Genomic DNA, 56,447 nt, shown 5'->3' on the forward strand with positions numbered 1-56,447 from the left:
ATGTCGAACGGTTGTGGCAGGCGCTTCATGAGACAATAACCCGAAATCACCAGTGCAGTTCAATGTGGCAACTGTTGAAAAAGGTCCATCACTTTATGAATACCGTCAGCCCATTCCCCGGGGGAAAACATGGGCTGGCTAAAGTGTAGCGGTATTAGGATCAGTTATTTAAATGCTGACTACCTGTTTATAACTATTATCCTGGCACTCTGTCGCTGTTTTGACCTGTTTTATTGCGTAAAATGTGCCGGGGTTCTGATTACGGGAATTGACTACACTTTCGGCTTTTACACGGACAGGTGTTTGTTATGAAGCTTACTATTTTGCGGTTGACCTCTCTAACGCAGCAGGATCGGATCGATCTGGGGAAAATCTGGCCTGAGAGGGATTTGGCCACGCTGGAAAACGCGTTAAATGAAAATCACCGCCTTTATGTCGCACGCTTCAACGACCGTTTGCTGGCGGCGTTACAGTTAGAGATAGCCGGTATCCACGGTAAAGTGCATCATCTGACCGTCAGAGATGTCACGCGACGTCGCGGTGTCGGGCTATATTTGCTGGAAGACACGATGAAGCAGAACCCATCGCTGGAGGACTGGTGGATTGCTGATGACGGTAGCGAAGATCAACGCGTTCGGGCGGCGTTTATGCAGGCCTGTGGATTTCGTGCGCAGGTTGATGGCTGGGTAAAATAAATCGCGGGCAATAAAAAGGGCGACCTGAGGTCGCCCTGTCTCGTCAGGCTTCGATAGCCATTCGGAGTTTTTTCATCGCGTTCTTCTCAAGCTGTCGGACGCGCTCAGCAGAAACACCGTATTGATCGGCCAGTTCCTGCAGGGTGGTTTTGTTGTCTTCGTCCAGCCAGCGGGCACGGATAATATGCTGGCTGCGCTCGTCCAGCCCTTCCATTGCATAAGTCAGCTTATCGGCTGCATGCGATTCCCAGTTATCCTCTTCGATGCCGTCCGCAAAGTCAGAGGTTTTATCCTGGAGATACAGCACCGGCGCCATGGATTTTCCTTCGCCGCTTTCATCGTCAGCGGACATATCGAAGGTCATATCCTGAGCCGCCATGCGCGATTCCATTTCTCGCACATCTTTGCTGCTCACGCCCAGCTCACGCGCCACCATCTCGACTTCATCCTGGTTAAACCAGCCCAGACGCTGCTTGGTTTTACGCAGGTTAAAGAACAGCTTGCGCTGTGCCTTAGTGGTCGCCACTTTCACGATGCGCCAGTTACGCAGCACATATTCGTGAATTTCTGCTTTGATCCAGTGAACGGCAAAGGACACCAGACGAACACCCACTTCAGGATTGAAGCGACGAACGGCTTTCATCAAGCCAATGTTACCTTCCTGGATCAGGTCAGCCTGAGGCAGGCCATAGCCAGAATAGTTACGAGCGATATGAACAACAAAGCGTAGGTGAGACAGGATCAGCGTCTTTGCCGCATCCAGATCGCCCTGGTAATGCAGCCGTTCAGCCAACGCTTTTTCCTCTTCTGCCGACAGCATCGGCCAGGTGTTGGCAGCCCGAACGTAAGATTCCAGGTTGCCCAGAGGAGCAATAGCTAAAGTTTGCATTTCTTTGGTCATTCAAATCCTCACAAAATCAGTGGAATTGCCGCATCTTTCCATAAGCGCACGTCACATTATGTCAACGTCGCAGGAAAACCAAAAGCAATCTGTGCTACTTAGAAAACAAAGTTATCCACAAGTTCAATTATAGCAGTGAATATTTTACACACAGATGACAGCAGGGCAACACCCTCTGCGCCCACTGTCGGCAGCAGAGGATGATTATAACAAAAAAATGTTGCAGCGCTTTACTGGGGCGTAAATCGACGTAAATGTTGTACGGTTGCCAGCCAGGCGGCAATCCAGCCGATAATGGCGGCGATGAGCAACAGCAGTAACGCCTCATCCCAGGAAAACCCTTCCAGAGAGAAGGTGGTGCCAAATACCGACGACACCTGAGCCACAACAGACTGCAGGCGCAGCACCAGCACTTCAGACAGGATCAGGGAAAGTACCGCGCCACTGAACCCGAGTAACGCGCCACCATACAGGAACGGCCGCAGGATAAATCCATCCGTTGCCCCGATCAGCTTCTGAACGTTGATCGTATCGCGGCGGGCAAAAATACTCAGCCTGACGCTGTTACCAATCACGAGGAAGACCGCCACGATCATCAGGATACCGATCATCGACGCAATTTGACCGACCAGGCCGGTCAGCGCCGCCAGACGGGCAAACCAGCTGTCATCCATCCGTACCTCATCGACGCCCTGCACTTTCGCCACTCTGTCGCGTAACGTTTGCATGGTGTCCGAATTCTGGAAGTTGAGCTTTGGCGTAATGATAACGACAGCAGGCAGCGGATTCTGTTCCAGCATGTCCATCGCGCCGCCGAAGCCTGACCAGTTGCGGAATTCATTCAGGGCTTCTTCACGCGTCAGATAGTTAACGTGATCCACGCCCTCAACCTGTTTCAGTTGCGCGGTCACATTCTCAGCAGCCGTATCATCCAGCGTTTTTGAGAGATACACCGTCAGTTGCGGCGCGGGATACCACTGCGAAGCCGCCTGGCTGACGTTTTTCCACACCATATAGCAGACGCTGGGCAGCGTCAGGGAAATCGCAATCACCATCACTGTCAGCAACGTCGCCAGCGGCTGACGCCACATATCTGACAGCGTACCGCGTAGCGCGTAGCGCCACTGTTCCTGCCAGCCACCGCGTAACGCTTTACTCTTTGACGGTTGCTTCGCCTTCGGGGCTGCCGCGCGTTTGTTGCGTTTATTGACCATCGTGGCCTCCGTGCAGGCGTCCTTTATTCAGCGTCATTACCCGATAATTGCGGCGACCAATAAGGGCAACATCATGCGTCGCCATCAAAACGGTCACACCTACGCGGTTAAACTCTTCAAACAGGCGCAGGATGTCTTCTGACAGCGCCTCATCCAGGTTACCCGTTGGTTCGTCAGCCAGCAGAACGGCGGGCTTATTCACGACGGCACGGGCAATACCGACACGTTGCTGTTCACCGCCGGAGAGCTGAATAGGAAAACTTTTCGCTTTGTCGAGCAGGCCCACTTTATCGAGCGCCGCCGAAACACGACGACGGATATCCTCGCCGCTGGCACCGGAGATGATCAACGGGATGGCCACATTGTCATAAACGCTACGATCCATCAGCAGATGGTGATCCTGAAAGATCATCCCGATCTGACGACGCAGGAACGGCACTTCGCTGTTACGTAGGCGCGAAATATCGTGTCCGCTAAACCAGATTTGCCCGGCGCTGGGGCGCTCAATGCCACAAATCAGCTTCAGCAACGTACTCTTACCTGCCCCGGAGTGGCCGGTCAAAAACGCCATTTCGCCAGGACGCAGATTAAAATCTACGCCCTGCAGCGCCTGACGTCCGCCGAGATATGCCTTACTGACCTCTTCAAAGCGAATCATCCTAATTAGTCCTCTCGGGCAAACAGTGCCTCAATAAAATCCTCGGCCTTGAAGGGCCGTAAATCGTCGATGCCTTCTCCGACACCGATATAACGGATAGGGATGCCAAACTGATCGGCGACCGAGAAAATCACGCCACCTTTGGCTGTCCCATCCAGTTTAGTCAGTGTAATGCCGCTCAGCCCTACCGCTTCATGGAACAGTTTGGCCTGGCTGATGGCATTTTGCCCGGTACTGGCATCCAGGGTCAGCATGACTTCATGTGGCGCCTGCTCATCCAGCTTCTTCATCACACGGGTAATTTTCTTCAGCTCTTCCATCAGGTGCGATTTATTTTGCAAGCGCCCTGCGGTATCCGCGATCAACACGTCAACGCCACGTGATTTGGCCGCCTGGATGGCATCGAAAATCACCGAGGCAGAATCCGCGCCGGTATGCTGCGCGACAACGGGAATGTTGTTGCGCTGGCCCCAGACCTGAAGCTGTTCAACAGCTGCCGCACGGAACGTATCGCCCGCCGCCAGCATCACAGATTTACCTTCTGCCTGATACTGACGTGCCAGCTTGCCGATGGTGGTGGTTTTACCCACGCCGTTCACGCCGACCATTAAGATGACAAACGGGGTTTTACCTTCGACATTCAGCGGTTCATCGACTTTCGCCAGGATCGCCGCCATTTCGCTTTTCAGCAGGCCATAAAGCGCTTCCGCATCGCGCAGTTGCTTACGGTCAGCATGCTGCGTCAGGCTGGTAATAATGCGCCGCGTCGTTTCCACGCCCACGTCGGCAATCAGCAGTTGTTCTTCCAGTTCTTCGAACAGGTCATCGTCGATTTTCTTGCCACGGAACAGGCTGATAAAACCCGAGCCCAGGTTCTGGCGTGTCTTCACCAGGCTGCGCTTCAGGCGGGCAAAGAATCCCTCTTTGGTGGGGCGCTCCTGTTCCTGCTCGTGCGCTACCAGCGGTGCGGCGGCTAACGGAAGATCGCTGACCGTGTCGTCTGGCGCTGTCGCCCCGGCATCGTGCCCGACAGTTTCAACGTTAACAACATCCGCGTCTCCCAGCGCCAGTGCAGCCAGTTCTTCGTCACTCAACGGCGCATCGTCCGCCTGTTCAGTTTCAGCGATGGCAGCGTCGTGCGGCGCGATATCTGTCACGTCGGCATCCGCCAGCGCCAGCGCGGCCAGCTCATCGTCGCTCAGCGGCGCATCGTCCGCCTGTTCAGTTTCAGCGATGGCAGCGTCGTGCGGCGCGATATCTGTCACGTCGGCATCCGCCAGCGCCAGCGCGGCCAGCTCATCGTCGCTCAGCGGCGCATCGTCCGCCACAGGTGCCTGTTCAGGCGCGGATGAGGCAAGCTCAACCTCCGCTGACGGCAGTGCAGTCAGTTCCTCATCGTTGACGTCATCGGCAGGCTCAACGGGCGTGATCATACCGGTATGCGGATCAACCGCCGTTTCAGGCCAGGCTACACGGGCGGTAACCGGTACGTCTTCAGACGTAGCTGCATCACTTTCCTGTTGCTGTTCAACACGGTTTTCAGGTGCGGCACCGCGTTCCTGTTCAGCGGTTTCCGCCTGACTGCGTGCCGGGGCTTCCTGTTCTGGCTGCTGGGCTTCCGGTTGTGCCGTCTGCGCATCCGTTAAGGGTTGTTTCTCTTCTTCTTTGCCAAATCCCAGCCAGGAAAAAAAGCCTCGTTTCTTCTCTTTTGCCATTGTGTAACCACACTCCTCGATGGCTTCATCCCGGTAGCACAATGTTCCCAGGGTTAAAAACAGTATTGGTGATAAACGCCAAAGTGGCGTTAAACCGCAGAATTATGCATAACATCAGCAGCGTCGTAGTCTAACACTTTCCTGGCGGCACACCACAGCACCCTTTTTTAACGTTTCTTCTCATCGTTTCGCCCGTTAAACTACGCAACAAATTATGACGATTTGTGAGCAAGATGATAAAACCTCCCCGTAAAACAGGTGGTGCGGGCCAAATCCGCATTATTGGCGGACAGTGGCGCGGCCGCAAATTACCGGTGCCAGACAGCGCGGGTCTTCGTCCCACCACCGACAGGGTGCGAGAAACCCTGTTTAACTGGCTGGCACCCCACCTGCAGCAGGCTGACTGCCTGGATTGCTTTGCCGGAAGTGGCGCACTGGGGCTGGAAGCGCTCTCACGCTATGCCGCGTCGGCAACGCTGCTTGAGCTGGAGCGCCCGGTGGCGCAACAGCTGAGCAAAAACCTTCAGACATTGCAGGCCTCAAACGGCAACGTTGTACAAACCAACACCCTGAGCTGGCTGGCGCAGGACGGCCATCCCTTTGGTATCGTGTTTGTCGATCCTCCGTTTCGGCAGGGTTTGCTGGAGCAAACCCTGCAACTGCTGAAAAAAAATAACTGGCTGACAGCGGATGCACTCGTCTACGTTGAAAGCGAAGTTGAAAACGGCCCACCGCCGGTGCCGGTTCACTGGGATTTACATCGCGAAAAAATTGCGGGCCAGGTGGCCTATCGTTTATATCAGCGCCAACAGGAGACGCATGATGTTACTTAATTTAGGACGCCTGCTGATGCTGTGCGTATGGGGTTTTTTACTGTTTAACCTGATTCATCCGTATCCGAAGCCCCTGACCTGGTTCATCAATGTGGCCTTGATATTTATGATCCTGATGCACGGCCTGCAGTTAGTCCTGCTGCGCACGACGCAGGGCAAAGATGCACCACCGCTCGATCGCGCTACCCAGATCAAAGTCTTTTTGTTTGGCGTGTTCGAACTGGTTGCGTGGCAGAAAAAAAATTTCCCACGTAAATAAAGGATAACGGCGGGCATCACGCTCGCCGTCAGTTTTCGGCAGGCGTGAAGCGGATAAAACGCGTGCCCTGAAGTGTCAGCTCGCCTTTCGTGCCCTTGTCCATCAGATGGTAGTCGCTTTCATTAACGCGCATCTTAATATCGCTTTCGCCATTGAGCGGATGAAACCAGGCCTCATAGCGCATTTCGTCTCCGGCGATCACTTCGCGCTCACGTGAGCGGCGACTGGATACCGAAAACTCACGTTTGGTTTTGACCTCAACCGCGACGGTGCGTACCGGCGAGGCATCGTTGACGGCTGCCTCGCGCCGCTGTTTGATGAACTGGCGTGTCGCGAGTACGGCAATAATGGCCACGACGATAATAAAAAGTAGCGGTGGTTTCATCTTTCCTCAGCGTTTATCCGGTCTCAGATCGTCTTGCATTGCGCGATAAATCATACAACCAGAGTTGACCGATTGTCACATCGCGCTGGCATAACCTAGACTGACAGGAGTGTTTCAGGAACTGTCACCATTTTGGTAAAAAGGGAGAAGCAATGCTCTGGTCCTTTCTCGCTGTACTTTTCTCCGGCTGGCTGTACGTTGATGCCTCTTACCGGGGCCCGCAATGGCAACGCTGGTTATTTAAACCTGTCACGTTGCTCCTGTTAGTCGGTCTGGCCTGGCAGGCCCCCACACGCAATACATCTGATTACCTGATTGTGGCTGGGTTAGTCGCCACGCTCATCGGCGACACGCTGACGCTGCTCCCGCGGCAACAAATGCTTTATGCGCTGGGCGCGTTTTTCCTGTCGCATCTGCTGTACACGCTGTGTTTTGCGGCCAATATGACGATGACATTTTACTGGCCCATCCCACTAACGTTTCTGATCATCGGGGTGGTTGTGATTGGTGTGCTGTGGAGTAAGCTGGAAACGCTGCGCTGGCCCGTCTGTACGCTGATCGGCATGACGCTGGTCATGAACTGGATGGCTACTGAACAATATGTCTTCCGCCCCAGCGATTACAGCTTCTCAATTCTGGTTGGCTCTGCCCTGCTGCTGCTGGCTAATATCGTGTGGTTTATCAGTCATTTTCGCCGCCGTTTCAGCGCCGACAGCGCGATTGTCGCGGCCTGCTACTTTGCCGGTCACTTTATGATCGTCCGCTCCCTGTGGATCTACTGAAAAAAGACACAATAATGCTGGCGTTGGGTTAAACCTCTGGGTGTAAGATAAGCCGTGGGCACGTCGCCCACGTCTTCCGGAGGTTATATGCATCAACATCATACTTGTGGCTGCGGTAAGCCACGCAATACTCATCGAGCCGCAAAACCGCTTTGTGCCATTCGCCCTGTTCGTCCGGGCACCTTATCCATTACTGCGGCCTCTCCTGAAACGACAGAGCGCGCCAGCTGCGGCGGTGAATGTAGCTGCTCTGCCGCGTCTGCCGGCGAAGCCAGTGACGAAGGTGACCGACGACGATCCTCTGATGCTTTTCAGTTCAGCTGGCAGGTTAGCGGTATGGACTGCCCCAGTTGTGCCCGCGCAATCGAAACCGCCGTTCGCCAACTCCCTGACGTCCTGCAGGTCCGCGTCGTCTTTTCCAGTGAAAAACTTGTCGTTAATGCCCGCGCCCCGGTTCAGTCTGCAATAGAAGACGCGGTGGTAAAAGCAGGTTTTCATCTCTCCTCAACCTCTGTTTCTGCGCCTGCGCCATCGCCCTGGCGTGCCCGTTTCCCGCTTTTACTGCTTGCTGCGCTCATGGTAGCCAGCGCTGCGCTCAGTCAGGTGAGTGCCGTTTGGGGCGACCGGTTATTTATTCTGACGACGCTGGTCGGGCTGGTGCCGGTCGCGCGTAAGTCGTGGCAACGTCTGCGAACCGGCTCTGCCTTTACCATTGAAACTCTGATGACCCTGGCGTCGGCAGGTGCGTTATTAATTGGTGCGCATGCGGAAGCCGCCATGGTTCTGCTGCTGTTCCTGTTGGGCGAAAAACTGGAAGCCTATGCCGCAACCCGCGCGCGCAGTGGGGTAAGCCAGCTGATGGCGCTGCGTCCCGAGTTCGCTGTGCGCCTGCAAAATGGCACCCGTAGTGAGGTGCCCCTGTCCGCGTTGCAGCCTGGCGACCGGATCGTAATCGCCGCCGGTGGCCGTTTGCCGGTCGACGGCTGCTTACTGGCGGAAAGCGCCAGTTTCGATGAGAGCGCGCTGACGGGCGAGTCGGTACCGGTGCTGCGTCAGCGTGGCGAAAAAATACTGGCGGGTGCGACCAGCGTTGATCGTCTGGTGGAACTGGAGGTGGTTTCCAGGCCTGGCGAAAGTGCCATTGACCGCATTTTGCAGTTGATTGAGGAAGCCGAAAGTCATCGTGCTCCGGTAGAACGTTTTATCGATAACTTTAGCCGGATTTACACGCCAGCCATCATGCTGCTGGCCCTGCTGGTGATGGTGCTGCCGCCCCTGTTTGGCGCGGGTGCCTGGCTGCCCTGGGTTTATAAAGGCCTGACGCTGCTGTTGATCGGCTGTCCCTGTGCGCTGGTGATCTCCACGCCCGCCGCCATCACGTCCGGACTGGCCGCCGCCGCCCGCCGTGGTGCGCTGATTAAAGGAGGCGCGGCCCTGGAACGGCTGAGCACAGTGCAGACGATCGCGTTCGATAAAACGGGTACGCTGACAGAAGGCCGGCCGCAGTTGACGCGAATTTTGCCGTTCGGCGAGGCTAACGAAGACGCGATTCTGCAATTAGGTGCCGCGGTGGAACAAGGTTCTACCCATCCACTGGCAACGGCGATTGTGGCAGCCGCACAGTCCAGGGCACTGCCGCTTCCGTCTGCCACTCAACAGCAGGCACTGGCGGGAAGCGGTATTCAGGCTGAAGTGGACGGCCAGCGTATAACGTTGCTGGCACCGTCGTACGTCAGCAGCCTGAGCCCGGCGCACCAGGCAATGGTGCATGAGCAGGAAGCCCAGGGCGAAACCCTTGTGATGGTGCTGCGTAATGGCGAGGTGCTGGGGGCGCTGGCCTTACGGGACAAGCTGCGCAGCGAAACCCCCGCCGCCTTGCAGGCCTTAAAAGCGCTTGGCATCAACAGCCTCATGCTGACAGGTGATAACCCGCGGGCGGCCGCTGTCGTCGCCCAACCTTTAGGCATCGCCTGGCATGCCAGCCTGTTGCCAGCCGGTAAGGTGGAGGCGGTTCGTCAGCTCAGTGAGCAGCAGGTGGTGGCGATGGTGGGCGACGGTATCAACGATGCGCCAGCCATGAAGGCCGCCACGCTGGGTATTGCGATGGGCAGTGGGACGGATGTCGCGCTGGAAACGGCGGATGCCGCCCTGACGCGCAATCAGCTCAGCAACCTGGCCCCGATGATTGCTCTGGCGCGCCGCACCCGGGCGATTATCCGTCAGAATATTGCTATTGCGCTGGGGCTGAAGGCGCTGTTCCTGGTGACGACGCTGGCGGGGTTAACGGGATTGTGGCTGGCGGTGCTGGCTGATTCCGGTGCCACCGCACTGGTCACGGCAAACGCGTTGCGGCTGTTGCGCACGCGGGATGCATAACCTGACGGCGGCTCACTGCCGCCGTTATTCTCCCATCCCTTTCTGAATCAAAAACTGGTAAGGCAGCGTGTCGGTTTGTTCGGCCAGTAGCTGGTGCTCCATAAACCGGCAAAAACCAGGGATATCCCGCGTGGTTGCCGGATCGTCCGCGATAATCAGCAGCGTTTCACCGTCCTGCATGCCGCGCACCGTTTTACGTACCATCATGACCGGCTCGGGACAACGCAGGCCCTGAGCATCCAGTTGATGGTCGGCGGAAGAAAATGCATCACTCATGACGGTCTCGATTTCAGTTAACGGGCGCTTATTCTAGCGCGTCCGCCCTTTGACGCAAGGCGGTAACGATTGCGTTAAAATTAGCCATTGCATTAATAGCACAACAGGGTAAGATGCGGCCGTTTTTTGTTCATAAAACTGCAGCGCACTGAATGTTCAGTTGCCTGCACTGGGTTCCCTCACCCCACCACTAAAAAGGCTTACTATGCTCGCATTTACCCCGCGTCAGCGCGCTCATACGCTCGTCTGGTTGTCCCTGTTTCATCTGCTGGTGATCACTTCCAGCAATTATCTGGTGCAGTTGCCTGTTTCCCTTTTCGGTTTTCATACCACCTGGGGCGCCTTTGGCTTTCCGTTTATTTTCCTGGCCACTGATCTGACCGTGCGCATCTTTGGTGCGCCGCTTGCACGCCGCATTATTCTGGCGGTGATGGTGCCGGCCCTGTTTATCTCTTACGCGATTTCCAGCCTGTTTTACCAGGGCGAATGGCAAGGCTGGCAGGCGCTGCAACAGGTAAACCTGTTTGTCGCCCGTATCGCCTGCGCCAGCTTTATGGCTTACGCATTGGGCCAGATTCTGGATGTGCACGTTTTCAACCGCCTGCGTCGCTTGCCGCAGTGGTGGGTGGCGCCAGGCTGTGCCATGTTTTTAGGCAACATCAGCGATACGCTGGCCTTCTTTTTCATTGCCTTCTACAAAAGCTCCGATCCGTTTATGGCACAGCACTGGGTAGAAATCGCTCTGGCCGATTACAGTTTCAAAGTGCTGATTTGTATGATTTTCTTTTTGCCTGCCTATGGTGTTTTACTCAACGCTGCGCTCAAACGCCTGGCCGAACGCCAGGCCCAGCCGCAGATACATTTCGGCTAACCGGCAATACAGCCTTTCCTGACAATCCGCTAAAATCTCCTGACAATATTCAGGTTGCGTTTGCAACCTGATTCCTGTTGTATAAACGCCTTCGTGGAATGTTAAAAAGGGATTCTGATGCGTAATTTAGTGAAATATGCGGGAATTGGTTTGCTGGTACTCGGCCTTGCCGCCTGCGATCAAAAGAAAGATGAAGCAGCAAACGATAATGGCGCATCTGCCAGTCAGTCTGCACAAACCGTGGCGCTGATGGACGGTAAATTACGTTTTACCCTGCCACCTGGCCTGTCAGATAAGAGCGGTAAACTGGGTTCTCAGAGTACCAACATGCACGTTTATGCTGATGAAAGCGGTGCGCGGGCGATTATCGTCATTGCCGGCGAGCCGACGAATGAGGCTCTGGATGTGTTAGCGCAACGCATGGAACAACAGCAGCGTAATCGCGATCCCCAGCTTCAGGTTGTCTCCAATAAAGCGGTCACGCTGGGCGGTGAGCCGGCACAGCAGCTGGATACCGTCATCTCAGCAAACAACCAGACCTCCTGGTCCTCGGTTGTTCTGGCCAAAGTCGATGGTAAGCTGATGACGATGCAGATTACGCTGCCCGGGGACAATCAACAGCAGGCCCAAAGCGATGCTGAAACCGTGGTGAAAAGCATTACCCTGAAATAACGGCAAGGGCACACCACCCCACCGCGCGTTAATACTGAGCCATGCAATGATCATTCTGCCGCATGGCTCAGTTATCACTCATCCCTTCTGCTTTAGACACACTGTTCGCGCGCCTGACGCCAGTAATCAATCAGCCGCAGGTAGTTCTCTTTTACCGCCGCCACCAGTGCGTCGTCACGTATTTCACCCTGCAACCACTGGCGCGAGGGCTGTGCAAAGATTGTGCGCCCCACCGCAAACCCTTTTACCCACGGGGCCTGCGCCGCCGCGGCAAACCCCGCTTTAAGCGTGGCTTCTGGCGCATCAAGTCCCAGTAATAAAATGCCACGACAGTAAGGATCCTGCTGTTCGATCAAGGCACCTATGTCACGCCAGCTTGCCGGAGACAGGGGTGGGAGCTTCCACCAGTCAGGCTTGATGCCAAGCGCATAAAAGTGGTTCAGCATCTTCAGAAAATGCGCTTCATTGTGGTCTGGCTGGCTGTCAGGCAGGATCACTTCCAGCAGTAACTCATGACCGCTCTGGTTACAGCTTTTCCACACTTCCAGCAACAGCGCGTCCTGCTCCTCGCGCAGTTCGGCACTGTCGTGAGGATGATAAAACACCAGGCATTTTACCACATGCTCCGCTGGCCAGCCGATCAACTGGGAACCAATGCTGCCATGTTCCAGGCGTAACGGACGCGACCCCGGTAGTTCAATGGGTCGGCCAATCCATCGGTTCTTACCCGTAATCGCATTCAGCGTTTTCTGACCGAAGGTCGTGTCCGCCAGAATGCCGCTTTTACTTTCAATGCCGGCTTGCTGCACGGCCTGCTCCGCAGCCTGCAATAGCAAAAGTTTCAACTGCGGAATGCGCGAAACGTCCGCGCCAGCCTCCGTAGCCATCTCTACCAGCTGTTTGCGGTGATCAAAAGCGAAAATATTCAGTTCCGGCCAGGCGTGTTGACGCGACGTGACGCGGTGCAGATGGGTCAGACGGCTATCCAGATCGGGGCGTTTCACGTCCTGTTCGCGGCTTAAAAAGTCATCCAGCTCCTGTCGGGTGGGCATCGCAGGGGCGCACCCGTGTCGCGAAACCACCAACGCGCCACAGGCGTTTGCGTAGCGGCAGGCCTGTTCCCATCCTTCATCATTTAACCAACCGCGCAGCAGACCGGACATAAACGCGTCCCCTGCACCCAGCACATTCAGGACCTCGACACGCACGCCGCTGTGCAGTTTCACCGCTGCCCAGTTGTCTGGAATCGCGCCTTCAAATACCACGCATCCCATTGCTCCTCGCTTACAGACCAGCGTTGCGTTGCTCACCGTGCGCACGTTTTTCAGCGCGGTCAGCGTATCGGTGCTGCCGCCTGCGATATGAAACTCTTCTTCCGTGCCGACAATGAGATCGAAATAATGCATAACCTGCTGCAGTTGCGCGGTGACTTCAGAGGAGGCAATAAACCGGGTTTCCCCGTCCCCCAGTGAAGTCAGGCCCCACAATACCGGGCGATAGTCGATGTCCAGCGCGGTACGCAGACCATGCTTACGGGCATACTCCAGCGCTTTCAGCACGGCCGCTCGCGTCTGCGGGTGCGACAAATGCGTGCCGGTTACCGCAACCGAGCGAGAAGAAGCGATAAAGTCTTCATTAATGTCGTCTGGCACCAGGGCCATATCGGCGCAGTTGTCGCGGTAAAAAATCAGCGGAAAAGTGTCTTCATCTTTAATGCCCAGGATGACCAGAGCGGTCAGCCGCTTTTTGTCCGTGATAAGTGCTTCTGTATTGCAGCCGACCCGCTGCAAACTTTCCCGCAGAAAACGGCCATTATGTTCATCGCCTACACGAGCCAGCATGGCGGATTTCAGCCCCTGAATCGCCGTACCGTATGCGACATTGCCTGATGACCCGCCCAGATATTTCGCGAAAGACGTGGTGTCTTCCAGCCGCGCGCCAATTTGCTGACCATAGAAGTCGACGGCAATGCGTCCGATACAAATCACATCAAGACGCTTCTGTTCTCTCTGCATGCTTCTGGTTTCCTTCTGTGATGAGCAGACACTGCGGACAGGTTGTGCGTGGGGTCTGAAGGTGTCTGGTTAACGATAAACGCAGTATGAGGAACAAATATTCCAAACTCAATTCAAAATGAAACTTACACTGCGATTATGTGAAGCAGTTAAAAATCTGTTATGCCCGACACGTCAGTCAGGCGTTGCCGGACGGGACCTCGCGGACCCGGTGCGACAGGGCCATGACGCTCCTGCCCGTTTTGCAGCATCTTTCTGCGTGATGAAATAAAATCTCGAAAACTTTGTAACTCTCACTAAACATTCCAGTTACGCTTATGGCATAGCTTCCCGCTGTCCTGTCAGCAAGGGTAAATTTGATCCCCCTCGCAAAATGAAATATTTCTTCTGTAATCGTATTTTATGAAAAATGCATTTATTTATAATTCTCTGACATTTCAGTTCTTCAGGTAGCCTTTTCCGTTACGTCACGCCTTTTTAGCGCGGTGCCGGACTCTGCTACTGCCAGCACGTTGAGGAAGGTTTATGGCCACCATCAAACTGACTACCGCACAGGCATTAGTTAAGTTTCTCGATAATCAATACATTGATGTAGACGGCACAGAGACAAAGTTTGTAAAAGGCATTTTTGCCATTTTCGGTCATGGCAATGTGTTGGGACTGGGACAAGCGCTGGAGCACGACAGCGGCGATCTGGTGGTCTATCAGGGGCGTAATGAACAAGGGATGGCCCACGCCGCAACGGGCTTTGCCAAACAGTCTTTGCGCCGCCAGATTATCGCCTGTACGTCGTCCGTAGGGCCTGGCGCCGCCAATATGCTGACGGCCGCCGCCACTGCCACCGCAAACCGAATTCCTCTTCTGCTCCTGCCGGGCGACGTCTTTGCCACCCGCCAGCCCGATCCGGTCCTGCAGCAGATTGAGCAGCCCTGGGATCTGAGTATCAGCACCAACGACGCCTTTCGTGCCGTCAGTAAATACTGGGACCGCGTCAGCCGTCCGGAGCAACTGATGAGCGCCTGTATTAACGCCATGCGCGTCCTGACCGATCCGGCTGAAACGGGTGCCGTCACGCTCTCTTTACCGCAGGATGTTCAGGGTGAAGCCTGGGATTATCCGGATTATTTCTTCCAGAAACGCGTTCATCGTCTGGATCGGCGTCAACCCACCGTTGCCCAGCTCGAAGATGCGCTGAAGCTCATCATCCGTAAACGTAAGCCATTAATTATCTGCGGCGGGGGCGTGAAATATTCCGGCGCAGGCGAGGCACTGCGTGCATTTGCCGAACGCTATCAGATTCCGTTTGCTGAAACCCAGGCGGGAAAAGGTACCTTATTATCTGATCATCCTCTCAACGTCGGCGGCGTGGGTGAAACCGGCTGTCTGGCGGCCAACCTGCTGGCAAAAGAGGCCGATCTGGTGATAGGCATTGGAACGCGCTACACCGATTTCACCACCTCGTCGAAATGGATCTTCCGGCATCCTGATGTGAGCTTTCTGAATGTCAACGTCAGCAACTTTGACAGTTATAAGCTCGATGGCGTGCAGTTGCTGGCCGACGCACGTGAAGCACTGCTGGCGCTCAGCCATGGACTGGTTTCACAGCACTATGCCAACGACTGGGGCGATCAGATTGCCCTGGCCCGGCAGCAGCTGGAAGACGAGACACAGCGCGTTTATCACATCACGCCCAACGATACCGCCTTTGAGCCTGAGATTACCGATCACCTTGACCGAAAAGCCGTCTATGCCGAATTTAACCGCCTTACGCAGTCTTTGCTGACACAAAGCAGCGTAGTGGGCACGCTGAATCAGCACCTGCCTGCCGATGCCGTGATCGTGGGCGCTGCGGGCAGCCTGCCCGGCGACCTGCAACGCGCCTGGCGTACGCGGGGTTATAACGGCTATCACCTTGAATATGGTTACTCTTGCATGGGGTACGAAGTGAATGCGGCACTGGGCGTCAAACTGGCGCAGCCTGAGCGAGAGGTTTATGCCCTGGTAGGCGATGGCTCGTTCATGATGCTGCATTCCGAGCTGGTGACCTCCCTTCAGGAAGGGGCGAAAATCAATGTGGTCCTGCTGGATAACATGAGCAATGGCTGCATTAACAACCTGCAAATGGGGCACGGCATGGACAGCTTTGTTACCGAGTTCCGTTTCCGTAATCCGGATGGTGGCAAGCTCGACGGCGGACTGGTTCCGGTGGATTTTGCCGCCATTGCTGCCGGTTATGGCTGCAAAACCTATCGCGTCAGTACGCTGGAGCAGCTTACCGCCGCGCTGGAAGACGCAAAAACGCAGCGCGTTTCCACGCTGATTGATATCAAAGTGCTGCCCAAGACCATGATTCACAACTACTTCAGCTGGTGGCACGTTGGTGTGGCACAAACCGCCCACTCGACGCGCGCGCAACAGGTGGCGAACACGCTGAATACGCATCTGGCTCAGGCCCGTAAATACTGATTTCCGGGCCGTCTGACGGCCCATGTTTCTACTCTCCGATTTAACCCTACAGGTGTAATTATGACATTGAAACTTGGTGTGATTGGAACAGGTGCGATTGGTCAGGAGCACATTCGCCGCTGCAACAATGTCTTAGAAGGGGCAAAAGTGGTTGCGGTATCCGATATCAATGCGGAAGGCGCCAAAGCCGCGCTGCAACGTCTGAACAGTGATGCAGACGTATGCGAGGATGGCTTCGCAGTCATTCAGTCACCCAACGTGGATGCCGTGCTCGTCACCTCCTGGGACCCGACCCATGAAGCGTTCACGCTGGCCGCCATTGAAGCGGGCAAACCGGTCTTCTGTGAGAAGCCGCTGGCGATGAGCGCTGAAGGCTGTCGTCGTATCGTGGACGCCGAGATCAAACACGGCAAACGTCTCGTACAGGTCGGCTTTATGCGCCCCTACGATGCCGGTTATCGGGCATTGAAAAAGGTGATTACCGATGGCGATATCGGTGAGCCGCTGATGCTGCATTGCGCGCACCGCAACCCGACGGTGCCGGAAAACTACAACACCGAAATGGCGATTACCAATACGCTGATCCACGAGCTGGATGTCCTGCGCTGGCTGACCCGCGACGACTATAAAACCGTGCAGGTGGTGTTCCCGCGCATCAGTTCTAAAGCCCGTCCACACCTGAAAGACCCGCAAATCGTTCTGTTTGAAACGCAAAAAGGGATTCGCATTGATGTGGAGATCTTTGTGAACTGTACCTACGGCTACGATATTCAGTGCGAAGTCGTGGGCGAGGAAGGTATCGCCAGGCTGCCCGAGCCGTCATCGGTACAGTTACGTAAAGACGCCAAACTGTCCAATACCATTCTGGTCGACTGGAAAGATCGCTTTATTGAGGCGTACGACGTTGAGCTACAGGCCTTTATCAACGACGTAAAAGCGGGCCAGTTAACCGGTCCTTCCGCATGGGATGGTTTTGCCGCCTCGGTCGCTGCTGACGCCTGTATCAAAGCGCAGAAGAGCGGCGCGATCGAACCCATTGAAATGCCCGCCCGTCCGGCATTTTATAACTGACTCCTCTCGCCTTCAGGCAGGTAACTGATGAACAATCAAAAGGTTAAGCTGGCGATCGCGCCCATTGGCTGGACGAATGATGATATGCCCGAACTGGGCAGCGAAAACACCTTCCAGCAAACGGTTAGTGAAATGGCGCTGGCCGGGTTCACCGGCAGTGAAGTCGGCAGTAAATACCCACGCGATCCTGCGGTTCTGAAACCGATGCTGGAGATTCGCGGTATCGAGATCTGTAACGCCTGGTTCAGCACCTTCTTTGCACAGGGCGACAAAGCGAAAACGATTGAGGGATTCACCGAGCACATGAATTTCCTCTTCGAGATGGGCGCCCGGGTGATTGGGTGCTCTGAACAAAGCAAGAGCATACAAGGCACGACGCTGGCGGTGCTGGACGATAAGCCCGTGTTTAACGACGATGAATGGCAGCGCACGGCGGAAGGCTACAATGAACTGGCTGCGATCGCCGCCCGTAAAGGCATGCGCGTCTGCCTGCACCATCACATGGGCACCGCTATCCAGACGCCAGCAGAAATTGACCGTTTTATGGCCATGACGAACGATACTGTCGGCTTACTTTACGACACCGGCCATATCTACTATTCCGAAGGCTCACAGCAGGCCATGCTGGCGGTACTGGAAAACCACTTGCCACGTATTTTCCACGTGCACCTCAAAGATGTGCGGGATGACATCGTCGCTGAAGTCAGAGATCAGCATCTGTCTTTCCTGGACGGCGTAAAAAAAGGCACCTTTACCGTGCCGGGCGATGGCGTGATCGACTTTAAACCCGTGTTTAAAATCCTTGATGATTACGGCTATCAAGGCTGGATGGTGGTGGAGGCAGAGCAGGATCCCGCGCTGGCGAATCCATTTGAGTATGCGGTGAAGGCACGAAAATATATTCGCGAGCACACCGGGCTGTAAATTCACCCTGACGCAGGACGATATGCATAAGGCTGCCCCAGGGCAGCCTTTTTTCAGCCCGATCGCACCGTTTGAGGGCGAATCTGTGAGTTATTTCATAAACCAATGAAATAAATTATGCCTGAAAAACAAACAAATGAAATTTTCCATCCATCTGGTATCATAGCGATTCTTATCCAGCCACGCTTTCCGCACATGAGCCGACGTAATGAGCAATAACCCTTCCCAACTTTCACTGCTGCAGGACGAGATTCGTCGCCGTTATGAAACGCTGAGTAAGCGTCTGAAGCAGGTGGCTCGTTATATTCTTGATAACAGTAACAGCATCGCCTTTGATACCGTCGCGTCTATTGCTCAGCAGGCCGATGTGCCGCCTTCGACCCTGATTCGCTTTGCCAACGCCTTTGGTTTTAGCGGCTTCAACGAAATGAAACAAATTTTTCGTCAGCATCTGATGGAAGAGACGGTTAACTACACCGAACGGGCACGCCTGTTCCGCCAGACCGCCGCAGACGACGCAGCGAACGCGCCTGAAAGCCCGGCGGAAATTCTGAATGTCTTCACCATGGTAAACAGCCAGGCGTTGCAGCAACTGGCGATGCAGGTGAGCCCGGAGCAGTTGAACAAAACGGTGCAGTTACTCAATGATGCCGAGAACGTCTATGTTATCGGCCTGCGTCGCTCGTTCAGTGTCGCCTCCTATCTGGTTTATGCCCTGCGCCATCTGGAGCGCCGCGCCTTTCTGATTGACGGGTTAGGCGGCATGTTCACTGAACAGCTGACGCTGGTGAATCCGAAAGACGTGGTGATTGCTATCAGTTGTTCGCCTTACGCCCGCGAAGCGGTAGAAGTGGTTGAGCTGGGCGCCAGGCGCGGTGCCCGCCTGATTGCGATTACGGACAGCCAGGTGAGCCCTCTGGCCGCGTTCAGCGACGTTTGCTTTGTGGTGCGGGAAGCCCAGGTTGACGGTTTCCGCTCTCAGGTGGCTTCACTCTGTCTGGCTCAGACGCTGGCGGTTTCCCTGGCGCTGAACAATGCCCGGACGCCCCCCGCATCCTGACGATCGCGCCACCTGACAGGGCGGCGTAGCCTGCGCCCGTCAATCAGAAACGGCCTCGTCAGGTAACAGACAGAGCCTGTCGCCGAACACCGTTCTCTGGTCAACTTACAGGTACCATCACGCAATAAAAAAGGCAGCGAATAGCGCTGCCTTGTCAGTCCTCGCCACGGATTAACGTCGCGGATAACTGTCGCTGTTAACCCAGGCGTGATCGTGCTCCCAACTGAACTTCCACAAACGTACCGGCCCCGCCATGACGTTAAGGTAGTAATTGTCGTAGCCTGCCAGCGTCGCCACAGGATGATAGCCGCGCGGCACCATGACCACATCACGGTTATACACTGCCATGCACTCATCCAGCGAACGATCGTCAGTATAAACGCGCTGCATGGCAAACCCCTGCTCGGGTTGAAAACGGTGGTAATAGGTTTCTTCCAGATAGGTTTCGTGTTCGCTGTTTTCCTGATCGTGTTTGTGGCTCGGGTAAGAGCTGGTATTGCCCTCATCGGTATACACTTCCACGACCAGCAGGCTCTCTGCCGGTTGAGTGTCCGGCAGAATATTATGCACCAGGCGCTGATTTTGCCCTTTGCCCCGCCGTTCAACGCCCACATCCTCCGGCGCAATCAGGCGAGCGGGCAGCTTGCCGCCCTGCCCGGGTGCCTGGCAGACCGCCAGCTCAAGATCGCTTTCAGCCTGTACCCTGACGTCATCATCATGAGGAACATACACAGAATAAGGCGGCGTGCGCTCAAACGGTGACAGACGTTTGCCGATATTCGGGAAACTTGCGTGGCGCGTGGTGACGGAAGCCAGCCCCGCGACCAGCACCAGGCAAAGTTCGCTGTCGCCACTTTTCAGGTCGAGCGTTTGCCCTTTTTTCAGCAGATAGGATGAAAAACCGACATAACGCCAACCGGCGCGCGCTGGCGTCACCTGCTGAATGCAGCCGTTATTGTCGGGCTGTTTTACCTTCGAAAGTAAGGCCATTCGCCTCCTCCTGTTTTGCGGTCCTTCACCTGACAACCCGCGCCCCTGTGTGTGGAACGCTGCGTCAGTGGTGCAGGTGATTTAGCCTAACGTTGGCATGCTGAATTCGGACACCGTTTGCTGACCGCCTGGCCAACGCACGGTGGCGGTTTTCATGCGGGTGTAAAAACGCACGCCGTCTGGCCCGTGCACGTTTAACGCACCAAAGACTGACCGTTTCCAGCCCCCAAAACTGTGGAAGGCCATCGGCACCGGCACCGGCAAATTGACGCCGACCATTCCGGCCTCAACATCCTGCACAAACTCCCGCGCGGTATGGCCATTGCTGGTAAAGATGGCGCTGCCGTTACCAAATTCGTGGCTGTTAACCAGCTTCAGGGCACTGTCGTAATCCGGCGCGCGCATAATGCTCAGCACCGGACCAAAAATTTCCTCACGCCAGATGGTCATCTCGGCGGTAACGTTATCGAACAGCGTACCGCCGACGTAGTAGCCCTCTTCGAAACCGGCGACTTTGTGGTTGCGGCCATCAACGACCAGCTTCGCCCCTTCCTGCTCGCCCAGATCGATATAGCCCAGCACTTTTTTCTGGTGTGCCGCAGAAACCACAGGCCCCATTTCATTTTCATCGCTGCCTTGCTGGATTCCCGGCCCAACCCGTAATGCGTTGATCAGCGGTGTCAGGCGCGAAATGAGCTTATCGGCGGTATCGTTGCCCACTGCAACGACAACCGGCAGCGCCATGCAACGCTCGCCCGCCGAGCCAAACGCACCGCCCATAATCGCGTTTACCGTGGCGTCCAAATCGGCGTCTGGCATAACGATGGCGTGATTTTTTGCCGCGCCAAAAGCCTGAACGCGCTTACCGTGCGCACTGGCCGTTTTGTAAATATGCTCGGCCACACCGGATGAGCCAACGAAGCTGACGGCGGCAATACGCGGATCTTTATAAAGCTGTTCTGCATTGTCATTGGAACTGTGCACGACATTAAACACGCCATCCGGCAGGCCCGCCTCCTTCAACAGCTCGGCCATGCGCACCGACGCTGACGGATCCAGCGCAGGCGGCTTGAGAATAAAGGTGTTACCGCAGGCCAACGCAATCGGGAACATCCACAACGGCACCATTGCCGGAAAGTTGAAGGGCGTAATCCCTGCCACGACGCCCACCGGCTGCATCAGCGAGTAACTGTCTACGCCACCGCCTACATTCGGGGAATACTCGCCTTTAAGCAGGTGCGGAATACCACAGGCAAATTCGATGACTTCGATACCGCGCGTCAGCTCACCCAGCGCATCTGACCAGACTTTGCCATGCTCAGACACAATCAGCGCCGCCAGTTCATCGCGGTGCTGCTCCATCAGAGCTTTAAAATTGAACATGATGCGTGCGCGGCGCAGCGGGGAGGTTTTTGACCAGGCAGGAAAGGCCGCATGTGCCACATAAATCGCCTGAGCCACTTCATCTGCGCTGCTTTGCGTGAGCTCACGGATAACCTTGCCGGTTGCCGGATCGAACACAGGAATGGTTTCGTTGCTGGCGCTGAATGTGGTTTGACCGCCAATAAAATTTCCTACGATAGTCATGATGTTGCCTCTTTGGTATGTACGGTTCCAGCGGGCAGAGCACAGAAGTGGCATGCTGGCTGGGCAGGAAAAGCCAAAAGCATGCTGGAAAACTATTACAATGGAATAAATTTTTCAAATAGATATTTTTGGAAAATTACTTTTTAGCGGCACAGATCGCATTTCTCTTTTCATAAAGGATTGACGCCTTCGCGGCGGCCATTCTGGCTCGTCATCGCTGACGGTGTAATCGGGGTCCCCATGACATTGTCGCTTCAGGGCGGTTTAACGCCTTTGCGGGATGAAAGGTTTTCGGCCTGACGGCATTAAGCAGCCCGGATATGTTTCATCAATTTTAAATATGAAATATACATTTCTTTTTGCTGAGAGTCGGCCAGAAAAATGGCTGCTGGCCATGAGGACAGTTGTCTGGTGAAAAAACATCACTACGCACTAACGCAGTGCAAAAAAGGGCGTTAATCGTCATTTTATGAACCAATAATTTCTTAACTGCCCCATCAGGAATCATGTGTTTCACTTTTCCCGGGCGAGCGACGCGTTTCATCACAACATTATCGCTATGATTTTAAAGGCATTGATACCAGAGGAACGTTTATCAAATAAACCTGGCCTGCTTTATGCAACATCTGGTGACTTCCCCGCACTGAGATGAGATAACCGTGTCTGACGAAAAAAACAGTGGCTTACTGTACGGCCTTGATCAGCGAATTCCGCCTGTGCAGGCTTTTTTTAGCGCATCGCAGCATGTACTGGCAGGTCTGGTCGGGATTATCACGCCGCCTTTGCTAATTGGCACCGCGCTTGGTCTGGAAGCCTGGCTTCCGTATTTAATTAGTATGTCGCTCCTTGCTTCGGGCATCGGCACCTTTCTGCAGTCAAATCGCGTGTGGGGCGTGGGCGCGGGCATGATATGCATGCAGGGCACCAGCTTTGCTTTTCTCGGCGTCGCCATTTCAGGTGGCCTGTGGGTCAAAGCCCAGGGCGGCAGCCCTGAGGACATTATGGCGATGCTGTTTGGCGTCAACGCCGTGGCCGCGCTGGTTCCGGTTATCGTCAGCCGCTTTATTGATACCTTAAAACGGGTCTTTACGCCGGTCGTGACTGGAAGCGTGATTGCGTTAATCGGTATCAGCCTGATTAAGGTCAGCGTGATTAACTGGTGCGGCGGTCAGAATGCACAGGATTTTGCCAGCCTTAGCAACCTCGCCCTGGGGGCGTTGACGCTTGGCGTGATTGTGCTGCTGAGCTGTTCGGGGAACCGCTGGCTGCGTCTGTCATCCATCGTGGTCGGCATTCTCACCGGCTGCATCGCGGCGGCACTGAGCGGCAAATTTCAGGTACATGGTTTGGGGGACAGTCTGTTTCGCCTGCCCGCGCTGTTTCCGTTTGGCTTTCACTTCAACAGCAGCCTTTTTGTGCCTGTAGTGCTGGTTTCACTGGTCTGCATCATTGAGGCGGTAGGCGATCTTACCGCAAACCACCTGATCTCCGGTAAGTCGATTACGGATAAAGCGTTCAGTGCGCGCCTGAAAGGCGGCATTCTGGCTGACGGACTGAGTTGTATGATTGCCGCCATGCTGAGTGCCTTTCCAAATACCACCTTTGCGCAAAACAACGGCGTCATACAGATGACCGGTGTGGCAAGCCGTTTTGTTGGCCGCTATATCGGTGTGATGCTGATTTTACTGGCTCTGTTTCCGCCGTTTAGCGAAGCGTTGCGTCAGATTCCCACGCCCGTCCTGGGTGGCGCGACCATGGTGATGTTTGGCTGCGTGGTAACGGCCGGCATTCGTATTCTCAGCCAGACCGCGCTGACGCGCAGAGAGATGCTGATTGTCGGCCTGGCCTTCAGCTTCGGCTTAGGGATTGAGTCCGTGCCTGCTGCCCTTTCCCATCTGCCGCCCCTGTTTGCGAACCTGTTTGGTTCAGCCGCCACCAGCGGCGGGATTGTTGCCATCGTGCTGAATATTCTGATTCCCGGCGGGCAGGAGCCGGTGCCACAGGACGCCACGAAAGAGGAATCTGCGCCCTCAGTGTAAGGCGGCGGCAGGCGGCCGCCTGCGTCGTTTCATTGCGGCGGCATCGCTGTTGACAGCATATCGCCGTGACAGTCGCCATTGTCCGCCGCGGCATCAGGACGCTTAACACCCTTTCGCGTCCTGTTTCCCGTCACCGTCTCGCCTCGCTTACCCTTTTCCTCAACGAATCCGCTTCTGATTTTTCCTTCAACTACACTTCAATCAGTTATTTATGCGTAGAGAGAACGAATGAACGGGTTGCAGCAGGAAAGAATTGGACAAAATATCTTAATCAAACTGGCGATGTTAGTGATTATCCTTGCCGGGATAAGAGCCGCTTCCGATATTCTGGTGCCGTTACTCCTGGCGGCGTTTTTTGCCATTGTGTTGAATCCCTTAGTCACGATACTGATGCGGCGCGGACTGCGGCGCGGGATGGCGATTACGCTGGTGATCACGGTCATTTTTGTTGTGATTTTGCTGCTGGGGGCCGTACTGGCCAGCTCAATGAGTGAGTTTTACGATCTCTATCCTCAACTGCGCACCATCATGGAAAAGAAAATGCTGGTCGTTCAGCATCTGGCGGCCAGCATTCATCTGAATGTCTCTACCGATGCGCTGGTTCAGCGCTTCGATCCCAACACATTGATGAATCTGGCCAGCGTGGCGCTGAGTGGTTTTTCCGGCGCAATGACCAATACTGTCCTGTTGATCCTTACCGTCGTCTTTATGCTGTTTGAAGTGCACCACCTGCCTTACAAAATGCGCAACTCGTTTGTGAACCCCAAAATTCGTATTGCGGGTTTACACAAAGCGCTTAAAGGCGTGACACATTACCTGGCGTTAAAAACGCTGATCAGCCTGATTACCGGTATCTCGGTCTGGCTGACGCTGTACCTGCTGGATGTGAAATTTGCGTTACTGTGGGGCGTGGTAGCCTTTATCCTGAATTTTATTCCCAATATCGGGCCGATTATCGCCGGTATTCCCCCTTTCCTGCAGGCACTGTTGCTGAACAGTGTGTTTGACGCGGCGATGGTGGCGGCGCTGTTTACCGCCATTCATATGGTGTTTGGCAATATGTTAGAGCCGCGCATCATGGGGCGCGGACTGGGATTGTCGACACTGGTGGTCTTTCTGTCCTTGATCTTCTGGGGCTGGCTGTTGGGTCCGGTCGGTATGCTGCTCTCCGTACCGCTGACCAGCATTACAAAAATTTTGATGGAAACCACGCCAGGCGGAAGCCGACTGGCAATCATGCTGGGCACCGGACGCCCTAAACCTGCCCGGCTGCTAACCAAGTAAACGCTGCTGCACATGCTGCAGATGCGCTCTCATCGCAGCCTGTGCAACCTGCTCATCTCCCCCGACAATGGCCTCTGCAATACACTGATGGTCGGCGTTCATTTCGTCAGCAAAGGTATTGTCGGCATAATGGCGTTCCAGCCGACGAAAATGCGCGCTGTCGCGTTTGTTCCACAGGTTTTCCATCATCTCCCGCAGCAGATCGTTACCGCTCATCTCGCTAATCAAAAGATGAAAGGCTTTATCCTGTTCTATAAACGCCGCATCGTTTTCATTAAATTGCTGGAGGCTGATGCTCATCGCCATGAGCCGCTCACGCTGCGCCTCACTGCCGTTACGCGCCGCCATTCCTGCCAGCAGACTTTCATAGGCTTCGCGCGCCTGTAAAAGATCCTGCAGGCTGAAATGTTCGGTGTCTTTGACCGCTGAGGGCTGAGGCAGGGTTTGGGCGACAAATACGCCCGTTCCGGTCTGGATAGTGACGTAGCCCGTCATTTCAAGCGCAATCAGCGCTTCACGCACGGACGAGCGACTGACGCCCAACTGCTTTGCCAGCTCTCGCTCCGGTGGCAACGCACCGCCGGGTACGAAATCCCCACGCTGAATGCCCGCGATAATGGCATTGGCGATCTGTCGATAAAGTCGTTCAGTTTTCAGTACCGGTAGCACCATCACCTTCTCCTGTTATGGCCGTCTTTGCAGAATCCAGCCGGACGTATTTACTATGCTGCGATCCGGATCACGGCCTTAATTTACGCGCTAATTTACTCTTGGTCCAGCGGCCTGACCACTGGGCCACCCGTTCATCAAGGAGTAATAATGGAACATACATGGCGCTGGTACGGCCCCAACGATCCTGTTTCACTGGACGATGCTCGCCAGGCAGGTGCAACCGGTATTGTTACGGCACTTCATCACATCCCAAACGGCGACGTGTGGCCCGTAGCCGAAATCAAAGCGCGTCAGGCGCTACTGGCGGAAAAAGGACTCACCTGGTCTGTTGTTGAAAGCATTCCCGTTCACGAATCCATTAAAACGCAACGGGGCGATTATTCGCGCTATATCACCAACTATCAGCAGTCGATTCGTAATCTGGCCGCCTGCGGGATCGATACCGTGTGCTACAACTTTATGCCGGTGCTTGACTGGACGCGTACCGATCTGGCCTGGACCTTGCCGGATGGGGCGAAAGCGTTGCGGTTTGACGCCGATGCGTTTGCTGCGTTTGAACTGTACCTGTTAAAACGTCCCGGTGCGGAAAAAGAATACAGCCCCGCCGAGCAGCAGGCCGCTGCTGCCTGTTTTGCCGCAATGAACGAAGAAGAGAAAGCCACGCTGGTGCGCAACATCATTGCGGGTTTACCCGGTGCGGAAGAAGGCTACACGCTTGAACAGTTCCAGGCCCAGCTGGCCCAATATGATGGCATTGATAAAGCCAGACTGCGCGAGCATATGGCCACCTTCCTGCGGGCTATTGTGCCAGTGGCAGAAGAGGTGGGCATCAAACTGGCGGTACATCCTGACGATCCGCCGCGTCCTATTCTTGGCCTGCCGCGCATTGTCTCCACCCAGGAGGATATGCAGTGGCTGAAAGAGACTGTCGACAGCCTGCATAACGGATTCTGCTTCTGTACAGGATCGTACGGCGTTCGCGACGATAACCCACTGGTTACGATGGCCGAAACCTTTGCCGATCGTATTAACTTCGTGCATTTACGCGCCACAAAACGCGAAGCAAACCCCAACAGCTTCCACGAAGCCGCTCATCTGGCGGGAGACGTTGATATGGTTGGCGTCATCAAAGTGATTCTGGCTGAGGAGCAGCGCCGTCGCCGTGCAGGCAATCTACGCGCTATTCCTATGCGTCCCGATCACGGTCATCAGATGCTGGACGATTTGCACAAGCGCACCAATCCGGGCTATTCAGCAATCGGCAGGCTCAAGGGGCTGGCCGAGTTGCGTGGCGTAGAAGTCGCGCTGAAACAAATCTACTTCCAGGATTAGCCCACCACGGTGCCGCTGGAGGGGGCGTGCCAGACCGGAAAGCCATCGTGTTCCGTTGACCCGGCGCATGTGGTCCGTGCCTGCGGCGTCAATGCCCTTTTGCTTTCTCCACCGCGCGGGGACATTCTTTTGCCCCGCGCACACGGCTTGCCTGCCAGCCACAGGAACACTTAGCAAAAAATGTGAGTATTCACTTTCATCAGTACACTCTGTCATATGCCGTCTTTCACCCAATCCGGGCATGAATTTTCTGTCAATAAATTATGGACGAGGCCGATAATGACGATTATCGGAGGCAAAGGATATCCGACCGTTCACCCGTGGTGTGAACTGGCGTGCTATGCTGAATAAACCCTTAGCACCGCTCAAAAACATGATTACAATTCAGAGGTTATACGGTGCCGCTGATTAAAGAAAAACCGGCCCATACCAGGCTACTTATCGTCTTTGCTGGCGTCCTGCCACTCCTTCTGGGACTGTTTTTTTGTGCCATTGATGCGCGTCAAACTGTGCGCGAGCAACAGATCAACACGGCAGCGACTTTACTGTCTCAGGCAGAAAAAATCAGCGACAACGCCTGGAGCATGATTGCCTGGCTTCGGCAGTACGAGGAGCAGCCCTGCGAGCAAATTGAACATGCATTGCGGCTTAACGGCACGCTTTATCCCTATTTTCGTGGCCTGGGCACGCTGGAAAACGACGTGATCACCTGCTCTTCGGCTTACGGTAATAAACCCTCAACCCTGAAGGCGATGATTGGCGTAACGCCGCCGGTGGCGCGCAAAGACGGGTGGAGTTTGTCTCTGCGCGGCTCCTACAGCGTACCCGACCGGCCCGCCGTCATCTTTGTGCGTAACCTTACCGCAGGCAGAGCCGTCTGGGTAATGGTGGAAGGGCAATATCTCATCGATTTTATGAGTGCGTTAGGGAGCACGCACGATTATCAGATCACGATGCGCTTCAGTGATGGTGCGTCAATTGTGTCAGGTGAACATGATTTTACCGGGGATACCGGGCCTTCTCCTCAACTTTATCGCGCCACGTCATCGCGCTATCCCATCAGCGTAACGCTACTGGCACCGGGCACAGAACGCATAAAAGCACTGAAACAGTTGTTGCTCCTGATTATGCCTTTTGCTTCCGTGTTTTCCGTTTTGTTGATGATTCTCACGGCATCATGGCTACGCCGGCGATTTTCATGGGCAGATGACATTCGTCGCGCCATTCGTTCCGGGCAGTTCAGCGTGCACTATCAGCCCACCTACAGCTATGCGCTTAAACGCTGCACCGGCGCAGAAGCCCTTTTGCGCTGGACGCTGCCCAATGGTGACAGCGTACGTCCCGATACCTTCATCAGCGCGGCGGAAGCCGAGGGAATGATCATTCCCGTTACCCGCCATTTAATGGATTTAATCGTTGAAGACGCGCGGCAGTGGAAAACGAATCCCGGTTTTCATCTGGCAATTAACGTGGCCGCCGACCATCTTCAGCATCCAGACTTCGTCGATGAGATGCTGAGCTTCGCGGAAAAGATGGCAGTAACGGAATTCAATCTTACTCTGGAGCTGACCGAACGAAGCCTGATTAAGGAAGGTAACGTGGTGGCGGACAAACTGGAAAGATTGCGTGCGGCGGGGATGAAAGTAGCGATTGATGACTTCGGAACCGGCCATTGCTCGCTCAGTTATCTGCAAACTTTCGCGCTGGACTATCTCAAAATCGATCGGGGCTTTATTAATGCCATTGAATCACTGGATGGCGAAACGCCTGTGCTGGACGCCATTATCAGCCTGAGCCACAAGCTTAAGCTACAGGTATTAGGTGAAGGTGTTGAAACTGCACTGCAATTCCACTACCTGCAACAGCACGGCGTGAGCTTCGTGCAAGGCTATTTTTATGCCCGCCCTATGGAAAACAGCGCCTTCATTGCATGGATGGAAAAATATGGTCATTTGCCAGTGCCTCCTGAAGCGCTCTAGAGCACATCAGGTCACCATCGGATGACAACAGCACGAAATGATTTTGTAGGGATTTAGCGCCGTTTACGTGCCGCGCGCAATGCGACGGCTACCGTTTCTTCCTGCTGGCAGACAGGCCTTCACAGGGCCGACGGGTTCGCTGACTTAGCCGCTGTAGCGTTGGCACCGACTGCTGGAGTAACTGCTGGCATTCTTCATATGCCGAGCACTGCTTTCCCGTTGTCGTCGACGTGATAAGCGTTTCGCTCAGCTTCGTCAGTCGGTTTATCCAGCGTTTCCCCCGACAGCGAAACCAACCCGGCGCAGAGTCCATCTGTGTCCTCTCGCCGCGCTGCCTGTCAGCGGACAACATGGTGGCAGGATAGATTAATTTTTTTTCCACACTATCGATGAGCGCCACCCAGGGATTTTGGCTCATGGCGATATCCTCCTTGACAATTTCTATCCAAATCAAGGGGGATGAGTATTACTGAAAGTAATTGATTAGGCAATCCTCAACGATCGATACGAAAAATCATAAGTAATTTTAACCTGTAATGCGTCAGAGCGCGTTTTCACTTGCGATCGGCACGTATAGTTACCAGGCAAACGCGTTCGCCTGCTTCTTTTTTTAGCCAGCAAGACTGGTGTAAACACAAGGCAGAGTTGGTCACTTTCAGGCCAAACATGACAAATATCACACAAAAACGTTATACTCTGCGGTCGATGAAATGAATCACGGCAGTTTTCGTTGTATTTATACGTCGACAGATAATGCTGTTTTACGGCTATGCTTAAATTTCCTCAACGCAGCGGTCTGAACGCTGTGGTCGGTTCGCGCCGTTGAGGACTTTCATGTTCCATTACAGGGTAATTCTATGAAATTGCGTAGGAAGCGTGTAAAACCGATTGGGATCGATGATGTGACCATCATTGATGATGCCCGTTTACGAAAAGCCATTACCGCCGCGTCGTTGGGTAACGCCATGGAGTGGTTTGATTTTGGTGTTTATGGCTTTGTGGCTTATGCCTTAGGTAAAGTCTTTTTCCCGGATGCCTCACCAGGCATTCAAATGATTGCCGCCCTGGCAACGTTCTCTGTTCCTTTTCTGATTCGTCCTCTGGGTGGCCTGTTCTTCGGCATGCTGGGTGATAAATATGGTCGTCAGAAAATACTGTCCATTACCATTGTCATTATGTCGGTCAGTACGTTCTGTATTGGTCTGATTCCCTCTTACGCCTCCATCGGCATCTGGGCACCGATTTTGCTGCTGTTGGCCAAAATGGCGCAGGGCTTTTCCGTGGGCGGGGAATATACCGGCGCATCGATTTTCGTGGCGGAGTATTCACCGGACCGCAAACGTGGCTTTATGGGAAGCTGGCTCGACTTCGGTTCTATTGCCGGTTTTGTACTGGGTGCGGGCGTTGTCGTCCTGATCTCGACCATTATTGGCGAAGAGAACTTCCTTGAGTGGGGCTGGCGTCTTCCTTTCTTCCTGGCCTTGCCGTTGGGCATTATTGGTTTATATCTGCGTCATGCGCTGGAAGAAACGCCAGCATTCCAGCAGCACGTTGATAAGCTGGAACAGGGGGATCGCGAAGGCCTGCGTGATGGTCCGAAAGTCTCTTTCAAAGAGATCGCCACCAAACACTGGCGCAGCCTGTTAGCCTGTATCGGCCTGGTCATTGCGACCAACGTGACCTACTACATGCTGCTCACCTACATGCCAAGTTATCTGTCACACAACCTGCATTACTCAGAAGATCATGGCGTGCTGATCATCATCGCCATCATGATGGGGATGCTGTTTGTGCAGCCGGTAATGGGCATGCTGAGCGACCGTTTTGGCCGCCGTCCGTTTGTGATTCTGGGCAGTATTGCGTTGATGGTTTTTGCTATTCCCGCCTTTATGATGATCAACAGCGGCGTGCTGGGAATGATTTTTGCCGGACTGCTACTACTGGCGGTAATCCTGAATGCCTTTACGGGTGTGATGGCATCCTCTCTGCCTGCAATGTTCCCTACGCATATTCGTTATAGCGCCTTAGCCAGCGCCTTCAATATTTCGGTATTGATTGCCGGTCTGACGCCAACGGCCGCGGCCTGGCTGGTCGAAGCGACCAACAACCTCTACATGCCCGCGTACTATCTGATGGTCGTGGCGGTGGTCGGTCTGATTACCGGTCTTTACATGAAAGAGACCGCGAATAAGCCGCTGAAAGGGGCGACGCCTGCCGCATCAGATTTAGAAGAGGCGCGCGAAATCCTTCAGGAACACCACGATAACATCGAACAGAAAATCGAAGATATCGACGCAGAAATTGCCCGTCTCGAAGCGAAACGTAAAAATCTGGTGCAGCAGCACCCGGACATTAACGAGTAAGCTCCCCCGTCTCCCGCCTTGTGGCGGGAGACGTTTTATTCTCTCAGCGCACCGCACACAAACCTTCATCGCCTGCTCTTAATCGGAGTAGACTGTCCGTCTTATTTGAATTAGCTACGTGAGTAACTATGTCTGATTTTTCCCTTACCCAACGTCCCAGAAGATTGCGCGCCAGCGCATCCATGCGTGCAATGTTTCAGGAGTCCACCCTCAGTATCAACGACCTGGCTTTACCCATTTTTGTTGAGGAAGGCGTTGATGACTATAAAGACATTCAGGCTATGCCAGGCGTAAGGCGTATCCCGGAAAAACGTCTGGCCCACGAGATTGAACGTATCGCCAGGGCAGGCATCCGCTCCGTGATGACCTTCGGGATTTCTCATCATACCGACGCGACCGGCAGCGATGCCTGGAATGAAAACGGCCTGGTCGCACGGATGTCGCGCATTTGCAAAGATACCGTGCCTGAAATGATTGTGATGTCGGATACCTGCTTCTGTGAATACACCAGCCACGGCCACTGCGGCGTGCTGTGCGATCACGGCGTGGATAACGACGCAACCCTTATCAACCTGGGTAAGCAGGCCGTTGTCGCGGCAGCGGCAGGCGCTGACTTTATCGCGCCCTCGGCCGCGATGGATGGTCAGGTGCAGGCTATCCGCCAGGCACTGGATGCTGCGGGCTTTACGCAAACGGCGATTATGTCTTATTCCACCAAATTTGCGTCATCCTTCTACGGCCCGTTCCGTGAAGCCGCCGGAACCGCGCTGAAAGGCGATCGCAAAACGTATCAGATGAACCCCATGAATCGCCGCGAGGCCATTCGCGAATCACTGATTGATGCCGCCGAAGGTGCCGATTCGCTGATGGTGAAACCGGCTGGCGCCTATCTGGACATCCTGCGCGACATTCGTGAACGCACTGAGCTTCCCCTGGCGGCTTATCAGGTCAGCGGTGAATATGCGATGATTAAATTTGCCGCGCAGGCCGGCGCGATTGATGAACGTAACGTGGTGCTTGAGAGCCTGGGGGCCATTAAACGTGCGGGTGCCGATCTGATCTTCAGTTATTTTGCGCTCGACCTGGCGGAGCAAAATCTGCTGTAGGCAGTCGTTCTCTGCGATGCGACAACGTGTCGCAGAGAGGCCTGTTTTAACTTTGCTCAGGGTGACATTTTACTTGCGGCATGGTAACGTTATGTAATAGTACCACAAAGTCACCCCTCCCACCTTTGCAACAAATAATATACATATCACGCATAAATATAATTGCTCATCATGTTATTTCACATTCCTGGAAATAACCATGCACTTCCTTGAGAATCTTTACGTAACCCCTATTTTGAGAAACATATGTTAATTTAAAATCATCCTCATTATTTAAGGGGGTGTTATGAATGAGAACAAATACAATGAGAGCGTAATTATTTTTGTTACTGAATGGATTAATGAAAATCTCGATCAGCGATTAAGCATTGATGATATTGCGGAAAAGGCGGGCTATTCAAAATGGTATCTGCAGAAGTTATTTTCCCGCTATAACGATGAAACGCTTGCACGCTATATTCGCAAGAAGAAATTAATATCCTGTATTAACGATCTCAAAAACAGCCGTACACCTATTATCAATCTGGCCGTTAAATACCATTTTGAAAGCCAACAATCTTTTACGCGCTCGCTTAAACAGATGATGGGCTGTACGCCCAGCGTTTGCCGCAAAAGACAAATGAAAGGGGGAACGGACAGCGCCACGTCCACCGGTGCGCATCCCTGTAGTCTCTGCATACGGACGCCGAAAAAGGCAAAAAAGCCGGTTTACAGCGGAATAAATGACACCCGGAGCAGCGGCGATTTAGTCCGCTTTTTTTAAATACAGGCGTTACTCGTCCGGCTTATAATATTGCACGCCAATCTGAATTCGCTCTCGCCCGTTGGCAACACGATGACGATTGGTATCGCGTAATGAGTAAATACATCCGCAGTACTCTTGCTGATAAAAGCTTTCGCGCTTACTGATTTCGATCATACGCGCCGAGCCGCCGCCTTTGCGCCAGTTAAATTCCCAGTAGGTCAAATCGGGATATTTTGCCGCCGCACGGACACCGCAGTCATTAATCTGCTGCATGTTCTTCCATCGGGAAATCCCCAGACAACTGGTGATAACAGGAAAACCATTTTCATGCGCATAGAGCGCCGTACGCTCAAAACGCATATCGAAGCACATGGTGCATCGCTCACCACGCTCAGGCTCCCATTCCATGCCTTTGGCCCGTTTAAACCAGTCATCACGATCGTAATCTGCATCGACAAAAGGCACATTAAACTTTTCAGCAAAGCGGATATTCTCCTCTTTACGCAGTTCGTACTCTTTAAGCGGATGAATATTCGGGTTATAGAAATAGATCGTGTATTCAATGCCGGAGGCCAGCATGGCTTCCATGACTTCCCCTGAACAGGGCGCACAGCAGGAGTGCAGAAGCACTTTTTTGTGTCCACCGGGCAACGGTAGCGGTTGACGCTGATAGGGCTGAGACATAAGCACCTTCAATCAATGAAATAAAAAAGGCAGTGTAATGCCGGGACAGGTCTGTTGCAAAACTTCAGTGTATCGGATCGCCCCTGCCTGTAGTGAAGGCCTGAGGGCGAATTCCTTTACGCCATTACCATTGCAGCGTTTTTCCCGCGTAGTCCACATAGTGGTGACCACCGCGCCCCTGAAACATCGTCAACTGCGTGAAGATCCCTTCCGCGCTTTTTTCAGCCGTAAGGGGGGCCTTATCGCCGCCCATATCCGTTTTCACCCGGCCGGGATGCAGCGTTAACAGCGTGCCATTCTGCGCTTCTACCCCTCTGGCAAGGGAACGGGTCAACATATTGAGCGCCGCTTTACTGGCCGAATACAGAGGAGCGTCCGCGCTGCGGTTCTCATTCAGGCTGGCAAGCTGCGAAGACGTTAACGCAATCACGCCCTTTTGCTGATTCAGCAACGGCAGCAAAATCTCAGCGCAACGTACCGGCGCGGCGGCATTGGTCGGGAACAGCTGCATCAGTTCGCTGTCATCCGTCTCGGCCAACTTTTGATGCGCTGGCCCGTAAACGCCTGCATTAATCAAAATGGCGTCATAAGGCTCTCCACTCAGCTGGACCGCAACGTGTTTAACCGCGTCGGTATCCGTTATATCCACTTGATGCCAGTCAACCTCAGGGGGCTCGCCTTGTGGCGGAATAGCACTGCGGTATGTGGCCGTCACCTGCCAGTGATGGGCTACAAACGCGTTAACCACGGCAAGTCCGATGCCGCGCGACGCGCCGATAACTAAGATTTTCCCCTGATGAGCCATAGGATTGTCCTCGTTGATGAAGTCAGTAAGCAGAGTAGAGGCGGGTTAGCGCACGCACTGCATTATACAGGCTGTTTTGTGCGGATACCGCCGCTCCGACCCTGCTGTGTGTCCTGATACGCCCTGCCTGGGTTATTCAATCTGCTGATCAGGCGGCGAAGATTTGTTGCCATCCCGGCTCTTTTCCACACTCTGCGGATGATCTTCCCCCATTGCCAGGGCTGTCGCGCTGGCGGGATCGAACAATGAGAAGCTCTCGATCTGGTCCAGCATGATCACTTTGCGAAACGCCATGGCATTTTTGGGTTCTGAATCCAGCGTGATGCCGTGCTCGGCGTACCAGCTACTGTAATTATGTTCGACCGCCAGCTTTAATGTATGGCTGTCGCGATAACCGCTCAGCATCGGAATGAGCACGATATTGGCGGTGCTTTCATATTCAAAAGTTGCCGCATGCACCATGCCTATGTAGATGCGTCGCGATTTTAGCGTGATCCATGCCAGCTCCCCCTCCTCCATGCACTGGAAAAGCATCTGCTCGACGCCGTTAGAACGGGAGAGTTTTTGATAGAGGTCTTTTCGGCCAGAGACATTAAGCCGTGCGCTGCCCGCCCAGTTCGAGCGATAAAGGCAAAACAGAATGGCGAAGGTCAGCATAATGACTACCGGTGCCTGAATACCTAAAAAGCTCCAGTTCATAAACTTCATTTGCAGCTGAAGATGATCGCCGGGGAAAATATAAAGCGCGTTAGAAACGGAGGAAATAATAAATAAGACAAACCAAATAAATGCGGTGGCAAAAACCCCCTGAAGCACGAATATACAACCGTATAACGCCACCAGAAAATAGACATCCCAGCCTGAGGTACGGCGCATTTTGAAACGGCTGGAAAGATCCCGACTGGTGTACCAGTAACCACTTACCATCAATACCATAAAAATCGCGGTACCCACCTCAGACTCCTTTTAAGCTATTGACGTGCCGGTTGAAATCCTCCTTTACTTCCTCACTGAGGATATTGACCGCGGCGTTACCGTTTTCATCGATAATAATGCGCTCACCATCGGCAATGGAGTCGTTTATGTCCTGGCGGCTCATTATCTGGAGGAATTTATCCGGGCTGGGGCTTTGTTGAATAAATGGATTTTATGCTGTGGTACTATGAAAACGGTTGTTTCAGATAACATAAAATCAATGCATTACATGCTTGCGTATGACGGTGTTCTGTCTGGCATCAGCGTTTTCTACCAAAACAGTGCAGACAAAACAGAATGATTACCTATTATTCAACAAAGCCCCGGGCTGGCGAACAAGGAACGAACAAAGCTGATCATGACAGGTCACTTACTGAGTTAAAAAACACAAGTATGTGACCGAATTGGCTTTGCTGCCATTTTATTGCCGGTAAACATTCTTAAAAGCCTGATTAACGAAGCGGTAAATGTTGCTGATTTTTTCGCGTTCTGCTCTCCCCCTTTATAAAAGATGGCGAAACGAATTCATTCATCCCTGACGATGATGCCCTTCTTAACGCAATCCGGTCTGCCCGATGCACGCCATAAAACGACAGTGCACAAACCGCTTTTGTCGCCTGATGGCAGCTCATCGCGGCGGTCGACAGCGCCGTGCATCGTACGCACCTTGTTGCCGGCCCCGACGTAAAGGATCGGCCACTCGCTCGTACGCGGAAAGAGGAACATCGTTTCTTCAGTCTGGATCACATTACCGGGTTATTTTGTTGCACTAGTGTGATGCAAGTTTCAATTACGTTGCACCTCGATTGCGCTTAATTTATCGGCAGGCTATCAACTCCACCATTCCGTTGCACATAATCACCTGACGTGGCTGTTTTTTAACAGGCCAGGGCAAACTGGCATGCATTGTGCTTGTTACTTAAATAACAACATTGCGAGCAATGACAGCCAGGTAACATTGAGGACGACATGAGCGCTCACACCGAACTGCTGAAAAAAATCGAGGCTGCCATTAGTCAGCAAACGCCCAGCGAAAAACGGATAAGTTCGTGGCTGCTCAGCCATTCCGAACAAATCCCCTTTGAAACGGCGGACAGCATTGCCCAGGCGACCGGCACCAGCGGAATTACTGTCGGGCGTTATTTGCGCAAGCTGGGATTTAAAAATCTTGATGATGTGAAAAACCTGCTGCGCGATGTGCCCAATACGCCGTACAAGCAATGGGGCGTAATTGACCGCCTTGATTCATGGGAGCAGCAACGCACGCTGCCGGATCCGGCCAGCCAGTCACTACAAATGGAGTTAGAGGCTATCCGCTATGTCTACCAACTGGCGCAGACGGAGACCTTTCGCCATATCAGCCAGCAAATAGCCGAGGCCGAAACCGTCATCGTGTTGGGGATTCAGTCCACCCGGGGCATCGCGAACACCTTCTTCAGTCATCTGGAATATCTGCGACCGCGCGTGACCTATGCCGATGGCAGCTCGGGCAGTTGGCTGGAGTCGCTGAACTCCGAGTCGTCAAAGCCTTACGTCATTCTTACGGATACGCGAGCCTATTCCACCGTAGCAAGACAGTTTTGTCGGGTCGCCACCGCACGTGGCGTGTCGATGGCGCTGGTTACCGATATCTGGTGTCCGTGGGCCCGGGATTATCCGGTGGATTTACTCCAGGTAAAAACGGACACCGCCAATTTTTGGGATTCGCTGGCCCCCATCAGTTGCCTTTTCAACCTTCTGCTGTCTGCAGTTGTCGAACGCCTTGGCCCCGCGCTTTCTCAGCGCCTGGCACAAAACCGACTGTTGCAGCAGGAATTTGGTCAGTTTGAACATTGATAAAACAGGGATTACAGAATGATGCAGGAAACAGAGCTGGTCGATATCGCAGTGGCCTTTCCGGCGCTGACTATCGATCTGAAATATGCCACCGCCGATAACATCACGGGCCTGCCCATCTACAGCGTAGCCCGCTGCCTGCTGCATCCCGATGCCGCCGTCGCGCTGGAGAAAAGTATTGCTATTGCCAGCGTGGCGGGTTTTACGCTGCTGGTGCTGGACGCCTATCGCCCACAAAAAGCGCAGGAGCTGCTTTGGCACGCCTGTCCTGATCAGAATTACGTCGTGCCTTTATCGCAAGGCTCGAATCACAGCCGTGGCACCGCGATTGATGTCACGCTAATCGATGCTGACGGGCACATTCTGGATATGGGAACCGGGTTTGATGAAATGCAGGCGCTATCGCACCCCTACCATCCCGACGTGCCGCTGGCTGCTCAGCGCAACAGGCTACTGCTTAATGCCGTGATGTTTGGCGGTGGCTTTACTGGCATTGCGACCGAATGGTGGCATTTCGAGTTACCGGAAGCGGCCCGTTATCCGCTGATTAACGATGTTTTCACCTGCATATCCCCAGCCCAGACTGACGGAGTTTTACCATGACAATGACGCACACAGCACCCCGTTATTTTCGCCCTTTGTTACTTGCTATTACCCTCGCGGCCACGACGACATCCGTGCTGGCTGCGGTACCGAAAGACATGCTGGTGATCGGAAAAGCGGCCGATCCGCAGACGCTGGATCCGGCGGTGACGATTGATAACAATGACTGGACCGTTACGTATCCTGCCTACCAGCGCCTGATCAAATACAAAACAGAAGACGGTAAAGGCACCACGGAGATCGAGGGCGATCTGGCTCAAAGCTGGCAGAGTAGTGACGATGGCAAGGTCTGGACGTTTACGCTACGTCCGGATGCCGCGTTTGCCGATGGCTCACCCGTGAATGCTGAGGCGGTTAAGCTCTCTTTTGAGCGTCTGATGCGTATCAAACAAGGCCCGTCGGAAGCCTTTCCAGCCGACATGAAAGTCGAGGTAGTCGATCCGCATACCGTGCGTTTCACGCTGAACACCCCGTTCGCACCGTTTCTTTATACGCTCGCGAATGACGGCGCGTCCATTATTAACCCTGCCGTGCTGAAAGCGAACGCCGCCGATGATGCGCGCGGCTATCTGGCCGAGCATACCGCAGGATCCGGTGCCTATATGCTGCAACGCTGGCAGAAAGGTCAGCAGCTGGTGCTGGTGCCTAACCCGCACTTTACGGGGCCTAAACCGGCCTTTAAGCGCGTTTCCGTGAAAATTATCAGCGAAAGCTCTGCCCGTCGTTTGCAGCTGGCAAAAGGCGATGTCGATATTGCCGATGCGTTACCGGTAGACCAGTTCGCCGCGCTGAAGAAGCAAGGTGACGTCACCGTCATGGATTATCCCGCCCTGCGTGTGACCTACCTCTATCTGAACAACAGCAAAGCACCGCTGAATCAGCCTGATTTACGCAGAGCGATCTCCTGGGCGACCGACTACCAGGGCATGGTACAGGGCATTCTGGGCGGCAACGGTAAACAGATGCGCGGTCCGATTCCGGAAGGCATGTGGGGCTATGATCCTCAGGCCATGCAGTACAGCTTTAACATGGATAAAGCCAGGGCTGAACTGGCTAAACTGCCCAGCAAACCGCAGACCTTGTCCTTTCTCTATTCGGACAACGATCCAAACTGGGAGCCGATTGCCCTTTCCATGCAGGCCAATCTGAAGACGCTGGGCATCAACGTTAAGCTGGAAAAACTGGCCAACGCCACCATGCGCGAGCGTATCGGTAAAGCGGACTATGACATTGCCATTGGCAACTGGAGCCCGGATTTTGCCGATCCCTACATGTTCATGAACTACTGGTTTGAATCAGACAAAAAAGGTCTGCCCGGCAACCGCTCTTTTTATTCCAATCCGGCGGTCGATGCGCTGCTGAAGAAAGCGGTTTCCACGACCAGTCAGGCTGAACGGACCCGCGATTACCAGCAGGCCGAGCAGATCGTGATTAACGATGCGGCTTACGTGTATTTATTCCAGAAAAATTATCAGGTTGCGATGAATAAGTCGGTTAAAGGCTACGTGTTTAATCCGATGCTGGAGCAAATCTTTAACCTCGCCACCATGCATAAAGAATAACAACCTTCACGCCCGTTCACGCAGGGCCTGCCTGGCCCTGCTGAGGAAGACATGATGAGTTACTGGAGTCTGTTAAGACAGCGTAGCTGGGGACTGCTGTTGGTCGTCGCTGGCGTCTGCGTCATTACGTTTATTATTTCGCATCTTATTCCCGGGGATCCGGCCAGGCTGCTGGCCGGCGATCGTGCCAGTGATGAAATTGTCCAACACATCCGCCAGCAGTTAGGGCTGGACTTACCGCTGTGGCAACAATTTATCCGTTATGTACAGCAACTTTTGCATGGCGATCTGGGCACCTCGATCCGCACAGGCCGCCCGGTGTTAGATGATTTGCGGGCATTCTTTCCCGCCACGCTGGAGCTGGCCTTTTGTGCGCTGTTGATCGCGCTGCTGGTCGGCGTGCCGCTGGGCGTGCTTTCTGCCGTTTATCGCAACCGCTGGCTTGATCATCTGGTGCGTCTGCTGGCGCTGACCGGTATTTCGATCCCGGCGTTCTGGCTGGGACTGGGTGCCATCGTCCTGTTTTATGGCAAGTTGAACCTGCTGCCCGGCGGCGGACGCCTGGATGACTGGCTTGATCCATCCACACGCATCACCGGTTTCTACCTGGTTGATGCCTTGCTGGAGGGCAATACTGAGGTCTTTATGAACGCCCTGCAGCATCTGATTTTGCCTGCCACCACGCTGGCCTTTGTCCATCTGGGCATCGTGGCGCGTCAGATTCGCTCGGCCATGCTGGAACAGTTAAGCGAAGACTATATTCGCACTGCGCTGGCGAGCGGACTGCCTAAGTTTACTATCGTCGTGCGCTATGCCCTGCCCAACGCCCTGATCCCCTCTGTGACCGTGCTGGGGCTGGCCCTGGGTGACCTGCTGTATGGTGCCGTCCTGACCGAAACCGTGTTTGCCTGGCCCGGTATGGGCGCGTACGTGGTGTCCTCGATTCAGGCACTCGATTTTCCCGCCGTGATGGGTTTTGCCATCGTCGTGTCCTTTGCGTACGTGCTGGTCAACCTGTTTGTGGATCTTCTTTATCTGTGGATTGACCCGCGCATGGGTCGGGGAGCGTAACGCATGATGATGACGCAAGAACAGCCTGCTGTACGTCAGGCGAAACCCACGCTTCTCGTCTGGAAGCGTCGCCTCTGGATGGTGCGTAAAAGTCCACTGACCCTGCTGGGGGCCGCCATTATTGTCCTGATGCTGGGATTGATGGTGTTCTCGCCCTGGCTGGTGCCCCACGATCCGAATGCCATCAGTTTGACCGACCGTCTTCAGCCGCCCAGTGCTGCGCACTGGTTTGGCACCGATGAAGTGGGCCGGGATCTGTTTAGTCGCGTGTTGGTCGGCAGCCAGCAGTCTGTCGCGGCCGGACTGGCCGTGGTGTTGCTGGCGGGCATCAGCGGTTCATTACTGGGCTGTCTGTCCGGTGTTCTGGGCGGTCGCAGCGATGCGCTCATTATGCGTCTGATGGACATCATGCTGTCTATCCCTTCGCTGGTGCTGACCATGGCGCTGGCCGCGGCGCTGGGACCGAGCCTGTTTAACGCCATGCTCGCCATCGCCATTGTGCGTATTCCTTTTTACGTCCGGCTGGCACGCGGTCAGACGTTGATTGTCAGACAGCATACCTTTGTCGAAGCCGCCAAAACCTTTGGTGCCTCGCGCTGGCATCTGATTAGCTGGCATATCCTGCGTAATGCACTGCCGCCGCTGGTGGTACAGGCCTCGCTGGATATCGGCAGCGCCATTCTGATGGCCGCGACGCTGGGCTTCATTGGCTTAGGCGCGCAGCAACCGACCGCTGAATGGGGCGCGATGGTAGCGAACGGGCGCAACTACGTGCTGGACCAGTGGTGGTACTGCACCTTCCCCGGCGCGGCGATCTTAATCACCGCCGTTGGATTCAATTTGTTTGGCGATGGGATTCAGGATCTGCTGGATCCGAAAGCAGGAGGACGTCACTGATGCAAGAGAGAATCCTGACGATTGAGGATTTACGCCTCAGTTTCCCGGTCTATCAGGGCGAGGTGAATGTGCTGAACAATGTGTCCATGCACATTAACCGTGGTGAAATTGTCGGCGTAGTCGGGGAGTCCGGTTCGGGGAAATCGGTCACCGCCATGCTGGCGATGCGGCTGATTCCCGAACACAGCTATCAGATCAAAAGCGGCAAACTGGAACTGGCGGGACAGAATGTCCTGACCGCCAGTGAGGCCGCGATGCGTAAAATGCGCGGCAATCGCGTTGCCATGATCTTTCAGGAACCCATGACCGCCCTGAATCCCACTCGCCGCATCGGCAAGCAGATGGTAGATGTCATTCGACAACATCGTCCCGTGTCAGCCCGTGAGGCCAACGCACGGGCGCTTGCGCTGTTGGGCGATATGCAAATCGCGGACGCAAAGAACGTGATGGCGCGCTATCCCTTCGAGCTTTCCGGCGGCATGCGTCAGCGTGTCATGATCGCCCTGGCCTTTTCCTGTGAACCCGATCTGCTGATTGCCGATGAACCCACGACCGCGCTGGATGTCACCGTACAGCGTCAGGTACTGCGCCTGTTAAAACAAAAAGCGGAGGCAACGGGCACGGCGGTGCTGTTTATCAGCCACGATATGGCGGTGGTTTCGCAGTTGTGCGACCGGATTTACGTCATGTACGCCGGCGCAGTCATTGAAAGCGGCATGACAGAAACCGTCATGCATTCACCGAGCCATCCCTATTCCATTGGCCTGCTTGCCTGCTCGCCCGATGCCAGCGAACCGCGCGCCCCGTTGGCGTCCATTTCCGGCACCGTCCCCAACCTGACCTGCCTGCCCTCGGGCTGTGCGTTTCGCGAGCGCTGCTTCGCGGCAGGCGAACGCTGCACCCGCGCACCACGTTTACAGGCAACGGGCAACGCTGCCCAGCAGGTAGCCTGCTGGTATCCACAACAGGAGACGCGCCATGTCTGATGCTCTGCTCACGCTACAAAACGTACACGTTGCCTTTCCTGCGAAGAAGAACTGGCGTGGCAAAGTGACGGAACGGGTTCATGCACTGAATGGCCTGGATATCCAGGTCAGACAGGGCGAAACGCTGGGCATTGTCGGTGAATCCGGTTGCGGCAAAAGCACCCTGGCGAAACTGTTGATGGGCATGCTGAGTCCGACAACGGGTCAGCTTGACCTGGCCACCGCCGCTGGCGGAGGCCAGGAACGTCGCATGCAAATGGTCTTTCAGGATCCGCTCTCGTCACTGGATCCCCGCCTGCCGGTCTGGCGTATCATGACCGAACCGGTCTGGATTCAGTCACGCGCGTCAGAAAAAACGCGACGCGCCCTGGCTGAATCCCTGGCCCGTCAGGTGGGGATTCGCCCGGAATACCTGGACCGTCCACCGCATGCGTTTTCCGGCGGTCAGCGTCAACGCATTGCCATCGCCCGGGCACTGTCCTCCCAACCCGACATCATTGTGCTGGATGAACCTACCTCGGCACTGGATATTTCTGTCCAGGCGCAGATTCTGAACCTGCTGGTGGAACTGCAACAGCAGTACAATCTGACGTATATCCTGATCTCTCACAACGTCTCGGTCGTCCGTCACATGAGCGATCGCGTTGCGGTCATGTATCTGGGCCAGATTGTCGAACTGGGCGCGGCTCAGCACGTTCTCGATTCGCCTCAGCATCCCTATACGCAATTGCTGATGGACTCTGTGCCACGCATTGGCGCGCCGCTGGAGGGGGCTCCCGTCAACACCGAACTACCGGGTAACCGCCACCTGCCAACCGGCTGTTTCTTTCGCGCTCGCTGTCCGCAGGCAACAAGTGGCTGTGCCACGCCTCAGCCTTTGCGCGTTCAGGATGACGGGCGGGCGGTCAGGTGCTGGCTGGCCCATAACCTTATGCATGCCTGATTCACAACACATCAAGCGGGTGGCGCAACGCGACCACCTTTTAACGATCACTCTTTCAGGAAGACATTGCGATGAAAATCATTGTGCTTGGCAGCGGCGTGGTGGGCGTCACCACCGCCTGGTATCTGCAGCAGGCAGGGCATCAGGTCACCGTGATCGAACGCGAAGCGGGCCCGGCATTGGGTACCAGCGCCGCCAACGCCGGTCAGATCTCGCCTGGCTACGCCGCGCCCTGGGCCGCACCAGGCGTGCCGCTTAAAGCGGTGAAGTGGATGGTGCAGCGCCATGCGCCCCTTTCGGTACGGCCGGATGGATCTCGCTTCCAGCTGGCCTGGATGATGCAGATGCTGAAAAACTGCAATTCTCACAGCTATGCCGTCAATAAAGCCAGGATGGTCAGACTGGCAGAGTACAGCCGTGACTGCATCAGTGCGCTGCGGGCCAGCACAGGAATTGAATATGAAGGACGCCAGGGCGGCACCCTGCAGCTGTTTCGCACAGAACAGCAGTTTGAAAACGCAGCGCGTGATATTGCCGTGCTGCAGGAGGCTGGCGTGCCGTATCAACTGCTTGAAGCCGACCAGCTGGCGACCGTCGAACCTGCACTGGCTGACGTCAAGCACAAGTTGACGGGAGGTTTACGGTTGCCTAACGATGAGACTGGCGATTGCCAGCTGTTTACCCAGCGACTTGCCGCCCTGGCGCGCGATGCCGGCGTCACGTTCCGCTTTAACACGCAGGTGGATGCGCTACTGAGCGAAGGTGACAGGATCAGGGGGATTGTCTGTGGCGATCAGACGCTGACGGCAGACGGGTACGTTATGGCATTTGGCGCTTACTCTACCCAGTTGCTTCGACCACTGATGTACATTCCGGTGTATCCGCTGAAAGGCTATTCCCTGACGATTCCCCTCGCCGATGAGGCCGGTGCCCCGGTTTCCACGGTACTGGATGAAACCTATAAAATTGCCATCACGCGTTTTGATAATCGCATCCGCGTCGGCGGTATGGCGGAAATCGTAGGATACAGCAAAACCCTGCTGCCCGCGAGACGGCAAACGCTTGAGATGGTGGTAAACGACCTTTATCCCCGTGGCGGCCGCGTTGAGCAGGCGACCTTCTGGACCGGATTACGGCCGATGACGCCTGACGGCACGCCGATTGTCGGTCATACACATTTCACCAACCTGTGGCTGAACACAGGACATGGCACGCTGGGCTGGACGATGGCCTGCGGATCCGGCCAGCTGTTAAGTGATGTGATTTCAGGCAAACAGCCCGAGATTGCGCACGCAGACTATGCGGTTTCACGCTATGCCTGAGCGCGTCACTGATGGCGAAGCTCGTTACACGGCCTGCGCGCAAGCCCAGGCCGAGCTCCAGGCCCACTGGAAATTATAGCCTCCCAGCCAGCCGGTCACGTCAACGACCTCACCGATAAAATAGAGTCCCGGCACGTCACGTGCTTCCATTGTTTTAGATGACAGCTGAGTCGTATCCACACCGCCCAGCGTGACTTCAGCGGTACGGTAACCCTCCGTGCCGTTGGGCTGCACCTGCCAGTTGTGCAACGTCTGCACCAGCGCTGACTGCTGCTTGCTGTTCAGCTGCTTCAGCGTGACATCCGGCACCACCTGCATTTCCTGTAAGATTTCGACCAGGCGCTTAGGCAGAATTTTCGCCAGACTGTTTTTCAGACTCAGATTCGGGTGCGCGTCACGCTGAATCGTGAGGAACGCATCCAGCGGCGTGGCAGGCGAGAGATTGACCGAGATAAACTCACTCGGCTGCCAGTAGCTGGAAATCTGCAAGACCGCCGGGCCGGACAGGCCACGATGGGTAAACAGCATCGCCTCTTTGAAGACGGTGCCGTCTTTCGCTTCGATGCTCGTGTCCAGCGCCACACCGGACAGTGTCTGCAGTTGTTCAAGCAGGGGTTTATGCAGCGTAAAAGGCACCAGGGCGGCACGGGTTGGCAACACCGTTAACCCAAACTGCTCGGCCACTTTATAGCCAAACGGTGACGCGCCCAGGCCCGGCATGGAAAGCCCGCCGCTGGCGATGACCAGCTTCTCTGCCTGTACGCTGCTGCCGTTGAGCTGCAGGACGTAGCCCGCTTCATCGCGGGTTACACTCAGGATTTCGCTGCGCAAACGCAGGGTCACGCGCCCCTTTTCACACTCGGCGAGCAGGAGATCGACCATCTGCTGCGCAGACTCATCGCAAAACAGTTGCCCCAGCGTTTTCTCGTGCCAGGCAATGCCGTGACGATTCACCAGATCGATAAAATCCCATTGGGTATAACGCGCCAGCGCTGACTTACAGAAATGGGGATTATTCGACAGGTAGGCGGCCGGTTCGGTATAGAGATTGGTGAAATTGCAGCGCCCGCCGCCTGACATTAAAATCTTGCGGCCCGGCTTTTTGCCGTTATCCAGCAGTAATACGCGGCGACCGCGCTGTCCAGCCTGCGCGGCACAAAAAAGCCCCGCGGCCCCTGCTCCAATCACGATAACGTCAAACTGTTCCACTGCCATTGTCCACCTGATAAAAGAGGGGCAGATTGTAGTGATCTGCCTTCGTTGATGCCAGTGTCAAAAAATTGCCGCAATTATGTCATAATGTAACTTTATAATTTTTAAGGAATTTACGCCTTTAAGCTTACAAAATTGACACTTTTAAGCCGGTTCAGGTCTATATTTTCCTTTCCCAGACCACATATTGTCGCGGATAATGCGCCGCGTTCATGTCCTCCAAAATGGCGTAACGTCTATGCTACATCTGTTTGCTGGTCTCGATCTTAGCACCGGCCTGTTACTGGTTCTTGCTCTGCTGTTTGTATTGTTTTACGAAGCAATTAACGGCTTCCATGATACGGCCAACGCGGTTGCGACGGTCATCTATACACGCGCTATGCGTGCTCAGCTTGCTGTGTTAATGGCTGGGGTATTCAATTTCTTTGGCGTGCTGCTCGGCGGATTAAGCGTGGCTTACGCCATCGTGCATATGCTCCCGACCGATCTGCTGCTCAATGTTGGCTCCGCTCACGGTCTTGCTATGGTCTTCTCCATGCTGCTGGCCGCGATTATCTGGAACCTGGGAACGTGGTATTTAGGGCTTCCGGCCTCCAGTTCTCACACCCTGATCGGCGCGATTATCGGTATTGGCCTGACCAATGCGTTAATGAGCGGGACATCGGTGGTGGATGCGCTTAACATTCCGAAAGTGCTGAATATCTTCCTGTCGCTCATTCTCTCCCCCATTGTCGGTCTGGTGATTGCGGGCAGCCTGATTTTCCTTCTGCGCCGTTACTGGAGCAACACTAAAAAGCGTGCACGCATTCATATGACGCCCGCTGACCGTGAGAAGATTGACGGCAAGAAAAAACCGCCTTTCTGGACCCGTACCGCCCTGATTGTCTCCGCCATTGGCGTCAGTTATTCACATGGTGCTAACGACGGGCAAAAAGGCATTGGTCTGATTATGCTGGTCCTGATTGGCGTTGCGCCAGCGGGCTTTGTGGTCAATATGAACGCGTCGTGTTACGACATCACGCGAACGCGCGATGCTGTGAATCACCTGGAACAGTATTACCAGCAGCACAGCGAATCACTGACCCATATTATCCAGATGGCACCGCCTAAGCTGCCCACGCCGGAAGAAGTCGAACCCACCAGTCCCAAAGAGTTTCACTGCGACAGTGCGCGTGCGCTTCAGGCCGTGCAGCGTGCGCAGGTGCTTCTGAACAATCTGCAAAATTACAACGACTTGTCGGTTGAGCAACGCAGCCAGATGCGTCGCCTCTTGTTGTGTATTTCCGATACGGCCGATAAAGCGGCGAAGCTGCCGGAAACCTCGCCAGAGGATAAACGCTTCCTGGGCAAGCTCAAAGGCGACCTGCTGAACACCATTGAGTACGCCCCGGTGTGGATTATCATGGCGGTCGCACTGGCATTGGGAATCGGCACGATGATTGGCTGGCGCCGTGTGGCCACCACCATCGGTGAGAAAATCGGTAAAAAAGGCATGACGTATGCGCAGGGCATGTCGGCGCAGGTTACTGCCGCAGTGTCCATAGGGATTGCCAGCTACACCGGCATGCCGGTTTCCACGACCCACATCCTTTCGTCTTCCGTGGCCGGCACCATGCTGGTCGACGGTGGCGGACTGCAGAGTAAAACGATCAAAAACATCGCCATGGCCTGGGTTTTCACCCTGCCGGTCTGTATTTTGTTATCAGGTTCACTCTACTGGATAGCGCTGAAGCTCATCTGAGTAAGCAGCACATCAGGGCGACTTCGGTCGCCCTTTTTAATGCCAGATAGCCAGGGCGATCAAACTGATAATGACTAATCCGCACAGCGAACTGGTCAACAAAAACAAGCCTCTTACCCGCTCACACCGGCGAATAAATTCGTCATCATGATGATCAAGATAGCGCCTTGCCCAGATATAGCGGACCAGCCGCACCTGCTTGCCAGGCTGACCATGGGAGGTGAAAAAACCCGCGCCGTCAACATATTGGTATAAGAGGGGATCGCAACCCCGCAGAACCACCAGCAGCGCACGCAACGAAGAGAAATAGCGCGCCATATTTACAAGGCATACCACACAAAGAGCCCAAAAAAGCGCGATAGTGCTGATCATGTCACCCTCCTTACCGGCACCGCAGAACAGTGCAGAACGCGCACCGTGCTGAACAGTCCCTGCAGAATTTGCCAACAACCCCGTTAAGCGATTTGTAGTTTTATTTTTGAATCATCAGAAAAGTAACAGCCATGTGATCAAGGCTGCTTTTTTTAGTTTAGGAGAAATGTTCAATTTTTTACCAGCGAGGATTTTCGTTTTATACGAGTAAAAATCGTTCATCATTGATCTTATTCACAAGCCAGACGGCTTCAGAAGCATTTGTTAACACACAGGGCTATACTTTCAGGTATAACAAAAGCATTGCCTGTATTGCAGGTTACCCATTTTGGTGGCGCTCATCGCCCGTTCGCGCAATGGATTTCGCAGCTGTGACGCGTCTGGAAACCGCTGCCATTCTGAATCTCGTGGAAGGAGTTATATCATGGCTTATAAACATATCCTGATTGCAGTCGATCTTTCGCCAGAAAGTCAGTTATTAGTGGATAAAGCTGTCTCGCTCGCGCGCCCTTACGACGCCAAAATTTCGCTGATTCATGTCGATGTGAATTACTCTGATCTGTACACCGGCCTGATTGACGTCAACCTGGGCGATATGCAAAAGCGGATTTCTGAAGAAACCCATCTGGCGCTGAAAAATCTGTCAGATGCGGCGGGCTATCCCATCACCGAAACCCTGAGCGGCAGTGGCGATCTGGGCCAGGTGCTGGTCGATGCGATTAAAAAATACGACGTGGACATGGTGGTGTGCGGTCATCATCAGGACTTCTGGAGCAAGCTGATGTCATCAGCGCGTCAGTTGATCAACACCGTGCATATCGACATGTTGATCGTGCCACTGCGCGACGAGGATGACGAATAACCCGCACGAAAAAAGCCGGGGCGGTTGACGTGAAGGAACGTCGTCGCCGACCGGCTTGACATGACTACTCCGCGAGCGGCGGATAGATATCGAAGCGGTGGCTTTTCGTGACCACCGCAGACTGCGTACCGACACCGGCCAGCGGTGGCGCATAATCAGGACGTTTCACCACGATACGCTTCTTTGCCAGACGGCGGGCCGGTTCCAGCAAGGCATCCGCATCCTCATCCGCGCCGACTAATGACTGAAACACCCGCATCTCTTTTTTCACCATGGCGCTTTTTTGTCGATGGGGATACATAGGATCGAGATAAACCACATCTGGCGGTGGCGCAATATCGGTGAGTGCCTGAATACTGGAGGCATGAATCAGTGAAAGACGCTCACGCAGCCAGCCACCAATTTCCGCATCCTGATAGCCACGCGCCAGCCCGTCTTCCAGCAGTGCCGCCACCACGGGATGCCGTTCCAGCATGCGCACCCGACAGCCTAAGGCCGCCAGCACAAACGCATCGCGCCCTAACCCGGCGGTCGCATCCACCACATCGGGCAGGTAACTGCCTTTAATGCCGACCGCTTTTGCTACCGCTTCGCCACGGCCACCGCCAAAACGCCGGCGATGCGCCATGGCACCGGAAACAAAATCCACGAAGATGCCGCCCAGTTTAGGCTCATCCCGCTTACGCAGTTCAAGATGCGTTGCGGTCTTTACCAGCGCCAGCACCGCATCGTCACAATGCGTCAGTTGCCAGCGTTCGGCCAAAACAGATAAGGCACCGTCACCGGCGCCTGTTTCATCAAACAAACAAATTTTCACGTACGGCTTATCCCTGAATACCGTAGTGTTCCAGCATGGCATCCAGCTGAGGCTCACGGCCACGGAAGCGTTTAAACAGCTCCATCGGTTCTTCCGAACCGCCGCGCGTCAGAATGTTGTCGAGGAAGGACTGACCGGTTTCGCGGTTAAAAATGCCCTCTTCTTCAAAACGTGAATACGCATCCGCCGCCAGTACATCGGCCCACAGATAGCTGTAATAACCCGCTGCGTATCCGCCCGCGAAGATATGGCTGAACGCATGCGGGAAGCGGCCCCATTCCGGGCTGGGAACCACGGCGACTTTGCTTTTCACTTCGCGCAGCGTCTCCAGGATCTGTGCGCCTTTTTCTGGGTTGAATTCAGTATGCAGACGGAAATCGAACAGACCGAACTCCAGCTGGCGCAGGATGAACAACGCCGCCTGGTAATTTTTCGCTGCCAGCATCTTATTCAGCAGGTCTTCAGGCAGTGGCTCGCCGGTTTCGTAGTGCCCGGAAATAAACGCCAGCGCCTCCGGCTCCCAGCACCAGTTCTCCATGAACTGACTTGGCAGTTCCACCGCATCCCATGGCACACCGTTAATGCCTGACACGCCAGCCGCCTCAACGCGGGTCAGCATGTGGTGCAGGCCGTGACCAAACTCATGGAACAGGGTGATCACTTCGTCGTGCGTGAACAGCGCCGGTTTACCATTGACGGGACGGTTAAAGTTACAGGTCAGGTAAGCGACCGGTTTTTGCAGGCTGCCATCGGCTTTACGCATCTGCCCAACGCAGTCATCCATCCACGCGCCGCCACGCTTATGCTCACGCGCATACAGGTCAAGGTAGAAGCTGCCGCGCAGCTCGCCACTTTCATCAAACAGATCGAAGAAACGCACATCCGGGTGATAAACATCCACATCCGTCCGCTCTTTGGCGGTGATGCCATAGATGCGTTTGACGACTTCAAACAGGCCAGACACCGCACGGGATTCCGGGAAGTAAGGACGCAGTTGCTCATCACTAATGGTGTAGAGGTGCTGTTTCTGTTTTTCGCCATAGTAGGTCAGATCCCAGGGATTCATGGTCTCCACGCCGTACTCTTTCTTCGCGAAAGCACGCAACTGCGCCAGCTCTTTCTCGCCCTGTGGACGTGCGCGGTCGGCCAGATCGTTCAGGAAATCGATCACCTGAGCAGGGCTTTGCGCCATTTTGGTTGCCAGCGATTTATCCGCGAAGGAGTCGAAACCCAGCAGCTGAGCCAGTTCGTGGCGCAGAGCCAGCTCCTCGGCCATAATCGGGCCGTTATCCCATTTGCCCGCATTAGGGCCTTGATCGGAGGCGCGGGTGGAATAAGCACGATACATTTCTTCACGCAACGCGGCGTTATCACAGTAGGTCATCACCGGCAGGTAGCTGGGAATATCCAGCGTCAGCAACCAGCCTTCCTGACCTTTGGCTTCAGCCTGCGCTTTCGCTGCGGCCAGTGCGCTCTCCGGCATGCCCGACAGTTCGCTTTCGTCAGTGATCAGCTTGCTCCAGCCCATCGTGGCATCCAGCACGTTGTTACTGTAGGCAGAGCCCAGCTCAGACAAACGCGCGGCAATTTCGCCATAGCGCTGCTGCTTGTCTTTTTCCAGACCAATCCCGGACAGTTCAAAGTCACGCAGGGCGTTATCGACGGCTTTCTGCTGCGCCTGATCCAGCGTGCGGTAATGACTGCCTTCCTTTAAATCCCGGTAAGCCTGATAGAGCCCTTCGTGCTGACCAACCCAGGTACTGTACTCAGACAGCAGCGGCAGCGTTTGCTCGTAGGCTTCACGCAGTTCCGGGCTGTTTTTAACCGAGTTCAGATGGCTGACCGGCGAAAAAATACGGCTCAGGCGATCGTCGGCTTCTGCCAGCGGCTGGACAAGATTATCCCAGGTGTAAGGTGCGCCGTGCGCTACCACTTTTTCCACCATCGCCCGGCATTCATTTAAAACGTCGGTCACGGCAGGCACCACGTGCTCAGGCTTAATCGCCGAAAACGGGGGAAGCGTGAACGAGGTGAGTAACGGATTAGTCATAGCGCAGTCCTTTAACAATGTGTGGGGCGCGATGAATCGCGCAACGCAATCTTATTAACATGCGGTCTGGAATGCTGAAAATCAATGGTGTAACCGGTCATGAATAGCAGAATAGCGCCAGGCTGGCCTTCCGCCGGCGTTTGGATTAACCATAGCAGAGGATAAAACAGGCTAACACACCGATGGCGTAGAAGGTTTACCCTGTAATCCAGGGCCAGAGGCCCGCTGCCGTGCGCGAAATGCCAGCAATTATTCTTATCTGTCGTTATAATCGGGCCAACTTGATTATTTTTAGCTTCAACCGCGGACATACCCTTTTTTATGTTGAGTTATCGCCACAATTATCATTTATGGTTTTTGTGCTTTCTTATGCTTTCTCTATTTCATTATTTATCAAACACTTAACGCCCAAAACCCACTGTATATTGTTCCAGTGCTTTTTGACGTTTGCGTAGTTATGCGGCAGACTGTGGGGTAATCGGTGGGGTAACAAAATCGGCGTAAACCAGAATGGCATCGACCATAAACAGGCTCAGCGACAGAAAGCTACGATCATTCCTTGGTGTTCCGGCAGAGAAAATCAAAAAAATTTCTGACGGTGCAGGCCTTATGGTCCGCATTACCAAAACTGGATCCGTAACGTGGCTCTATAAATACCGCCTGGGTGGACGTGAGGCTGAGGCTAAGCTGGCTACGCTGGGCCGATATCCTGACCTGAGCCTGTCTAAAGCGCGGGAACTACGCGACCAGTGCCGCCAGTGGCTTGCAGAAGGGCTGGATCCGCAGAGAATGCTAAAGCTGGACAGACAGACCACGCTTAAGCCTGCCACGGTGAGGGATGCGATTAACTACTGGCTGACTGAATATGTTGATGGAAACCTCGTCAACGACACCAGATACCGTGAACGCTTCGATAACCACATCATGCCCCATATTGGCGACATGGCCCTTTCTGACTGCGAAACGCACCACTGGCTGACCTGCCTTGCCCGGACAAAGAAAACAGCCCCCAGCGTGGCCGGGATGCTCCTGCAAATGTCACAGCAGGCTTTTAAGTTTTGCCGGGTGCGACGATTTGCCGTTTACCACGCGCTGGACGGCCTGACGATGCAGGATATCGGGGTAAAGGTGAACAGGCGTAAGCGTGTTCTGTCGAACCGTGAATTACGCGATCTGCTCACCGCCCTGCATAGCGACTTCTTTGCACCCTACTATCAGAACATTATTTTCCTGCTGCTGGCTTTTGGGGCCCGAACGGTAGAACTGAGACTTTCAGAAATCAGAGAATGGGATTTACGGGAAAACCTCTGGACGGTACCAGAGAAACACAGCAAGTCAGGCGAGAAAATAATCAGGCCAATTCCTGACAGACTAATCCCGATGATTACCCGGCTTTTGGAAGAAAACAGGCATACAGGCTATTTGCTGGGCGAAATGAAAAAGAATACCGCAGTTAGCCAGGTTGGCGCATACGTGGCTAAGAGGCTGGGGCACGATGAGCACTGGCGGTTGCACGATCTGCGCCGCACGTTCTCAACCTACATGAATGATTTAGGCATCCCGCCGCACATAGTTGAATTGCTTTTGGGGCATTCTCTGGGCGGCGTCATGGCGGTTTACAATCGCAGTCTGTATCTGCCTGAAAAGCTGGACGCGTTGAATAAGTGGCTTGACCGTCTCGATGTTCTGTCAACTAGGCATGAAAATGTTGTTTTATTAAAGGCTGGTGAAAAATGAAAATGTTTAACAGAAACGCCTATGAGAGATTAGTTGCCCAAAGACTGGTTACTATCGCTGAAGTTGTTAATTCTCTTTATGCAATAAACCCTAACACTAAAACAAAAGACTTGAGCGAAGAATATATTGAAGAAATTCAAGAGACTAGAAAAGCAGTTATCAGAAACATTCGCTATCTAAATATTCGCGTTGCAAGCGTTAATGAAGAAATAAACGCCGATTTAGCTTTTGCTGCTGCGTATGATTATTTAATGGAGGAAATAACACCGGAAGAAATCATTGAAAGAGTTAAAGAGGGGGTTATAGCTTTCCACTATAGCAATGACTGGCAAGAATACATGATGGCATTTGGAGGAAGAACACTTGTCGAACTTGTAGCACAAGTAAGAAAATCAGGTAGAGGTCAACATAGAAAGTCTGATGAAGAAGTTGGCACTTTTAAGATGATGGGGCTTCTTCTACAGCTATTGGCACAAAAACATCCTACAAAAAAGTATGGAAGCTATGAAAAGCCAACTATTTCTGAAATTTATAATGACGTACTTGTATTGATTGAAAACGGTTCTTTGACGACAAAGGGGGTTGGTAAATCAACATTTTCCGCTAAAGCATCGTTAGCCTTAAGAGCTTTGATCGATAATGAATAATAGTAACAAACTCACCGGTTAACTTTTCTCAACTTTCTATATTTCTTCTCATTCTCGCTCATTATGTCTCATTACGTTTCATCAGTGTTCACGGGGGTTCCTGTCCGTTCACTGTCGTTCATGGCATTGCGAGGAAAATTACTGAAATATCAGTAAAATTCACTAGAATAACAATACTTTATAAGCAAGGGCGGGATAGATGTATCAATCCGCATATTTCAATGGATTTGGCTTCTTTCAATGGATTTGATGGTTTTTTTAATAGATTCCATTCTCAATGGAAAGCTGGATAACCAGACAGTATTCTTGCTTCCACGAAACACAGAAACAGTGGAGGCAACATGCCAGAGACCTTATTTACCCCGCCTAACCCGGAGCAGCGCCGCGCCATTCTCGATGAGTACGCTTTCAAATACGACAAGCGTATTCGTGAGGATGAGTGCGGAGAAATTACCAGCCTTTCGCGCTCCAGTCGCTGGAAGATGGAGCAGGAAGGCCGCTTTCCGGCCCGCTGCCATTTTGGCCGCAATAGCTGTGCCTGGCTTCTCTCAGATGTGCTGTGGTGGGTGCGTAACCCGCCTGCTGTCGATAACGTCAACAATCCGTTTGGTCGAAAGGCCGGAGAAATGGGCGGGGAGGCTGCAGCCTGATGGAAATGAAAAACCGCCCCGAAATGCAGGCGGCTAATCAGTACCGTGAGAAGTCTGATTTTAAGCCAGCCAGTGTGAAAACTCCAGTTATTACCGCCAGCGTTGATCCCGGCGTCTGTTCGGGCTATCCGACAATTAGCCCCCTGACCTACGAAAATTTCGGAGGTGAAAAACCAACCTACACGAAAAGTGCAGGTCAGCCCTTTGGCTCGATCCCTTGCTGGCTGGCAGGCGCAGAAAACTTTTCCTTGCCTTATTCTGAAAATGCCTGCTATCTTCTCCCTGTCGCGGCAAAATCCGTGACCGGGCGTAGCAACCCGTGTATGTTACTGGCGACACCAGACGCCATATATAATCGCGTCTTTTTTTGTGTCGACGCCTCAGCGCATCCATTCACAGCGGCTTTGATCCGTACCGTGTCAATGGTGGCGCTGGTGGGGCAGCCTTCGGGCTGGCCGGTTTCCAGTAACGCCGGTATTGCTACCCCCGCCAGCGTCACCGCCCCTTATGAGCGTAGCAACTCAGGCGGTGACAGTTTTAGACTGTTACTGGAGTTCATCGCCATGATGACGATCCCTGTCCAAAATCACCCTAATTTCCGTTTTCGCTTCCTGGCTCTCTGCGCCACCGGCAGCGCCATCATCCACATCGTCGCCCCGTCAGAGCGTGCAGCGCGTGAAATGTCGCCTGCTGGCTTCGTGATAGTCTTTGCAGGCCGTCTGCCCGTTCAGGAGGTGCGCCATGCTTAATCTCCAGACCCTGACCGCCAGAGCGCGTGAACTGCGTGGCAACGTTGTAAGCGCAATCAGCACACGCGGATCACGCACCATGACGCCTGTCTATGACCGCGAAGAACAGCGCAAACTCCGCGAACGCATCCAGCAGACGCAGCCGGAATGGTTGCTGCTCTGGTGGGATATTTCCGTCTGCACTGGCTGGCGTACCAGCGATGTGTGCGCCCTGCGCTACTCCTGCATTAACTGGGAAACCGGACAGGCCACTATCGTGGTTGCCAAACAGACCAAGGCCGCCGAAGCCCGCGCCACCCGAAAAGGCATCGAGATTGTGCGCCAGCAGCGCAAGGACGCCGCACGTCTGGCCGCAGACCATATCGCCTACATGAAGTGGGACAGCGTGAGCTGCGACGAACTGGCCGCTGACATGACCGCCGAGGAACAGGCCATCGTGTTTGAGCTGGTATCCCGGGCTGACGTGAAGCACGACACCAAGCAGCTACCGCCCGGCATCATTAAGCGCCTGCGTAACCGGCTGGAGAGTAATTTCGTTGATGATGACCTGGTGTTTTCACGGAGCCAGATTGAAAGTAACCGTTGTCATTCTCTGGAAGGTAGCGTGACGCGCCAGACCATCTGGAAGAAGCTGCACAGCGTTATGCAGTGGTTCA

The 56,447-nt window shown here is 54.2% G+C and carries 53 protein-coding genes and 1 pseudogene; 34 read left to right on the forward strand and 20 right to left on the reverse strand.

What is annotated here, in order from left to right; all coding sequences use genetic code 11:
* Positions 1-149, forward strand: a pseudogene (locus tag F7Q90_RS09645) (IS630 family transposase); the annotation flags it as partial.
* Between the two features lie 159 nt (positions 150-308).
* Positions 309-695: an aspartate 1-decarboxylase autocleavage activator PanM gene (gene panM, locus F7Q90_RS09655; RefSeq protein WP_006121050.1), complete on the forward strand. Its 387-nt coding sequence runs from the start codon at positions 309-311 to the stop codon at positions 693-695.
* Positions 696-738: 43 nt separating this feature from the next.
* On the opposite strand, the gene rpoH is transcribed toward panM, so the two are convergent.
* The 4 genes from rpoH to ftsY all read right to left on the reverse strand — a co-directional run bounded on the left by rpoH (position 739) and on the right by ftsY (position 5,183).
* On the reverse strand, positions 739-1,596 hold the full coding sequence (gene rpoH / locus F7Q90_RS09660; RefSeq protein WP_006121051.1) for an RNA polymerase sigma factor RpoH: 858 nt from the start codon (positions 1,594-1,596) through the stop codon (positions 739-741).
* 230 nt (positions 1,597-1,826) lie between these two features.
* Positions 1,827-2,810, reverse strand: a complete 984-nt coding sequence (ftsX, locus tag F7Q90_RS09665; protein WP_006121052.1) for a permease-like cell division protein FtsX — start codon at positions 2,808-2,810, stop codon at positions 1,827-1,829.
* Positions 2,800-3,468, reverse strand: coding sequence for a cell division ATP-binding protein FtsE (gene ftsE / locus F7Q90_RS09670; RefSeq protein ID WP_006121054.1), 669 nt, complete (start codon positions 3,466-3,468; stop codon positions 2,800-2,802). The genes ftsX and ftsE overlap by 11 nt, the downstream gene beginning before the upstream one ends.
* Before the next feature lie 5 nt (positions 3,469-3,473).
* Positions 3,474-5,183 carry a signal recognition particle-docking protein FtsY gene (ftsY, locus tag F7Q90_RS09675; RefSeq protein WP_006121055.1) on the reverse strand — a complete coding sequence of 570 codons (1,710 nt, stop codon included), beginning with the start codon at positions 5,181-5,183 and terminating at the stop codon, positions 3,474-3,476.
* A gap of 233 nt (positions 5,184-5,416) precedes the next feature.
* Here ftsY and rsmD point away from each other — a divergent pair, with 233 nt between their 5' ends.
* Entirely contained in the window at positions 5,417-6,016 is a 600-nt protein-coding gene (gene rsmD, locus F7Q90_RS09680) for a 16S rRNA (guanine(966)-N(2))-methyltransferase (protein ID WP_006121056.1), read from the forward strand.
* Positions 6,006-6,275, forward strand: coding sequence for a DUF1145 family protein (locus tag F7Q90_RS09685; protein ID WP_006121057.1), 270 nt, complete (start codon positions 6,006-6,008; stop codon positions 6,273-6,275). The genes rsmD and F7Q90_RS09685 overlap by 11 nt, the downstream gene beginning before the upstream one ends.
* A gap of 28 nt (positions 6,276-6,303) precedes the next feature.
* On the opposite strand, the gene F7Q90_RS09690 is transcribed toward F7Q90_RS09685, so the two are convergent.
* The gene (locus tag F7Q90_RS09690; protein WP_006121058.1) at positions 6,304-6,660 is read right to left on the reverse strand and encodes a DUF2500 domain-containing protein; all 357 of its coding nucleotides are present in this window, start codon (positions 6,658-6,660) and stop codon (positions 6,304-6,306) included.
* A 152-nt stretch (positions 6,661-6,812) separates the two neighbouring features.
* Between F7Q90_RS09690 and F7Q90_RS09695 the strand changes: the two genes are divergently transcribed.
* Positions 6,813-7,442, forward strand: coding sequence for a lysoplasmalogenase (locus F7Q90_RS09695; RefSeq protein WP_006121059.1), 630 nt, complete (start codon positions 6,813-6,815; stop codon positions 7,440-7,442).
* Positions 7,443-7,529: 87 nt separating this feature from the next.
* The gene (locus F7Q90_RS09700) at positions 7,530-9,818 is read left to right on the forward strand and encodes a zinc/cadmium/mercury/lead-transporting ATPase (RefSeq protein ID WP_006121060.1); all 2,289 of its coding nucleotides are present in this window, start codon (positions 7,530-7,532) and stop codon (positions 9,816-9,818) included.
* A gap of 24 nt (positions 9,819-9,842) precedes the next feature.
* On the opposite strand, the gene tusA is transcribed toward F7Q90_RS09700, so the two are convergent.
* The gene (gene tusA / locus F7Q90_RS09705; RefSeq protein ID WP_006121061.1) at positions 9,843-10,094 is read right to left on the reverse strand and encodes a sulfurtransferase TusA; all 252 of its coding nucleotides are present in this window, start codon (positions 10,092-10,094) and stop codon (positions 9,843-9,845) included.
* Positions 10,095-10,299: 205 nt separating this feature from the next.
* Between tusA and F7Q90_RS09710 the strand changes: the two genes are divergently transcribed.
* Positions 10,300-10,965 (forward strand): 7-cyano-7-deazaguanine/7-aminomethyl-7-deazaguanine transporter, encoded by a 666-nt coding sequence (locus F7Q90_RS09710; protein ID WP_006121063.1) that lies wholly within the window; start codon positions 10,300-10,302, stop codon positions 10,963-10,965.
* Positions 10,966-11,082: 117 nt separating this feature from the next.
* Positions 11,083-11,637: a DcrB family lipoprotein gene (locus F7Q90_RS09715; protein WP_006121064.1), complete on the forward strand. Its 555-nt coding sequence runs from the start codon at positions 11,083-11,085 to the stop codon at positions 11,635-11,637.
* 92 nt (positions 11,638-11,729) lie between these two features.
* Here the strand turns inward: F7Q90_RS09715 and F7Q90_RS09720 are convergent, their stop codons facing one another.
* Positions 11,730-13,652: a bifunctional 5-dehydro-2-deoxygluconokinase/5-dehydro-2-deoxyphosphogluconate aldolase gene (locus F7Q90_RS09720; RefSeq protein ID WP_006121065.1), complete on the reverse strand. Its 1,923-nt coding sequence runs from the start codon at positions 13,650-13,652 to the stop codon at positions 11,730-11,732.
* A gap of 525 nt (positions 13,653-14,177) precedes the next feature.
* Between F7Q90_RS09720 and iolD the strand changes: the two genes are divergently transcribed.
* From iolD to F7Q90_RS09740, 4 genes are all read left to right on the forward strand, one after another.
* Positions 14,178-16,118: a 3D-(3,5/4)-trihydroxycyclohexane-1,2-dione acylhydrolase (decyclizing) gene (gene iolD / locus F7Q90_RS09725; RefSeq protein ID WP_006121066.1), complete on the forward strand. Its 1,941-nt coding sequence runs from the start codon at positions 14,178-14,180 to the stop codon at positions 16,116-16,118.
* Between the two features lie 60 nt (positions 16,119-16,178).
* Positions 16,179-17,189, forward strand: a complete 1,011-nt coding sequence (locus F7Q90_RS09730) for a Gfo/Idh/MocA family protein (RefSeq protein WP_006121067.1) — start codon at positions 16,179-16,181, stop codon at positions 17,187-17,189.
* Positions 17,190-17,216: 27 nt separating this feature from the next.
* Positions 17,217-18,113 (forward strand): myo-inosose-2 dehydratase, encoded by an 897-nt coding sequence (gene iolE, locus F7Q90_RS09735; RefSeq protein ID WP_006121068.1) that lies wholly within the window; start codon positions 17,217-17,219, stop codon positions 18,111-18,113.
* 208 nt (positions 18,114-18,321) lie between these two features.
* Positions 18,322-19,173: a MurR/RpiR family transcriptional regulator gene (locus F7Q90_RS09740; protein WP_006121069.1), complete on the forward strand. Its 852-nt coding sequence runs from the start codon at positions 18,322-18,324 to the stop codon at positions 19,171-19,173.
* A gap of 171 nt (positions 19,174-19,344) precedes the next feature.
* On the opposite strand, the gene iolB is transcribed toward F7Q90_RS09740, so the two are convergent.
* Entirely contained in the window at positions 19,345-20,163 is an 819-nt protein-coding gene (iolB, locus tag F7Q90_RS09745; RefSeq protein WP_006121070.1) for a 5-deoxy-glucuronate isomerase, read from the reverse strand.
* 81 nt (positions 20,164-20,244) lie between these two features.
* Entirely contained in the window at positions 20,245-21,750 is a 1,506-nt protein-coding gene (locus F7Q90_RS09750; protein WP_006121071.1) for a CoA-acylating methylmalonate-semialdehyde dehydrogenase, read from the reverse strand.
* A 659-nt stretch (positions 21,751-22,409) separates the two neighbouring features.
* On the opposite strand from F7Q90_RS09750, the gene F7Q90_RS09755 reads away from it, so the two are divergent.
* Both F7Q90_RS09755 and F7Q90_RS09760 read left to right on the forward strand, forming a co-directional pair.
* Positions 22,410-23,789 (forward strand): nucleobase:cation symporter-2 family protein, encoded by a 1,380-nt coding sequence (locus F7Q90_RS09755; RefSeq protein ID WP_006121072.1) that lies wholly within the window; start codon positions 22,410-22,412, stop codon positions 23,787-23,789.
* A gap of 228 nt (positions 23,790-24,017) precedes the next feature.
* Positions 24,018-25,073: an AI-2E family transporter gene (locus F7Q90_RS09760; RefSeq protein WP_006121073.1), complete on the forward strand. Its 1,056-nt coding sequence runs from the start codon at positions 24,018-24,020 to the stop codon at positions 25,071-25,073.
* Here the strand turns inward: F7Q90_RS09760 and F7Q90_RS09765 are convergent.
* On the reverse strand, positions 25,062-25,745 hold the full coding sequence (locus F7Q90_RS09765) for a FadR/GntR family transcriptional regulator (RefSeq protein WP_006121074.1): 684 nt from the start codon (positions 25,743-25,745) through the stop codon (positions 25,062-25,064). The genes F7Q90_RS09760 and F7Q90_RS09765 overlap by 12 nt on opposite strands.
* 147 nt (positions 25,746-25,892) lie before the next feature.
* Here F7Q90_RS09765 and uxuA point away from each other — a divergent pair, with 147 nt between their 5' ends.
* Together uxuA and F7Q90_RS09775 are read left to right on the forward strand one after the other, a co-directional pair.
* A complete protein-coding gene (gene uxuA / locus F7Q90_RS09770; RefSeq protein ID WP_006121075.1) occupies positions 25,893-27,077 on the forward strand; it encodes a mannonate dehydratase in 1,185 nt (394 codons plus the stop codon).
* A 398-nt stretch (positions 27,078-27,475) separates the two neighbouring features.
* Positions 27,476-29,056, forward strand: a complete 1,581-nt coding sequence (locus tag F7Q90_RS09775; RefSeq protein ID WP_006121076.1) for an EAL domain-containing protein — start codon at positions 27,476-27,478, stop codon at positions 29,054-29,056.
* An 88-nt stretch (positions 29,057-29,144) separates the two neighbouring features.
* On the opposite strand, the gene F7Q90_RS09780 is transcribed toward F7Q90_RS09775, so the two are convergent.
* Positions 29,145-29,474, reverse strand: coding sequence for a hypothetical protein (locus F7Q90_RS09780; RefSeq protein ID WP_237166093.1), 330 nt, complete (start codon positions 29,472-29,474; stop codon positions 29,145-29,147).
* A gap of 439 nt (positions 29,475-29,913) precedes the next feature.
* On the opposite strand from F7Q90_RS09780, the gene proP reads away from it, so the two are divergent.
* The 3 genes from proP (at position 29,914) to F7Q90_RS09795 (ending at position 33,288) form a co-directional block, all read left to right on the forward strand.
* On the forward strand, positions 29,914-31,419 hold the full coding sequence (gene proP / locus F7Q90_RS09785; protein ID WP_006121078.1) for a glycine betaine/L-proline transporter ProP: 1,506 nt from the start codon (positions 29,914-29,916) through the stop codon (positions 31,417-31,419).
* 128 nt (positions 31,420-31,547) lie between these two features.
* The gene (hemB, locus tag F7Q90_RS09790; RefSeq protein ID WP_006121079.1) at positions 31,548-32,525 is read left to right on the forward strand and encodes a porphobilinogen synthase; all 978 of its coding nucleotides are present in this window, start codon (positions 31,548-31,550) and stop codon (positions 32,523-32,525) included.
* Between the two features lie 286 nt (positions 32,526-32,811).
* Positions 32,812-33,288, forward strand: coding sequence for a helix-turn-helix domain-containing protein (locus tag F7Q90_RS09795; protein WP_006121080.1), 477 nt, complete (start codon positions 32,812-32,814; stop codon positions 33,286-33,288).
* Between the two features lie 9 nt (positions 33,289-33,297).
* Here F7Q90_RS09795 and F7Q90_RS09800 read toward each other — a convergent pair whose 3' ends face one another.
* The 4 genes from F7Q90_RS09800 to F7Q90_RS27135 form a co-directional block, all read right to left on the reverse strand.
* Positions 33,298-33,954, reverse strand: coding sequence for an epoxyqueuosine reductase QueH (locus F7Q90_RS09800; RefSeq protein ID WP_006121081.1), 657 nt, complete (start codon positions 33,952-33,954; stop codon positions 33,298-33,300).
* Between the two features lie 124 nt (positions 33,955-34,078).
* Entirely contained in the window at positions 34,079-34,759 is a 681-nt protein-coding gene (locus tag F7Q90_RS09805) for an SDR family oxidoreductase (protein WP_006121082.1), read from the reverse strand.
* A gap of 132 nt (positions 34,760-34,891) precedes the next feature.
* Entirely contained in the window at positions 34,892-35,713 is an 822-nt protein-coding gene (locus tag F7Q90_RS09810; RefSeq protein ID WP_006121083.1) for a hypothetical protein, read from the reverse strand.
* A 1-nt stretch (position 35,714) separates the two neighbouring features.
* Positions 35,715-35,897, reverse strand: a complete 183-nt coding sequence (locus tag F7Q90_RS27135) for a hypothetical protein (RefSeq protein ID WP_237166123.1) — start codon at positions 35,895-35,897, stop codon at positions 35,715-35,717.
* A gap of 806 nt (positions 35,898-36,703) precedes the next feature.
* Between F7Q90_RS27135 and F7Q90_RS09815 the strand changes: the two genes are divergently transcribed.
* The 8 genes from F7Q90_RS09815 (at position 36,704) to F7Q90_RS09850 (ending at position 44,954) form a co-directional block, all read left to right on the forward strand.
* Complete coding sequence (locus F7Q90_RS09815; RefSeq protein WP_006121084.1) at positions 36,704-37,570, forward strand: MurR/RpiR family transcriptional regulator; 867 nt, start codon at positions 36,704-36,706, stop codon at positions 37,568-37,570.
* Positions 37,571-37,588: 18 nt separating this feature from the next.
* Positions 37,589-38,173 (forward strand): D-alanyl-D-alanine dipeptidase, encoded by a 585-nt coding sequence (gene ddpX, locus F7Q90_RS09820; RefSeq protein WP_006121085.1) that lies wholly within the window; start codon positions 37,589-37,591, stop codon positions 38,171-38,173.
* Positions 38,170-39,735 carry an ABC transporter substrate-binding protein gene (locus F7Q90_RS09825; RefSeq protein ID WP_006121087.1) on the forward strand — a complete coding sequence of 522 codons (1,566 nt, stop codon included), beginning with the start codon at positions 38,170-38,172 and terminating at the stop codon, positions 39,733-39,735. Before ddpX ends, F7Q90_RS09825 begins: the two co-directional genes overlap by 4 nt.
* Positions 39,736-39,789: 54 nt before the next feature.
* Positions 39,790-40,806 (forward strand): ABC transporter permease, encoded by a 1,017-nt coding sequence (locus F7Q90_RS09830; protein ID WP_006121089.1) that lies wholly within the window; start codon positions 39,790-39,792, stop codon positions 40,804-40,806.
* A gap of 3 nt (positions 40,807-40,809) precedes the next feature.
* On the forward strand, positions 40,810-41,703 hold the full coding sequence (gene ddpC / locus F7Q90_RS09835; protein ID WP_006121090.1) for a D,D-dipeptide ABC transporter permease: 894 nt from the start codon (positions 40,810-40,812) through the stop codon (positions 41,701-41,703).
* Complete coding sequence (locus tag F7Q90_RS09840; RefSeq protein WP_006121091.1) at positions 41,703-42,689, forward strand: ABC transporter ATP-binding protein; 987 nt, start codon at positions 41,703-41,705, stop codon at positions 42,687-42,689. The genes ddpC and F7Q90_RS09840 overlap by 1 nt, the downstream gene beginning before the upstream one ends.
* Positions 42,682-43,632, forward strand: coding sequence for an oligopeptide/dipeptide ABC transporter ATP-binding protein (locus F7Q90_RS09845; RefSeq protein WP_006121092.1), 951 nt, complete (start codon positions 42,682-42,684; stop codon positions 43,630-43,632). Before F7Q90_RS09840 ends, F7Q90_RS09845 begins: the two co-directional genes overlap by 8 nt.
* Positions 43,633-43,703: 71 nt before the next feature.
* Complete coding sequence (locus F7Q90_RS09850) at positions 43,704-44,954, forward strand: D-amino acid dehydrogenase (protein ID WP_006121093.1); 1,251 nt, start codon at positions 43,704-43,706, stop codon at positions 44,952-44,954.
* Between the two features lie 24 nt (positions 44,955-44,978).
* Here F7Q90_RS09850 and F7Q90_RS09855 read toward each other — a convergent pair whose 3' ends face one another.
* Entirely contained in the window at positions 44,979-46,163 is a 1,185-nt protein-coding gene (locus F7Q90_RS09855) for a BaiN/RdsA family NAD(P)/FAD-dependent oxidoreductase (RefSeq protein ID WP_006121094.1), read from the reverse strand.
* Positions 46,164-46,404: 241 nt separating this feature from the next.
* Here F7Q90_RS09855 and pitA point away from each other — a divergent pair, with 241 nt between their 5' ends.
* Positions 46,405-47,907: an inorganic phosphate transporter PitA gene (gene pitA, locus F7Q90_RS09860; RefSeq protein WP_006121096.1), complete on the forward strand. Its 1,503-nt coding sequence runs from the start codon at positions 46,405-46,407 to the stop codon at positions 47,905-47,907.
* 36 nt (positions 47,908-47,943) lie between these two features.
* Here pitA and uspB read toward each other — a convergent pair whose 3' ends face one another.
* The gene (gene uspB, locus F7Q90_RS09865) at positions 47,944-48,279 is read right to left on the reverse strand and encodes a universal stress protein UspB (protein WP_006121097.1); all 336 of its coding nucleotides are present in this window, start codon (positions 48,277-48,279) and stop codon (positions 47,944-47,946) included.
* A gap of 424 nt (positions 48,280-48,703) precedes the next feature.
* Between uspB and uspA the strand changes: the two genes are divergently transcribed.
* Positions 48,704-49,141 carry a universal stress protein UspA gene (gene uspA, locus F7Q90_RS09870; RefSeq protein ID WP_006121100.1) on the forward strand — a complete coding sequence of 146 codons (438 nt, stop codon included), beginning with the start codon at positions 48,704-48,706 and terminating at the stop codon, positions 49,139-49,141.
* Positions 49,142-49,205: 64 nt separating this feature from the next.
* Here the strand turns inward: uspA and rsmJ are convergent, their stop codons facing one another.
* The 3 genes from rsmJ to F7Q90_RS27620 form a co-directional block, all read right to left on the reverse strand.
* Positions 49,206-49,958: a 16S rRNA (guanine(1516)-N(2))-methyltransferase RsmJ gene (rsmJ, locus tag F7Q90_RS09875; RefSeq protein WP_006121101.1), complete on the reverse strand. Its 753-nt coding sequence runs from the start codon at positions 49,956-49,958 to the stop codon at positions 49,206-49,208.
* A 7-nt stretch (positions 49,959-49,965) separates the two neighbouring features.
* Entirely contained in the window at positions 49,966-52,008 is a 2,043-nt protein-coding gene (gene prlC, locus F7Q90_RS09880; protein ID WP_006121102.1) for an oligopeptidase A, read from the reverse strand.
* Between the two features lie 455 nt (positions 52,009-52,463).
* Positions 52,464-52,592 carry a hypothetical protein gene (locus F7Q90_RS27620; RefSeq protein ID WP_257789148.1) on the reverse strand — a complete coding sequence of 43 codons (129 nt, stop codon included), beginning with the start codon at positions 52,590-52,592 and terminating at the stop codon, positions 52,464-52,466.
* On the opposite strand from F7Q90_RS27620, the gene F7Q90_RS09885 reads away from it, so the two are divergent.
* The 5 genes from F7Q90_RS09885 to F7Q90_RS09905 form a co-directional block, all read left to right on the forward strand.
* Positions 52,531-53,745 (forward strand): tyrosine-type recombinase/integrase, encoded by a 1,215-nt coding sequence (locus tag F7Q90_RS09885; protein ID WP_237166124.1) that lies wholly within the window; start codon positions 52,531-52,533, stop codon positions 53,743-53,745. The two genes, F7Q90_RS27620 and F7Q90_RS09885, sit on opposite strands and share 62 nt — an antisense overlap.
* Positions 53,742-54,392 (forward strand): hypothetical protein, encoded by a 651-nt coding sequence (locus F7Q90_RS09890; RefSeq protein ID WP_044242708.1) that lies wholly within the window; start codon positions 53,742-53,744, stop codon positions 54,390-54,392. The genes F7Q90_RS09885 and F7Q90_RS09890 overlap by 4 nt, the downstream gene beginning before the upstream one ends.
* Positions 54,393-54,733: 341 nt before the next feature.
* The gene (locus tag F7Q90_RS09895) at positions 54,734-55,042 is read left to right on the forward strand and encodes a helix-turn-helix transcriptional regulator (RefSeq protein ID WP_006121104.1); all 309 of its coding nucleotides are present in this window, start codon (positions 54,734-54,736) and stop codon (positions 55,040-55,042) included.
* A complete protein-coding gene (locus tag F7Q90_RS09900) occupies positions 55,042-55,791 on the forward strand; it encodes a host cell division inhibitor Icd-like protein (RefSeq protein WP_006121105.1) in 750 nt (249 codons plus the stop codon). Before F7Q90_RS09895 ends, F7Q90_RS09900 begins: the two co-directional genes overlap by 1 nt.
* Positions 55,784-56,447 (forward strand): integrase (locus F7Q90_RS09905; protein WP_151160888.1); only part of this gene is annotated, 664 nt, incomplete at its 3' end. The genes F7Q90_RS09900 and F7Q90_RS09905, both read left to right, overlap by 8 nt.

Source organism: Pantoea stewartii subsp. stewartii (assembly GCF_008801695.1).
Classification (GTDB): Bacteria; Pseudomonadota; Gammaproteobacteria; order Enterobacterales; family Enterobacteriaceae; genus Pantoea; species Pantoea stewartii.

What these genes read in the sequence shown, in the direction of transcription:
- uspA (WP_006121100.1), top strand. Translation starts at nt 48,704, where the DNA reads ATGGCTTATAAACATATCCTGATTGCAGTCGATCTTTCGCCAGAAAGT.
- ftsE (WP_006121054.1), bottom strand. Translation starts at nt 3,468, where the DNA reads ATGATTCGCTTTGAAGAGGTCAGTAAGGCATATCTCGGCGGACGTCAG.
- iolE (WP_006121068.1), top strand. Translation starts at nt 17,217, where the DNA reads ATGAACAATCAAAAGGTTAAGCTGGCGATCGCGCCCATTGGCTGGACG.
- panM (WP_006121050.1), top strand. Translation starts at nt 309, where the DNA reads ATGAAGCTTACTATTTTGCGGTTGACCTCTCTAACGCAGCAGGATCGG.
- F7Q90_RS09795 (WP_006121080.1), top strand. Translation starts at nt 32,812, where the DNA reads ATGAATGAGAACAAATACAATGAGAGCGTAATTATTTTTGTTACTGAA.
- F7Q90_RS09710 (WP_006121063.1), top strand. Translation starts at nt 10,300, where the DNA reads ATGCTCGCATTTACCCCGCGTCAGCGCGCTCATACGCTCGTCTGGTTG.
- F7Q90_RS09685 (WP_006121057.1), top strand. Translation starts at nt 6,006, where the DNA reads ATGTTACTTAATTTAGGACGCCTGCTGATGCTGTGCGTATGGGGTTTT.
- uspB (WP_006121097.1), bottom strand. Translation starts at nt 48,279, where the DNA reads ATGATCAGCACTATCGCGCTTTTTTGGGCTCTTTGTGTGGTATGCCTT.
- ftsY (WP_006121055.1), bottom strand. Translation starts at nt 5,183, where the DNA reads ATGGCAAAAGAGAAGAAACGAGGCTTTTTTTCCTGGCTGGGATTTGGC.
- F7Q90_RS09800 (WP_006121081.1), bottom strand. Translation starts at nt 33,954, where the DNA reads ATGTCTCAGCCCTATCAGCGTCAACCGCTACCGTTGCCCGGTGGACAC.
- F7Q90_RS09695 (WP_006121059.1), top strand. Translation starts at nt 6,813, where the DNA reads ATGCTCTGGTCCTTTCTCGCTGTACTTTTCTCCGGCTGGCTGTACGTT.
- uxuA (WP_006121075.1), top strand. Translation starts at nt 25,893, where the DNA reads ATGGAACATACATGGCGCTGGTACGGCCCCAACGATCCTGTTTCACTG.
- F7Q90_RS09840 (WP_006121091.1), top strand. Translation starts at nt 41,703, where the DNA reads ATGCAAGAGAGAATCCTGACGATTGAGGATTTACGCCTCAGTTTCCCG.
- rpoH (WP_006121051.1), bottom strand. Translation starts at nt 1,596, where the DNA reads ATGACCAAAGAAATGCAAACTTTAGCTATTGCTCCTCTGGGCAACCTG.
- ftsX (WP_006121052.1), bottom strand. Translation starts at nt 2,810, where the DNA reads ATGGTCAATAAACGCAACAAACGCGCGGCAGCCCCGAAGGCGAAGCAA.
- F7Q90_RS09845 (WP_006121092.1), top strand. Translation starts at nt 42,682, where the DNA reads ATGTCTGATGCTCTGCTCACGCTACAAAACGTACACGTTGCCTTTCCT.
- F7Q90_RS09720 (WP_006121065.1), bottom strand. Translation starts at nt 13,652, where the DNA reads ATGCAGAGAGAACAGAAGCGTCTTGATGTGATTTGTATCGGACGCATT.
- F7Q90_RS09780 (WP_237166093.1), bottom strand. Translation starts at nt 29,474, where the DNA reads ATGAGCCAAAATCCCTGGGTGGCGCTCATCGATAGTGTGGAAAAAAAA.
- F7Q90_RS09740 (WP_006121069.1), top strand. Translation starts at nt 18,322, where the DNA reads ATGAGCAATAACCCTTCCCAACTTTCACTGCTGCAGGACGAGATTCGT.
- F7Q90_RS09850 (WP_006121093.1), top strand. Translation starts at nt 43,704, where the DNA reads ATGAAAATCATTGTGCTTGGCAGCGGCGTGGTGGGCGTCACCACCGCC.
- proP (WP_006121078.1), top strand. Translation starts at nt 29,914, where the DNA reads ATGAAATTGCGTAGGAAGCGTGTAAAACCGATTGGGATCGATGATGTG.
- F7Q90_RS09765 (WP_006121074.1), bottom strand. Translation starts at nt 25,745, where the DNA reads ATGGTGCTACCGGTACTGAAAACTGAACGACTTTATCGACAGATCGCC.
- F7Q90_RS09830 (WP_006121089.1), top strand. Translation starts at nt 39,790, where the DNA reads ATGAGTTACTGGAGTCTGTTAAGACAGCGTAGCTGGGGACTGCTGTTG.
- F7Q90_RS09805 (WP_006121082.1), bottom strand. Translation starts at nt 34,759, where the DNA reads ATGGCTCATCAGGGGAAAATCTTAGTTATCGGCGCGTCGCGCGGCATC.
- F7Q90_RS09890 (WP_044242708.1), top strand. Translation starts at nt 53,742, where the DNA reads ATGAAAATGTTTAACAGAAACGCCTATGAGAGATTAGTTGCCCAAAGA.
- rsmD (WP_006121056.1), top strand. Translation starts at nt 5,417, where the DNA reads ATGATAAAACCTCCCCGTAAAACAGGTGGTGCGGGCCAAATCCGCATT.
- tusA (WP_006121061.1), bottom strand. Translation starts at nt 10,094, where the DNA reads ATGAGTGATGCATTTTCTTCCGCCGACCATCAACTGGATGCTCAGGGC.
- iolD (WP_006121066.1), top strand. Translation starts at nt 14,178, where the DNA reads ATGGCCACCATCAAACTGACTACCGCACAGGCATTAGTTAAGTTTCTC.
- F7Q90_RS09700 (WP_006121060.1), top strand. Translation starts at nt 7,530, where the DNA reads ATGCATCAACATCATACTTGTGGCTGCGGTAAGCCACGCAATACTCAT.
- F7Q90_RS09750 (WP_006121071.1), bottom strand. Translation starts at nt 21,750, where the DNA reads ATGACTATCGTAGGAAATTTTATTGGCGGTCAAACCACATTCAGCGCC.
- iolB (WP_006121070.1), bottom strand. Translation starts at nt 20,163, where the DNA reads ATGGCCTTACTTTCGAAGGTAAAACAGCCCGACAATAACGGCTGCATT.
- ddpC (WP_006121090.1), top strand. Translation starts at nt 40,810, where the DNA reads ATGATGATGACGCAAGAACAGCCTGCTGTACGTCAGGCGAAACCCACG.
- prlC (WP_006121102.1), bottom strand. Translation starts at nt 52,008, where the DNA reads ATGACTAATCCGTTACTCACCTCGTTCACGCTTCCCCCGTTTTCGGCG.
- F7Q90_RS09900 (WP_006121105.1), top strand. Translation starts at nt 55,042, where the DNA reads ATGGAAATGAAAAACCGCCCCGAAATGCAGGCGGCTAATCAGTACCGT.
- F7Q90_RS09730 (WP_006121067.1), top strand. Translation starts at nt 16,179, where the DNA reads ATGACATTGAAACTTGGTGTGATTGGAACAGGTGCGATTGGTCAGGAG.
- F7Q90_RS09760 (WP_006121073.1), top strand. Translation starts at nt 24,018, where the DNA reads ATGAACGGGTTGCAGCAGGAAAGAATTGGACAAAATATCTTAATCAAA.
- F7Q90_RS09895 (WP_006121104.1), top strand. Translation starts at nt 54,734, where the DNA reads ATGCCAGAGACCTTATTTACCCCGCCTAACCCGGAGCAGCGCCGCGCC.
- hemB (WP_006121079.1), top strand. Translation starts at nt 31,548, where the DNA reads ATGTCTGATTTTTCCCTTACCCAACGTCCCAGAAGATTGCGCGCCAGC.
- pitA (WP_006121096.1), top strand. Translation starts at nt 46,405, where the DNA reads ATGCTACATCTGTTTGCTGGTCTCGATCTTAGCACCGGCCTGTTACTG.
- F7Q90_RS09825 (WP_006121087.1), top strand. Translation starts at nt 38,170, where the DNA reads ATGACAATGACGCACACAGCACCCCGTTATTTTCGCCCTTTGTTACTT.
- F7Q90_RS09815 (WP_006121084.1), top strand. Translation starts at nt 36,704, where the DNA reads ATGAGCGCTCACACCGAACTGCTGAAAAAAATCGAGGCTGCCATTAGT.
- ddpX (WP_006121085.1), top strand. Translation starts at nt 37,589, where the DNA reads ATGATGCAGGAAACAGAGCTGGTCGATATCGCAGTGGCCTTTCCGGCG.
- F7Q90_RS09715 (WP_006121064.1), top strand. Translation starts at nt 11,083, where the DNA reads ATGCGTAATTTAGTGAAATATGCGGGAATTGGTTTGCTGGTACTCGGC.
- F7Q90_RS09690 (WP_006121058.1), bottom strand. Translation starts at nt 6,660, where the DNA reads ATGAAACCACCGCTACTTTTTATTATCGTCGTGGCCATTATTGCCGTA.